Here is a 56702-nt window from a genome sequence, read left to right on the forward strand (position 1 = left end):
TGTCGCCGATGTCGGCCGAGGCCACGGTCGTGCGCAACTACCTCGATTGGATGCTCGGCATCCCGTGGTCGAAGCGGTCGCGGATCAAGAAGGATCTGCTGGGCGCCCAGGTCATGCTCGACCAGGACCATTTCGGTCTGGAAAAGGTCAAGGAGCGCATCGTCGAGTATCTCGCCGTGCAGCAGCGTGCGAACAAGCTCACCGGTCCGATCCTGTGCCTCGTCGGTCCTCCCGGCGTCGGCAAGACCTCGCTCGGTAAGTCCATCGCCAAGGCGACCGGTCGCGAATTCGTCCGGATGTCGCTGGGTGGTGTGCGTGACGAGGCCGAGATCCGCGGTCACCGCCGGACCTATATCGGTTCGATGCCCGGCAAGATCGTGCAGTCGATGCGCAAGGCCAAGACCTCGAACCCGCTCATCCTGCTCGATGAGATCGACAAGATGGGCCAGGATTTCCGCGGCGATCCGTCCGCGGCTCTCCTCGAGGTGCTCGACCCGGAGCAGAACGGCACGTTCAACGATCACTACCTGGAGGTCGATTACGATCTCTCGGACGTGATGTTCGTGACGACGGCGAATACGCTCAACATCCCTGCGCCCCTGATGGACCGCATGGAGGTGATCCGCATCGCCGGCTACACCGAGGAAGAGAAGCTTCAGATCGCCCGCAAGCACCTGATCCCGGGTGCCGTGAAAAAGCATGGCCTCACGGCCAAGGAATGGGAGATCGACGATTCCGGCGTCCTCATGCTCATCCGCCGTTACACGCGGGAAGCGGGCGTGCGTAACCTGGAGCGCGAGATCTCGAACCTGATCCGCAAGGCGGTGAAGGAGATCCTCATCACCAAGGTGAAGGCCGTTGCCGTCACCGAGGAGAACTTGCCGGTCTTCCTCGGCGCGCCGAAGTTCCGCTACGGCGAGATCGACGAGGAGGATCAGGTCGGCGTGGTGACGGGTCTCGCCTGGACCGAGGTTGGCGGCGAGTTGCTGACGATCGAAGGCGTCATGATGCCCGGCAAGGGCAAGATGACGGTCACCGGCAACCTGCGTGACGTGATGAAGGAGTCGATCTCGGCGGCGGCGAGCTATGTCCGCTCCCGGGCCCTCGACTTCGGCATCGAGCCGCCGCTGTTCGAGCGTCGCGACATCCACGTCCACGTTCCGGAAGGGGCGACCCCGAAGGACGGTCCGTCGGCCGGTATCGGCATGGCCACCGCCATCATCTCGACCCTCACCGGCATCCCGGTGAGGAAGGATGTGGCGATGACCGGAGAAGTCACCCTGCGTGGCCGCATCCTGCCCATCGGCGGTCTGAAGGAGAAGCTGCTCGCTGCCTTGCGCGGCGGCATCAAGACGGTCCTCATCCCCGAGGAGAACGCCAAGGACATCGCCGAGGTGCCCGACAGCGTGAAGAACGGGATGGAGATCATCCCGGTCTCCCGGATGGACCAGGTGCTTCAGCACGCTCTCGTGAGGGTGCCGGAGCGCATCGAGTGGGAAGAGCCGCTCCCTGTCGCCCGCCGCCCGGTGGTCGGCGAGGACGAGCCGACCACGGTGATCGCTCACTGAGCGTCATCCGCGGGTGAAAAATGGAAAGGCCCCGGGGTTTCCCCGGGGCCTTTTCGTATGGTCCTCCACCGGCCTCGTGCCGAGGAGGGTTGCCATCCCGACGATGCTTGGATTAACGATGCGGCGCGCACCGGGCGGTTAGCTCAGTTGGTAGAGCGTCTCCTTTACACGGAGAGGGTCGGCGGTTCGAGCCCGTCACCGCCCACCATCCCGCTGCCCCTCCCCCTATCCTTCCCGGCAACAGAGACGAGCGATGACCGCGCGCGGCTTCCCCACCCCCTGGCTCGTCGTCGAGAAAGTCGAGAGTTTCTGCGTCGAGGATGCGGACGGAGCGGCCGTCGCCTGGACCTACTTCTCCGACGAGCCCGAGAAGCGAGAGGCAACCGGCCTGATGACCCGCGAGGAGGCGTTGCGGATCGCCAGGGCCATCGCAATGATCCCCGAGATGCGCACGATCATTCGCAGCATCCAGGACGGGTTGACCGAGTCGGATCAACTTACGGATTGAGCCGCGCGGCGAGGACGTATGCGCCTCAGTTTCCGGCGAGGACCAAGGCCCAGAAGCGCTTGTAGCGCGTACCCGGCGCATCGACCCGGGCGATGCCGATTCGCTTCAGCTGAGGCATCAGCATGTTCTTGTTGTGCTCGGATGAGGCTTTCCAGCGTGCCAGCACCTCGTCGAACGTATTCGAACCGGCGCTGAGGTTCTCGGCGGCGAAGGAGCGGCCGAACCCCGCCCGCGCCATGCGCGAATCGAAGGTACCGCCGATCTCGTGGCTGAGCTTGCCGGCCCGGGCATTGGATTCCGCCTGGTAGGACGCAGCCCGGATCAGGCTCGAATCCAGCACCACCGGGCCGAGCCCGTGCGACGCCCTGTAGCGGGAGATCGCGGCGGCGGCGGCACCCTCGTCGAGAATCACCGGGCTCGTGAGGTTGTCGGCCTCGGGCAGGATCGTCGGCCCGCCGCAGCTGCCCACCGCCAACAGGCTCCCCAAAAGGACGATGGCGCCCAGCCGCGACAGAATGGGTGAAAGGGGGAAAGCCATCATCGCTCGGTGCCGGTTCGCTGCGCTGCCATGTCGTCGGCTTCGCCATCCCGGTGCGATGGGGCGAAATCGCGGCGGCGGCGCGAACGGGATCGCGGCACGGGCCGGTGTGTCCGATCCGCCACGCCATCGTGCTCTTGCGGGTGAGCTTAATGGTAACGTGATGCGGTGCCGATTCGCGTCAGATCCGCGTACCGAGATCGCGGGGCGGCGAACCGCAGCGCCACGCGGTGATGCGGTAATCGGGATGGGTGTCGACCCATCGCGCCAGCTGCGGCTGTGCTACGCGGATGCATCCTCGCGCATCGACGACGTCGAGCGGAAGACGCTTCGATTCGCAGGTATCCGGTGCATTCGCCATGCAGGCGGTGAAGTACAGGAAGAAGAAGCCCGCCATGGTTCGGACAGCCCGTTTCGCGAGTCACGCTCGGGAAAAGGCTAGCGCACGAATGCCCCATGTCGAGGGCATCACGCAAAGCAACCCGTTTGGAGGCTGCGTCATCGGCTGCGTGAATTCTTGAGAATGGCGCGGGCGACGGGACTCGAACCCGCGACCTCCGGCGTGACAGGCCGGCACTCTAACCAACTGAGCTACGCCCGCGTATCTGGGTAGCCGTGCATTCGGATCGTCCCGCATGATGCAGGCCGATGATGGACGTGGCGCGGGCGACGGGACTCGAACCCGCGACCTCCGGCGTGACAGGCCGGCACTCTAACCAACTGAGCTACGCCCGCACGGCGTCCCGCCCCGTTTCCGGCGGTGTCGGGGGTCTAGTTTCCGCACCCCGGCCTGTCAAGCAACCGGACGCAGCATTTCCATGGAAAATCCGACGGCGGTCGCTTTGCCGAGCGCTCGGGGGCGAGAGGCGACGGCCCGACGAGTGGCGGTGCCATTGAAACCACGTCTCTTTTCTGTCATACGCCCCCTCGCGTTGAACCGCCCGGCCGATAGGGCTGCCGTGGCGGTTCGTGCTGCTCCATCAGAAGCATCAACCGAGCGCACGCCTTCGCCCTGTCCCAGGGTCGGAGGGCATGCGCGTTCAGGAGAGCCAAATGCCCAAGCTGAAAACCAAGTCGGGCGCGAAGAAGCGCTTCAAGATCACCGGCACCGGCAAGGTCATGTATGCCCAGGCCGGCAAGCGCCACGGAATGATCAAGCGGACGACGAAGCAGATCCGCAACCTGCGCGGCACCACCACCCTGTTCGAGGGCGATGCTGCCAACGTGAAGAAGTATTTCCTGCCTAACAGCCGGTAATCCTTCGCCGCAGCCGATACTGTTTTCGTAATCCAGGAGAGAACCCATGGCCCGCGTCAAGCGCGGCGTGACCAGTCACGCAAAGCACAAGAAAGTCCTCAAGGCCGCCCGTGGTTATTACGGCCGGCGCAAGAATACGATCCGGATCGCCAAGCAGGCGGTCGAGAAGGGCATGCAGTATGCCTACCGCGATCGTAAGAACAAGAAGCGCACGTTCCGCGCTCTCTGGATCCAGCGCCTCAACGCCGCTGTCCGCGAGCACGGCCTGACCTATTCGCGCTTCATCAACGGTCTCGCGAAGTCCGGCATCGAGGTGGACCGCAAGGCTCTGTCCGAGCTCGCCATTCACGAGCCGGCCAGCTTCGCGGTCGTCGTGGAGAAGGCCAAGGCCGCTCTTCCGGACCTCGCCAAGGCTGCCTGATTCGTGAAGGCTGCCTGAGGCGCGTTCACACGCCCTCTCATTCGTCGATGCGAAAGGCGCGGGCCGAGAGGTGCCGCGCCTTCGTCTTTTGCAAAGGATCGTCGGCAGGCGCGCTTGCATTGGCGGCGCTTACCCGCAAAACCGCTCGCGGGGGCCGCACACGATCCGAAGGCCAGATGCCAACCGGTGGTTTGAACCGATGACCGATCTCGAAACCCTCGAAGGCGATCTGCTCGGACAGGTCGGGAGCGCATCCGACGAGGCCTCCCTCGACGCCGTGCGCGTCGCCGCGCTCGGCAAGAAGGGCTCGATCTCCGACCTGCTGAAGACCCTCGGCAGCATGACGCCGGAGGAGCGCAAGGAGCGCGGTCCGCTCATCAACGGCCTACGTGACAGGGTGCAGGGCGCCATCGCCACGCGGCGCGAGGCGCTCACAGAGGCCGCCCTCGAAGCCCGCCTCGCGGCGGAGCGGATCGACGTGACCTTGCCGGTGCGTGAGGCGCCGGAAGCGCGTGGGCGCATCCATCCGATCAGCCAGGTCATGGACGAGATCACCGCGATCTTCGCCGATATGGGCTTCTCGGTGGCCGAAGGCCCGGACATCGAGACCGACGACTACAACTTCACCGCTCTCAACTTCCCGCCCGGCCATCCGGCGCGCGAGATGCACGACACCTTCTTCCTGGCGCCCGACCGCAACGGCCAGCGCAAGGTGCTGCGCACCCATACGTCGCCGGTCCAGATCCGCACCATGCGGTCCCAGGAGCCGCCGATCCGCGTGATCTGCCCCGGCCGTACCTACCGGCACGATTCCGACCAGACCCATACGCCGATGTTCCATCAGGTGGAGGGGCTGGTGATCGACAAGAGCGCCACCATCGCCAACCTGAAATGGGTGCTGGAGGAGTTCTGCCGCACCTTCTTCGAGGTCGATGCGGTGAAGATGCGGTTCCGGCCGTCCTTCTTCCCCTTCACCGAGCCGTCGGCCGAGGTCGATATCCAGTGTTCGCGCAAAGGCGGCGAGATCCGCTTCGGCGAGGGCACCGACTGGCTCGAAATCCTCGGCTGCGGCATGGTCCATCCGAACGTGCTCAGGAATTGCGGCTACGACCCGGACTTCGTCCAGGGCTTCGCCTTCGGCATGGGCATCGATCGGATCGCCATGCTGAAATACGGCACGCCCGATCTGCGCCCGTTCTTCGAGGCGGATGTGCGCTGGCTGGAGCATTACGGCTTCCGACCGCTCGATATCCCGAGCCTGGTGGCCGGGCTGACGAGTTGATGGGCATGGAGCGATCGATGACCGATCAGGAGATTACCAGACTGGTATCCGAGGTTCTGCGCGAGCAGGTTCCCGAGGCCGGGTTCTTAGGGGCCGAAGCCGTCTCCAGTTCGGATTTCGACGGTGATCCGGTCATCAAGATTGTCGCCCGTTATCAACGTCGGCCAGATACGAAACCCGATCCGCTGCTGAATGCGAGCCATATCCTGCGGTCTGCTCTCATCAGCCGAGGAGAAGATCGCTTCATTCTGCTAAAGAACGATGTCGCCAGCGAAAAGCAGACTGAGAGCGATATAGACTGATCCATGGCGTCGATGGTCGATCTCATGTTGGATCAGGCGGTAGCTCTGGTCGAACAGAACCCCCGTAGTGGCGCAGCGAAGCGGCGGGCCGTCAGTTCGGCTTACTATGCGGCTTTCCATGCTCTCATGTGGCTCTGTGCGTCCGAGATGCTGCCCGGCGGCGATACCAGTTCCGCCGATTTCGAGCGCGTCTATCGCGGTATCGATCATGGCCCGATGAAGAATGCATTCCAGACGAATGGTCCGTTGAAGCAGACGATCGTTCTACGGGACATCGGAACCGACCTGATCCAGCTTCAGGAGGCGCGCATGATTGCGGATTATTCGCCTCCCCGGAGCAACCTGTTCGAACTGGCCGCGGTCAAGGAACATCTTGATCGGGCAAGAAGTGTCGTCTCGCGCTTAGAGGGTTTGACTGGCCCAGACCGTCAAACTCTCGCCGTTCACCTCCTCTTCCAGGCGAGAAGAAAATGAAATTCACCCTCTCCTGGCTCAAGGAGCACCTCGACACCGACTCGTCTCTGGAGAACATATCCGAGACGCTGACGCGGATCGGTCTCGAAGTCGAAGGCATCGAAGACAAGGCGGCGGCGCTAGCGCCTTTTGTCGTCGCCCATGTGCTCACGGCCGAACAGCACCCCAATGCCGACCGTTTGCGCGTCTGCACCGTAGATCCCGGCGATGGGCAGCCCGTCCAGGTCGTCTGCGGAGCGCCGAATGCGCGGGCCGGGATGAAGACGGTGTTCGCGCCTCCCGGCACCTACGTGCCCGGTCTCGACAAGACCTTGGCGGTCGGCAACATCCGGGGCGTCGAGAGCCTCGGCATGCTGTGCTCGGGCGCCGAACTCGGCCTCGGCGAGGAATCCAGCGGCATCCTCGATCTGCCGGCGGACGCCCCGACCGGCCAGGCCTACGCGCTCTATGCCGGGCTCGACGATCCGGTCATCGAGATCAACCTCACCCCGAACCGCCCGGATTGTACCTCGATCCACGGCATCGCCCGCGATCTTTCGGCTGCCGGCATCGGCGTGTTGAAGCGCGAGCCGATGCCGCCTGTGCGTGGCGAGGGCGAGTGCCCCGTGCCGGTCGCCCTCGATTTCGAGCCCGCGGACAAGGGATTGTGCCCGTATTTCGCCCTGCGCCTCGTGCGCGGCGTGAAGAACGGCCCCTCCCCGGACTGGATGCAGGCCCGCCTGCGTGCCATCGGCCTTCGCCCGATCAACGCCCTGGTGGACATCACCAACTACCTCACCTTCGATCGCGGACGCCCGCTCCACGTCTTCGACGCCGCCAAGGTGAAGGGCGCTCTGACGGTCCGTCGCGCCCGCGACGGCGAGAGCCTGAAGGCGCTCGACGGCAAGACCTATGCGCTCGATGACGGCATCGTCGTCATCGCCGACGAGAACGGCCCCGAATCCATCGGCGGCATCATCGGCGGCGAGGCCTCCGGCTGCGACGACGCCACCGTGGACGTCATCATCGAATCCGCCCTGTGGGACCCGGTGAACATCGCCCAGAGCGGCCGGCGCCTCGGCATCATCACCGATGCCCGCTACCGCTTCGAGCGCGGCGTCGACCCCGTTTTCGCCCTGCCGGGGCTCGACCTCGCCACCCGCATGGTCGTCGAGATCTGCGGCGGCACGGCGAGCGAGGCGGTGATCGCCGGTGACTTGCCCGAGACGGAACGTGTCATCGATTTTCCCTGGACCGAGACGCGCCGGCTCGCCGGGATCGAACTGTCCCGCGCCGAGATGAAGGTGACGTTGGAGACCCTCGGGTTCCACGTGGCCGGGTCAGGCGACCGGGTGAAGGTTCTCACCCCGTCCTGGCGCCCGGATGTGGAAGGCAAGGCCGATCTCGTGGAGGAGATCATCCGCATCGCCGGCCTCGACCGGATCGAGCCGAAGGCGCTGACCCGTGGCGATGCCGCCATCGCCAAGGCGACGCTGACGCCCCTGCAGAAGCGCACGCGTCTTGCCAAGCGGGCGCTGGCCACGCGCGGCCTCGTGGAGGCGGTGACGTGGTCGTTCATCCCGCATGACGACGCCGTCCTGTTCGGCGGCGGTAAGGCGGATCTGGCGCTGGCCAACCCCATCGCCGCCGATCTCTCGGACATGCGCCCGAGCCTTGTTCCGGGCCTGCTCCGGGCGGCCCAGCGCAACGCCGACCGCGGCTATGGCGACGTCGCCCTGTTCGAGGTCGGGCAGTGCTTCGAGACCGACCAGCCCGAAGGCCAGTCGATCCGCGCCACGGCCATTCGCCGGGGAACGGCACGCCACGATGGCGCCGGCCGCCATTGGGCGGGGGCCGCCGCCACCGTCGATGCATTCGAGGCCAAGGCCGACGCGCTGGCGCTCCTCACCGCCCTCGGCGTGCCGACCGGCGGTCTCCAGATCGTGGCGGGTGGCCCCGCCTGGCTTCATCCCGGACGCTCCGGCACGATGCAGTTCGGGCCGAAAAACCCAATCGGCTATTTCGGCGAGATCCATCCCCGTGTGATGAAGGCTCTGGACCTGAAGGGCACGCTCGTGGCCTTCGAGATCACGCTGGATACGATCCCCCTGCCGAAATACCGCCCCACCAAGGTGAAGCCCGCCCTCGCCCTCTCAGACTTCCAGGCGATCTCACGCGACTTCGCCTTCGTCGTCGGGCGCGACGTTGCGGCAGGCGACGTTGTGAAGGCGGCGCAAGCTGCCGAGCGCAAGCTCATCGCCGGGATCGACGTCTTCGACATCTACGAGGGGACGGGCATTCCCGACGGCTCGAAATCCGTCGCCATCGCGGTGCGGCTCCAACCGGTGGAGCGGACCCTCACCGATGCGGAGATCGAGGCCGTGACGGCCAAGATCGTCGCCGAGGTCGCCCGCAAGACCGGCGCGACTTTGAGAGGCTGAGGCCGGCTCTCGGAACCCCAGACACGGAAGCCGATCACATGGCGAACCAGGAACTGATCGACGTCTTGTCGGCCGCCAAGCATCTGCCGAAGGAGGCGATGCTTCACGCCCTGGCGAGCCCGGCCGACATCGCCGAACCGGTCCTGGCCGTCCTTGGCATGGCGGCGGAGGGCAAGGAGCTCGACGAGGCGCAGGGCAACCTGCTGTTCTGGGGAGTACACATCCTGGCAGCGGTCGGCGAGACGCGGGCCTTCGCTCCGCTTCTCACCATCCTGCGGCGCGAGGATTCCGACGGGCTCGACGCCCTCCTCGGCGATGCGCTGACCACCACCATGGCGAAGGTGCTCACCAGCCTGTTCGACGGCGATGTTGCGCCGATGCATGCGCTGCTGCTCGATTCGACGGTGGATGGCTTTGCCCGCAACGAGGTGTTTGCCGCCCTCGCCTACCTGACCCAGACCGGACGGATCGACCGGACCCAGACCCACGATCTCCTCGTCCGCTTCGACGACAAGCGCGCCGCCGTGGAGGGCGACGTCGCCTGGGTCGGCTGGGAGGAGACCATCGCGCTCCTCGGCTACGCGGATCTCGCCTTGCGGAGCACGGCCGCCAGGGCCGACGGCCGCCTGAGCGACGAGTTCAGCGATGCGGGGTGGTTTCACACCACCTTGCGCCGGGCGACCGCGAAGCCGAACGACATGCAGCGGTTCGACGGACAGCACTACGGCACGTTCGACGACCCGATCGGGGCCTTGGCCTGGACCGCCGAGGGCGCGGGCCTTCCAATCCGCAATCCGGTGAAGATCGGCCGGAACGATCCCTGCCCGTGCGGAAGCGGGAAGAAGTACAAGAAGTGCTGCCTCAACGCGGCCTGACGAAGGGCGAGGATCGGCCCTGACCGTAAAGGTCCGGCGCTTCCAGACGCACGGACGCGACAGCATTCGCCAACGGCGGTACGATGAGCGAACCCGCGTTCATCTTTGCCGGAGCAGCGCCATGTCCCTCGTGATCCCCGTCATCCTCGGTTCCGTCCGCAGCGAACGCCAGGGCTTGCGCGCGGCGCGCTTCCTCGTGGCGCGCCTGCGGGAACGCGGCATCGAGGCTCCGCTGGTGGACCCGGCGGAGTTGAAGCTGCCGCTCCTCGACAAGATGTACAAGGAATATCCCAAGGGCGAGGCGCCTCCGGTGCTCAAGGACCTCGCCACGCTCTACCGCCGGTCGGATGCGTTCGTGGTCGTCTCGGCCGAGTACAACCATTCGATCCCGCCGGCCCTCTCGAACACGCTGGATCACTTCCTCGAAGAGTATTTCTGGCGGCCTTCGGCCATCGTCTGTTACTCGGCCGGCCAATATGGCGGCGTACGGGCGGCGATGCAGCTCAGGGCGATGATGGCCGAGCTCGGCGCACCGAGCATCGCGTCGCTGCTGCCGATCCCCCGCATCCATAAGGCGCTCGACGAAGAGGGCGTGCCGCAGGAGGAATGGCTGGGCAAGGCCGCCAAGCGGTTCCTCGACGAACTCGTTTGGCATGCCGAGGCCCTGAAGGCGCAGCGCGCCAAGGGCACGCCCTACTGACTGGGGTCTGTTCGATCGCATGTCTCGTCGGATGCTGATGCCAGGGTCGATCATCCCAGCAGACGCTTCATCCTGAGGTGCCCGCGTCAGCGGGCTTTGAGGGAGTCCTCCAGTTGGCGCGCGATGTCTGGAAGCCTCCTTCGAGGCCGCTACGCGGCACCTTAGGATGAGGTAGAGCGTTGGAAAGGTGACTCAAACAGGCTCTGAGGGTGGTGCTCCGTGCCGGGGATCCGCCGATGCGTGGCCCGGCGCGGGTTTTGCGCGTTGACCCTCCATGATGCCAGAGGCCGCAGCAAAGATGACGATTCTTCAGACCTTTCTCGCCGACCTCGTGAAGGCGGCGCTGGTCTTGGACGACGCGGCGAGCCTTCGCTGGCGTGACGAGGCGAGGCGCGTCCATGCCGTGATCGCCTCGGACCCGTCGGCGGTGGCGGGGTTGAAAATCGACGGGATCTGGACCTTGGCCGTCCGCGAGGCGGAGGCACCCGCGTTTCGGGCCTCGGAGACCCGGGTCTCGTTCACGCTGCCGGTCGCCTGCCCGTTCAGCCTCGCCGACATCACCGATCCGGGTTTCGACATCGATGCCGGGGTGGAGCGGATCGTCGGTTCCGCGTCCACCGGTTGATGAACATCGGAAGAACATTGCCCCCGGCCTCGCGCGGTCCCATGTTAACGGATGTGGAAAGGCCCGAGCCTGAGGCCTTTCGACCTCTCGCCGCCAAGACATGAGCGGCGGGTTAGACGAGTTCGAGCCCAGAGACATTTGGCCAGACGCATCAATCCCAACCCCGGGCAGAGCGCCCTTCCCTCCCGCGAGCAGATTCTCGCCTTCATCGCGCAGGCGACCGAGAAGGTCGGCAAGCGCGAGATCGCCGCGGCGTTCAACATCAAGGGTGCCGATCGCATCGGCTTGAAGCGCATCCTCAAGGAGATCGAGGAGGAAGGGGAGATCGAGCGCGGGCGCGCCGGACTGGTGCCGCCCGGCCGGCTGCCGCCGGTGACGCTGGCCGATATCAAGTCGCGGGATCGCGATGGCGATTTCTTCGCCGTTCCGGTGGAATGGGACCATGCGAAGGGCCCCCCGCCGAAGATCCTGGTCTCCTCACCCCGCAGCGGCAAGAAGCCGGGTCGCGCAGCCCCCGGTATCGGGGACCGCGCCCTTCTGCGCGTCGAACTCATTCCCGGCGAGACCGGGCGATATTCCGGCCGTGTCATCAAGGTGATCGGCAAGAACAAGGCGGAGGTGATCGGCGTCTACCGCTCCGGCCCCGATGGCGGTCGCATCGTGCCTGTTGAAAAGCGGGCGCAGGGACGCGAGATCGCGATCCCGGCCGGCGAGGAAGGTGAGGCGCGGGACGGCGACCTCGTCAGCGTCAGCCTCGTCAGCGAGAGCCGGTTCGGACTGCCGCGTGGGCGCGTGACCGAACGCCTCGGGTCGCTCGGCTCGGAGCGTGCCGTGAGCCTGATCGCCCTGCATCTCCACCACATCCCCCACGTCTTCGCCGCCGACACTCTGGCCGAGGCCGACGCGGTGGAGCCGGTGGGGATGAAGGGCCGTGAGGATTGGCGCGCCGAGCCTCTCCTGACCATCGACCCCCCCGACGCAAAGGACCATGACGACGCCGTGATGGCGGTGCCGGACCCGGACGAGGCCAATCAGGGCGGCTTCGTCGTCACCGTCGCCATCGCCGATGTGGCCGCCTATGTCCGTCCCGGCTCCGCCCTCGACCGCGAGGCGCTGTTGCGCGGCAACTCGGTCTATTTCCCGGACCGCGTCGTGCCAATGCTGCCGGAGCGCATCTCCAACGACCTCTGCTCGCTGAGGGAGAAGGAGGATCGGCCGGCCATCGCGGTGCGCATGGTGATCGGCCCCGACGGGGTGAAGAAACGCCACAGCTTCCACCGGGTGATGATGCGCTCGCGCGCCAAGCTGTCCTACGCCCAGGCGCAGGCGGCGATCGACGGATTCACCGATGAGACGACCGCGCCCCTGCTGGAGCCGATCCTGCGCCCGCTCTGGGCCGCCTACGCGGCCCTGACGGCGGCGCGCGAGGCACGCGGCCCGCTCGCCCTCGACCTGCCGGAGCGGAAGGTGCTGCTGACGCCGGACGGGGCCGTGGACCGGGTGGTGGTGCCGGCCCGCCTCGACGCGCACCGGCTCATCGAGGAGTTCATGATCCAGGCCAACGTGGCCGCCGCCGAGACCCTGGAACAGGCCAAGCAGCCGCTGATCTACCGCGTCCATGACGAGCCGGCCCTGGAGAAGATGCGCGCGCTCGGCGAGGTTCTGGCCTCCATCGGCATCAAGATCCCCAAGGAAGGTGCCCTGCGCCCTGCCCTGTTCAACCGCATCCTCGGCGCGGTGGCCGAGACCGAGCATGCGATCTTCATCAACGAGGTCGTGCTGCGCTCGCAGGCCCAGGCCGTCTATGCCGCGCAGAATCTCGGGCATTTCGGCCTGAACCTCAGGCGCTACGCCCATTTCACCTCGCCGATCCGGCGCTATGCCGATCTCATCGTCCACCGGGCGCTGATCACCGCCTGCCGCCTCGGCCCGGACGGCCTGTCCTCCGACGTGACGGTGGGCACCCTCGACCAGATCGGCGAGCAGATCTCGGCCGCCGAGCGTCGCGCCATGGCGGCCGAGCGCGAGACCATCGACCGGCTCATCGCGCATCATCTCGCCGACCGGGTCGGTGCTACCTTCACCGGCCAGATCTCGGGCGTCACCCGCGCCGGGCTCTTCATCAAGCTCGACGAGACCGGCGCCGACGGCTTCGTGCCGATCTCCACCATCGGCAACGATTTCTACCACCACGACGAGGCGCGGCATGCCCTTGTCGGCTCGCGCAGCGGCGAGACCCATCGCCTCGGCGACCGGGTGGAGGTGAGGCTGGTGGAGGCGGCGGCCGTGGCCGGAGCGCTGCGCTTCGAATTGCTCTCCGAAGGCCAGACGAGGCCGGGAGCCGGGGAGACGAGAACTCCGCGCTCGCCGAGCTTCCACAAGGCCGGCCCGCCCGGCAGGCCGGCCGGCATCCGCAACACCGGGTCGCGCCACCGCGGGTCGCGCCGCTAGGGCGGCTCGTGTAGGGTCGGAACTGGTCTTCCCAGCCCCAACCTCGGCGATGAGGTTGCGGCGTTGGACATCCGAAGCGGAAGGTAGATCGCCATGACCGAGAGCGTCGAGACCCTGCCCGGAGAGCGTGTCGGCCTCGTCAAGTCGATGGCGCGCGGCTTCCTGTGCCGCTGCCCGCATTGCGGCGAGGGCAAGCTCTTCGGAAAGTTCTTGAAGGTGCGCCCGGCCTGCGACGCGTGCGGGCTCGAATTCCACCACCACCGCGCCGACGACCTTCCGCCCTACGTGGTGATCTTCATCATCGGCCATATCGTCGGTTATTTCATTCTCGAACTCGAGACGAATTACGACGTACCGTTGTGGTTTCAGCTCTCGTTCTGGCCGATCGTGACCCTCGGATCGGCGCTTGCCCTGCTGCAGCCGGTGAAGGGCGCGGTGGTCGGATTGCAGTACGCCCTTGGCATGGGAGGCTTTGCCACGCTACCGACGGGGACAAGCGTGGCAATTGCGCGATCCGAGGAGGTTCAGCTTGGACCAAGCGACAATCCTACCCCCGGCCTCGGCCGCCTCTGAGCCTCGACGGCGCCCGGCCACCCTACGGCCGCGCAACGCGGCCACCCTCATCATCATCGACCGCACGGCGCGCCAGCCCAAATTCCTGATGGGCAAGCGCCATGACGGCCTCGCCTTCATGCCCGGCAAGTTTGTCTTCCCCGGTGGCAGGATCGAGCCCGGAGACCGGCGCATGAGCGTGGCCGGTGCTCTCTCGACGCGCGCGGAGGATGCCCTGGCCAAGCGCGTACCGCGCGCCTCGCATTCTCTCGGGCGGGCGCTCGCACTGGCGGCGATCCGGGAGACCTCCGAGGAGACCGGACTTTTCCTGGGCACCAAGGAATACGGACCGCCCGACACCGCGCCGGAGGGAAGCTGGTCGGCCTTCAAGGAGTTCGGAATCCTGCCGGACCTCGAATCGCTCCACTTGGTGGCGCGCGCGATTACGCCCCCCGGCCGACCACGCCGGTTCGACACCCGCTTCTTCACCATCGACCGGAAAGCCGTGGCGGCCGAGCAGCCGGGGATCGTCACGCCGACATCCGAATTGGTGGAGCTGGCCTGGGTGAGCTTCGCCGAGGCGCGCAACCTCGACCTGCCGCGGATCACCCGCGTCGTCCTCGACGAATTGGAAATGCAGATCGCCGGCGGGTTCGCGCCTTACCTGCCGATCCCGTTCTTCTACGAGCGCAGCGGCAAGCATGTCAGGGAGGTTCTGTAGGCGCCTGCAGGAACCGTATCCGCTCACATTCCGTTGATCGAACGATGATGTAGCTGGAGTATGACGATGCTGAAAGGCGGATTGTTGTGGTTGATCGGTATCCCATTGCCGATCATTTTGCTGATCTACTTCTTCACGTCCTGGCTGCACTGAGCGGAACTGAAACGGGACGTGCCGCCGAGTCCGATGAGTCGGCTCCTCGGCGGGCATGACATGAAAAAGCCCTCTCCCCCGACCGGGGAGAGGGCTTTTTCGTTAGTAGATACGAGCGGCAGCTACTCGGCGGCGTCGAGGCGCGGGCGGACGATCTCGGCGCGTTCGCGCTTCACCAGTTCGGCCGTGAGGAACGCGACTTCCAGCGCCTGCTCCGCATTGAGGCGGGGATCGCAATAGGTGTGGTAGCGATCCTGCAGGTCGTCGGCCGTCAGCGCGCGGGCGCCGCCGGTGCATTCCGTGACGTTCTTGCCGGTCATCTCGAGATGGATGCCGCCGGCGATGGTCTGCTCCGCCCGGTGGACGCCAAAGAAGCCTTCGATCTCCGTCATCACCCGCTCGAACGGACGCGTCTTGTAACGTCCGGCCGCGATGGTGTTGCCGTGCATCGGATCGCAGACCCACACGACCTTGCGGCCCTCACGCTCCACCGTGCGGATCAGACCGGGCAAGTGCTCGCCGACCTTGTCCGCGCCGAAGCGGCAGATCAGGGTCAGGCGGCCCGCTTCGTTCTCCGGGTTGAGCTGGTCGATCAGCTTGATCAGCCCTTCCGAGGTCATCGACGGCCCGCATTTCAGCCCGATCGGGTTCTTGATCCCGCGCGCATACTCGATATGCGCATGGTCGGCCTGGCGGGTGCGGTCGCCGACCCAGAGCATGTGGCCCGACGTGGCGTACCAGTCGCCGCTGGTGGAATCGACGCGGGTCAGCGCCTCTTCATAGCCGAGGAGCAGCGCTTCGTGGCTCGTGAAGAAATCCGTGGTGCGGACCTCCTGGTGCGTCTCGGGGTTGATGCCGATGGCACGCATGAAGTCGAGGGCATCGCTCATCCGCTCCGCCACATCCTGGTAGCGTGAGGATTGCGGGCTGTCCTTGACGAAGCCGAGCATCCAGCGATGCGCGTTCTCGAGATTGGCGTAGCCGCCGGTCGCGAAGGCGCGCAGCAGGTTGAGCGTCGCCGCCGACTGGCGGTACGCCTCCAACTGCCGGCGCGGATCGGGGATGCGCGCCTCCTCGGTGAAGGTGATGCCGTTGACGATGTCGCCCCGGTAGCTCGGCAGGCTCACGCCATCCATCGTCTCGGTGGGCGAGGAGCGCGGCTTGGCGAACTGCCCGGCGATGCGCCCGACCTTCACGACGGGCGAGCCGCCCGCGAAGGTGAGCACCAGCGCCATCTGCAGGAAGACGCGGAAGAAATCGCGGATGTTGTCGGCTGAATGCTCGTCGAAGCTCTCGGCGCAATCGCCGCCCTGGAGCAGGAAGGCCTCGCCGGTGGAGACGCGGGCGAGCGCGGATTTCAGCTTGCGTGCCTCACCTGCAAAAACGAGGGGCGGAAAGCTGGCGAGCTGGGTCTCGACCGTCTGGAGCGCAGCGGCATCCGGATAGGCCGGTACCTGCTGGATCGGCAGGTTGCGCCAAGATGTCGGCGTCCAACCGCTCTTCGATGTCCAACGCTCGCCCATGATGATCTCCCGTCCACCTCTCGGCCGGCTTCACGAAAGGGGAATCCCTCGCGAAGAGCGGGGCTTATAGAGCGGTTCTCGTAGAGAAGCGAGGGATACGCACCGGCCGGTTCCGCCAGTCGCGAGAGTGTCCCGCCCGATAAGGCCAAGGTCGACCCAGGAGATGGAGATTGGCCGTCGTCGACTCAAGGCTTCGCGTGCTTGGCGGGATGCCCGGAGGGGGGTGCTACTCGCCCTCCCCGTCCTCCACCGCGATGCCATGCTCCGACAGGATCCAGAAGATCGCTTCGAGATCCTCGGCCGTCACGTCACGCGGAGGCAGGGCCTCCTCCAGATCTTCGTAGGTCAGGCGGCGCGCACGCTGCGCTTCGGCCTTGGCGAGAAGACGGTCCACCGTCTCGCGCATATCCTCCGGCAGGGCATCGTGGCTCGGCAGGCGACGCTCGGCGTCCGGAAACAGCGCCTGTTCCAGCATTCGGTCGATGATCGCCTGGCGCCGGTCATGCGCGTCGTCGTTCTGTGCCATGTCCCGTTATGGAGCGCGGAAGCCGCTCGAAACAAGAGAGCGTTATATCACCGACCTCCAGGCGCCGGAGGACGCGGCGACCTCAACCCTGCAGGGGCGAGGCCGAGCGGGCGATGGTCACGGGGATCGCCTTGGCGGCCGGCGTCTTCGATTGCTCGTCATGGTGCCAGAGCGGGATGAGCGGATTGAGCTCCGGGTAGTAGCCCGCGCAATTCCCCGGCGGGATGTTGTAGGCGACGATGCGAAGCCCCTTCACCGAACGGACCCTGTCGTCGGCGACCGTCGTCACATCGACGATCTGGGCATCGGCGAAGCCGAGCCGTGCGATATCGGCGGCATTCATGAACAACACCATCCGGGTGCCCTTCACGCCGCGGAACCGGTCGTCGTAGCCGTAGACGGTGGTGTTGAACTGGTCGTTCGAGCGCAACGTGATGAGGTCGAGGGCCTCGGCACTCCGCAGCGGCATGTCGGGATCGGCCTCGATTCCCTCGGGAACCGTGAAATTGGCCTTGCCGGTCTCCGTCTCCCAGCGGCGTTCGCGGGCGGCCAGGGGCTTGTGGATGCCGCCCGGCTCGAACATCCGGCCTTCGAGATTGTGGAACACCGAGGGGTAGGTCGCCTCCATGGCCCCGCGAATGCGGGAATAGTCACCGACCCATGCGTCCCAGGGGACGTTCGGGTTTGGCTCCAGCGTCGCCTTGGCGATCTCGGCGACGATCCAGGGCTCGGAGCGGACCTGTTCGCTCACCGGATTGGTCTTGCCCCGCGAACCGTGGAAACACGAGGTCGAGCTCTCCATGGAGACGGCCTGCGGACCGCTCGCCTGGGTGTCGATTTCGATCCGGCCGAGGCAGGGCAGGATATAGGCGACCTCACCGTTGATGAGGTGGGAACGGTTGAGCTTGGTCGAGATCTGCACGGTGAGGCGCATGCCCGGCCATGCCTCCTCCATCTGCACCGTCTCGGGCACCGCGCGAACGAAGTTGCCGCCGAGGCTGACGAAGGCCTTCACATCCCCGGAGACGATGCCCTCGCAGGCCTCCACCGTGTTGAGGCCCTTCTCGCGCGGCGGCTCGAAACCGTATTGCTCCTTCAGCATGTCCAACGGGGCGAGTTCCGGCTTCTCGGTGATCCCCACCGTGCGTTGGCCCTGGACGTTGGAATGGCCCCGAACCGGAGAGGGCCCGGCGCCCTTCCGCCCGATATTCCCGCGCAGGAGGAGGAGATTCACGAGCATCTGCACGGATTCCGTGCCCTTGCGATGCTGGGTCAATCCCATGCCGTAGACGCCGATGACGGCACGCGCGCGGGCATAGACGGTGGCCGCCGCCTCGATGGCGGCGCGGGTCAGGCCCGACCGGCCTTCGAGGGCTGCCCAATCCTGTGACTCGCAATAGGCCGCGAAGGCGTCGAACCCATGGGTGTGTTCGTCGATGAAGCTCCGGTCGAGGATGCCGGGGCGCCCGACGCTCAGCGCCTCCCGGTCGGCTGCGATGAGCGCCTTGCACATCCCGGTGATCGCCGCGAGATCGCCGCCGGCCTTGACCTGATGGTACTGGGTCGAGATTTCGGTGGCGTGGCCCGTCGCCATCTCCACCACCGATTGCGGGTTGGTGAACCGCTCCAATCCGCGCTCGCGCAGCGGGTTGAAGGTGATGATCGGAACCCGGCGTTTGCGGGCCTCCTGCAATTGATGCAGCATACGGGGTGCGTTCGAGCCGACATTCTGGCCGAAGAACAGGATCAGGTCGGTCGCCTCGAAATCATCCAGCACCACCGTCCCCACGGGGACGCCGATCGATGCCTTCAGCCCGACGGAGGTCGGCTCGTGGCACATGTTGGACGAGTCGGGCAGGTTGTTGTTGCCGTACATCCGGGCGAAGAGCCCGTAGATGTAGGACGTCTCCAGAGAGGCGCGGCCCGACGTGTAGAACACCACCGATTTCGGATCGAGGGCGCGCAATTCCCGGCCGATCGCCGCCGTCGCCTCCTCCCAGGAGACCGGCACGTAACGATCGCTCGTTGCGTCGTAGCGCATCGGATGCGTGAGCCGGCCCTGCTCCTCCAGGGCGTAATCCGTCCAGCCGCGGAGTTCCGTCACCGTGTGCTTGGCGAAGAAGTCGGGTCCGCAGCGCTTGGCCGTCTGCTCCCAGGCCGTCGCCTTCGCGCCGTTCTCGCAATACTCGAACGTCAGCGGCTTGGCGGGCTTGGCCCAGGCGCAGGACACGCACATGAAGCCGTCCGGCTTGTTCTGCTTCATCAGCAGAGCCGCGCCGGAGACGGGAATCTCTTCCCGCAGAAGAATTTCGGTGAGGGATTGCGCCGAGCCCCAGCCGCCGGCCGGCCCGTCATAGGCCTCGATCTTCGGCTCCGCCATCTTGTCGGTCATTCGCTGGGCCTTTGCCGATGAATCGGTTCAGAGCCCAACGGCAGTGCTGAGTGCCTGTTCCGGGGTGCGGCTCTAACCCACTCCTTCCGGCCGCTTGGTCACGGCTGGGACCCGCATGGTGACGAGTTCCTCGCCCGCCGTGGGATGGACCGCGATGGTCCTGTCGAAATCGGCCTTCGTCGCTCCCATCGTCACCGCGATGGCGACGGCCTGGATGATCTCCCCGGCATCGTGGCCGACGATATGGACGCCGAGCACCCGGTCGCTGGCGCAATCCACGATGATCTTCATCAGGACACGCTCGGCGCTGCCGGACAGCGTCGCCTTCATCGGGCGGAAGCTCGACTTGTAGACATCGATAGTCTCGAACCGCTCGCGCGCCTGCTCCTCGGTGAGGCCGACGGTGCCGATCTCGGGCGTCGAGAACACGGCGGTGGCGATGAGTTCGTGGTTCACCGCCCACGGCCTGCCGCCGAATACGGTGTCGGCGAAGGCATGGCCCTCGCGGATGGCGATGGGCGTCAGGGCGGCGCGGTTGGTGACGTCGCCCACCGCGTAGATCGAGGGCACGCATGTCTGCGAGAAGGCGTCCACCGGGATCGCGCCGCTCTCGTCGGTCTCGATCCCCACGGCCTCCAGGCCGAGGCCGGTGACCGCCGGCCTGCGCCCGGTGGCGACGAGAACCTGATCGACTTCGAGAACGCTGCCGTCGCCGAGAGTCGCGGCGATGCCGCCCTCACCCCGTTCGAGGCGCTCCACCGTCTGGTTGAGCCGGAGATCCAGGCGCTTCTCATAGGCGAGGCCGAGGGCGTCGCGGACCTCGTCGTCGAACCCGCGCAGCAGGCGGTCGCCCCGGTGCAGCAGGGTCGTGCGCGAGCCGAGATGCGCGAAGACGCTGGCGAACTCCACCGCGATATAGCCGCCCCCGATGACGAGGATGCGCTTCGGCAGGGTCTCGAGTTCGAAGACCTCGTTGGAGGTGATGCCGAGATCGCCGCCGGGAATGACTGGCACCTTCACCGGATACGCGCCCACCGCCACGAGGATGTACTTCGCTCGCACACGGCGACCCGAGCCGACGAGGCGGATCGTATGCGCGTCCTCGATGACGGCCCGTTCGGGGATGATCGTGACGTTCATCCGTTCGAGGTTGGTGTCGTAGATCGATTCGAGGCGCGAGACCTCGGCGTCCCGGCGCGCTTTCAGCACGCTCCAATCGAAATGCGGCTCACTCACCGACCAGCCGAAACCGGCCGCGTCCTCGAACTCGTCGGCGAAGCGCCCGGCATAGACCATCAGCTTCTTCGGGACGCAGCCGCGGATCACGCAGGTGCCGCCGATCCGGTACTCTTCGGCGAGACTTACCCTGGCGCCGTAGCCGGCGGCGATGCGGGCCGCGCGCACGCCCCCCGAGCCACCACCGATGACGAACAGATCGACATCGAATTCGTCGGTCATGGCAGGCTCCTCACAGCGACGGATGCAGGTTCGGCGATCCTGGCGGAACGCGGGGCTGGTTCTGTCCGCTCTATCGCAGGAACACGATGCCCGTCATCGCCGCGCGGCGAAATTCAACGCTGCCGCTTCGGTTCGTCACTGAGGGCATGGATCGGGCCGGTCGAGATCGGCGGTCCAGAGACGGGCGACAGCGTCGCGCCGAGCAAGCGAAGGTGCTATCGTAATTTCATGGAACAATAATCTAGCCAGCGAAATGGAACAGGTGCGGGAGAGGGCGAATAGAAAAATCAATTTCCCTTCGAGATAAAGCCACGCTTCACGATGATGCGTTGCGACATCTCGACGGAACGCTTTCGCTTCCTTCCGGATTGAATAGGTCCGATCGAGGGAGAATAACATGCGACATCAGCTGGCTACACTCGCGTTTGTGGCACTTCTAGGCTCGGGCACGGCCTATGCTCAGACCACCGTGACCGGCAAGCCCGCCACGGATGCCGAGACCAGCGCCAAGTCCGGCGGCCAAGAATCCGTGACGCGCCCGAACACCGACAAGCCCGATGCGAAGAACCCCGCCACCACCCAGGCGGCGACCAACGCCAAGCTGGAAGAAGGCGCGAACAGCTTCACCGAGGGCCAGACCCGGAGCCGCCTCGAACAGGCAGGCTACAAGGACGTCAAGGAACTCAAGAAGGACGACAAGGGCATCTGGCGCGGGGCGGCAACGCTCAACGGGAAGCCTGTCACCGTCGGCGTCGACTTCAAGGGCAACGTCGCTGCTCAGTAGCGACATCTCGGACGTCGCAGACTTGTCGATACAGTGAGAGGAACGATCCCATGGCAAACCAGACCATTACCGCACTCTACGATTCCTATGACGATGCCAGCAAGGCCGTCGCCAAGCTCGAAGCTTCGGGCATCAGCCACAGCGACATCAGCATCGTCAGCAGCAACGAGAATGACCGGCATGCCGGACGTGTAGCGACCGGCGATCATACCCGCACCGACACCGCCGAGACGGCGTCGACCGGTGCCGGGACGGGCGCTGGCGTCGGTACGCTCCTCGGCGGCGCGGCCGGCCTCCTGACGGGCCTCGGCCTGCTGGCGATCCCCGGTGTCGGCCCTGTCGTGGCCGCCGGTTGGCTCGTGACGACGCTCGCCGGTGCCGGCATCGGTGCCGCGGCCGGCGGTCTCGTCGGTGGCCTGACCGGCGCGGGCTTGAGCGAAGCCGATGCGCATACCTACAGCGAAGGCGTGCGTCGCGGCGGTACCCTCGTGACCGTCAAGGCCGACGATGCCCGCGCATCGCTGGTGATGGACGTTCTCGAGGAGCACGGCTCTGTGAACGTGACCGAGCGCGCAGAGGGCTGGAAGGCCGAAGGCTGGACCGCACCGAGCGCCACGCCGTCCGAGACCACCACGGTCCCGGGCAACCGTACCGGCGTGCGCTCCTACCCCACCGCCTCGCTCTAACCGAGACGACCCATCCACGAACGGAAAAAGCCGCCCCGAAAGGGCGGCTTTTTCATGCCGTCTCGAAGGGGAGACGAAGCTTACTTGATCTTGGTTTCTTTGAAGTCGACATGCTTGCGCACGACGGGGTCGTACTTCTTCATGGACAGTTTCTCGGTCTGCGTCCGGGAATTCTTCTTCGTGACGTAGAAGTAGCCCGTATCGGCGGTCGAGATGAGCTTGATCTTGACGGTGACGGCCTTGGCCATGGCGCGGTGCTCCTGAAGGTTGCGGCATTCCGCTTGAGCGAAACGCAAAATGGCCGGCACGGACCGGCTGAATTCCGCGCGGTCATTGCCTCATCGGGCTCACTTCGTCAAGGCCGAGGCGGTTTTCCGAAGCCGCCACAGGACGAGGCCGGCATAGGCGACGAGCACGCCGCACATGGCATGGGCGAAGCCCTGAGGGGGCATCAGGTCCATGCCGCCGCCGATGATCGGAGGTCCCACCATCAGGCCGACATTGTAGAAAATCAGGAAGGCGGCATTCGCGCCGGCGAGTTCGGCCCCGCGCACGCTGGCCCCCAGATGGGCCAGCCCCACCGTGTAGAGCGTGCCGGTCAGGCCGCCCCAGATCAGCAGCAGGATGGCGAGCCAGAATGGGGATGCCGACGCCGCCGGGATCAAGGCCGCGCCGATGGCGCCACCCAGGGCCGAGGCGAGGAGGAGGCGGCGACGGTCGAACCGGTCGGCCAGGAGGCCGAAGGGGATCTGGAACAGGACGTGGCCGAGAGCGAGCATGCTGACGAGCCCGGCGGCGCTCTCCGCATCGAGCCCGATCCGCAGGCCGTAGAGCGGTAGGATGGCGAATCCCCCGGTCTCGACGGCACCGTAGACGAGGGCCGCGAAGATGGCGGCGGGGGCCAGCCGGACATAGCCGAGCACACCGCGACTACCGGACCCTTCGATCTCGGGGGAGAGACCGCGCGCCAGGGCGATGGGCACGGTGCCGAGCAGGAACAGGGCGGCGCCCGCACAATACGGCGCGTAGCCCTGTGTGCCGATGAGGACGAGGAGCGTCGGACCCACCGCGAAGCCGAGGGCCAGGACCGTCGCGTAGATGCCCATGACGAGGCCGCGCCGGGCCGGGGGCGCGACCTCGTTGATCCAGAACTCGGACAGGACGAAGAGCACGCCCAGCGTCGCCGAGAAGACGAAGCGGAGCGGGAACCACCAGCGGATATCGTGGAGCAGCTTGAACCCGATGAGGGAGGCCGCACCGATGAAGATCGCGAGAATGAGAAGCGGTACGACGCCGATCCGGGCGGCCAGACGCGGCACGAACGGCACGGTGACGATGCTGGCGAGACCCGCCAGGGCCGTATTGATGCCGATGACCGTGCTCGACACGCCCATGCGCTCCATCTCGAGGGAGAGGAGCGGGATCGACAGGCTGAGGCCGATGCCGACCACCGCGACACAGGTGATCGCGGCGCTCATCGCCGCCACATGAGCGCGATCGAGAGTGTCCGAGGCGGGGCGGTCGAGCATGATCGTGGGGCGTTCCGGGGGAGGCGCGAGCGGGCGCACCGAACGGTGAGGCTCTACGCCATCATCCCCCTTCCACGGAACCTGCCGGACGGCTGGGCTGGGCTGCGCCCCCGGGCCAGCCGGTGCTATCGCGCCGCCGATTTCAGGGGCTTTCCCTCCTGCCTCGGTGCCTGGCGCTCCATCCTCTGCCCATCGCGCAGGTCGACGGGCGGGCTCAGGACGATCTGCTCGCCCCCGTCCAATCCCTGGTCGATCTCGATGGTGGTGCCGAGATCACGCTGGATATGGACGCCGCGCCATTCCACCGTGCCGTCGTCGCGGGAGATCGCGACCTGGGTGCCACGCTGATTGAAGACGAGGCCTTCGGCCGGGATGACCGTGTTCCTCGCCGTCCGCGGCACCTTCAGCGTCACGTAGACGTAGAGGCCGGGCCGCAGGCTGCCGTCGCGGTTGGGAACGTCCACCTGCGTGGTCAGGGTTCGGGACGAGGTCAGCAGGGCCACGGAGCTTCGCTCGACCTTCCCGGAGAAGGTCCGGTCCGGGATCTGCGGCACCTTGATCGTGGCGGCGACGCCCGGACTTACCCCGACGGCGAGATTCTGGGGCACGTTGACGACCACGCGCAGGACGTCGTCCCGGTCCATGGACAGCAGGGCGGTGCCGGTGCCGTCCGCCTGGACGAGATCGCCGACATCGACGCTACGGGCGGTCACGACACCATCGAAGGGGGCGATCACGTCCTTGAAGCCGGTCAGTGCCTTCAGGCGGTCCACGGTGGCGCGCTGCGCCTTGATGTTGGCCTCGGCCACTTTCACCCCCGCTTCCGCCGAGGCGAGGCTCGCGCCCTGGCTCAGGACGCTGGCCTGGGAATTGTCCGCGTTCTGCTTCGAAGCCCAGCCCTGCACGGCGAGGGTCGAGGTGCGGCTGTTGGTGGCGGTGGCGAGATTCACGTTGGCCTTCGCCTGATCGACCATGGCCCTGGCCTGGAGCAGCTGGGCTTCGAGTTGGCCGACCTGCGCCTGGGCCTGCGCCAGCTGCTGGTCGAGATCGGGGGCGGCGATGCGGATGAGGATGTCGCCCTGCTTGACCCGCGTGCCGATATCGACCCTGCGCTCTGCGATGTAGCCCGTGGCACGGGCGAAGAGGGACGCCCTGGCGAAGGCGTCGGTCTGTCCGGGCAGGGTGATGTCGATGGGCTGGTCGGCCCGCTCCACCGCGATGGTCCGCAGTTTCGGCACGAAATCCCTCGCCTTGCGCTGCGTCTCCTCGGCCGCGGCGGCCTTCTGCCAATGGCCGTACCCGCCCCAGCCGAGCAGGCCGACGGCAATGAGCCCGGCGACGAGGAACGGCCCCTTCCCCGGCGGCGGCGGGATCTCTGCCGGGCCTCGCCCCGATCCATGACTCGAACCATGAGCCGTCACCGTGCCGGTCTCGCCATCGATCGCGTCACCAGGGCTGTTCCCGCTCATGCGTAATCCTGAAGCGGCTTGACCTCGCCCCGCCTGAGGAGGGTGTAGAGGAAGGGCACGAAGAGCAAGGTCGATGGCGTGCCGATGGCGATGCCGCCCATCACGGCGCGGGCAAGGGCCGCGTTCTGTTCGCCGCCCTCCCCCGTCCCAAGGGCCATCGGGATCAACCCGAGGAACATCGCGCCTGCCGTCATCAGCACCGGCCGCAGCCGGGTCTCGCCGGCCAGGAGCGCGGCTTCGGTGGCGCTGCAGCCGGTGGCCTCTCGGTGCTCCTTGGCGAAGGTGACGAGGAGGATGGAATTGGCGGATGCGATACCCACCGACATGATCGCCCCGAACAGCGACGGGATCGAGAAGGTCGTGCCGGTGATGAACAGGCTGGCCACGATTCCGCAGAAGGCGAGCGGGAGCGCCGCCAGCACCACGAGCGGGTCGCCCCAGCTCTGGAAGTTCACGGCCATGAGGAGATAGACCGCCACAAGGGCGATGGAGAGGCCGATTCCCATGCGGAAGAAGGCCGATTGCATGTTCTCGATCTGCCCGCGCACGGTGATCTTGTCCGGCGCCGGCAGGGCCTTCTGTTCCTCCTCGACGATCCGGCGAATGTCTTTCGCCACCGAACCGAGATCGGAATCCTGCACCGCCGCGTAGATGTTGAAGGTCGGCTGCGTGTTGACGTGGTTGATCACCGTCTGTGACCCCTCGCGGCGCATGGTCGAGACGCTGGACAGCAGCGTCAGCACGCCGGGCGCATCGGAATTGCCGCTGACGAGGAGCGGGGTGTTCTGGATCGCCGTAAGGCTGTCGTTGCGATATTCCGGGGTCTGCACCCAGAGCTGGTAAGGGATGCCGGTCTTCGGGTCGGTCCAGAAGTTCGGCGTCACCTGGAAGGAGCCCGACAGGGAGACGTTGAGGCCCTGCGCGATCTGCTGCTCGGTGAGGCCGAGCTCGGAGGCGAGGCGCCGGTCCACATCGACGAAGAATTGCGGCGTGCCGACGATCTGGTGGAGATGGACGTCCACCGCCCCACGCGTCTCCTTGAGGCGACGGACGATGTTCTGCGCGGCGGCGAGGTCCTTGGCGGTGTTGCGGCCCGAGACCTGGATGTCGATCTGCGCCAGCGTTCCGAAATTGAGGATCTGCGTGATGATGTCGGACGGCTGGAAATAGACGATCAGGTCGGGAAAGCGCTCGCGCAACACCTCGCGCAGGCGCTTGGTGTAGCCGGCGACCGAGCCGTGGCCTTCCTTCAGGTTGATGAGCATTTGCCCGTCGTTGTTGGCGACGAACGACCCGTCCGAGAAGGCGAAATTGTAGTTGTTCGCAGGCAGGCCGAGATTGTCGAGAACCTGGTCGATCTCACCGTCGGGGATGACCTCCCGGACGACGGCCTGGACTTCGGCGAAGGTCTGCACCGCCGTCTCGATGCGCATGCCCGGCCGGGTGCGCAGATGCAGCGTCATCTGGCTCGATTCGACCTGCGGGAAGTAATCCTGGCCGACGAAGCCGAACAGGCCTGCCGTGCCCGCGAAGATCACCGCCACGGTGGCGAGGGTGACGACGCGGCGGCGCAGGACCACGTGGAGCAGGCCGAGATAGCTGCGGTGGAAGCGGGCGAACCGGGCTTCGAATCCCTGCCGGAACCAGCCCGCGAGGCGGAAGATCGGCCCAAACACCCAGCCCAGCGCACGGGCGACGCGGCCCCGACGCGGAGCCTGCCCGCCCTTGCCGTGATGCTCCTCGTATTCCCGCGCCACGAGCACGTCGATCAGCACCGGCACCAGGGTGCGGGACAGGACGTAGGAGGTCAGCATCGCAAAGACGACGGCGAGTGCCTGGGGCGTGAACAGGTATTTCGGCGTGTCCGTGAGGGCGAAGACCGAGACGAAGGCGGCGCAGATCGAGAGGGTCGAGATCAGCGCGGGTTTGGCGATGCCGGCCGCCCCCTCCACCACCGATTTGCGGAACGGCTCGCCCTCCTCGAACAGCCGGTAGGTGTTCTCGATGGCCACCGTTGCGTCGTCCACGAGGATGCCCACCGCCAAGGCGAGCCCGCCCAGCGTCATGACGTTGATGGTCTCGCCCAACGCCGTGAGGATCGAGAGCGAGGTCAGGATCGAGAGCGGGATCGAGACGAGCACCACGATGGTGGAGCGCCATGAGCCGAGGAACAGCAGGATCGTCAGGCCGGTCAGCGCGGCGGCGATGACCGCCTCGTGGATGACGCCTTCGATAGCGGCGGAGACGAAGACCGATTGGTCGAACAATTCGCGCAGCGCCATTCCCTCCGGGGCGGCGGCGCGGATGTCCGGCAGGGCCTTCTTCACGTTGTTGACGACGTCGAGGGTCGAGGCGGTACCGTTCTTGAAGATGCGCATCAGCACCGAGTTCAGGCCGTCGGCCCGCACGATGTTGACCTGTGGCGGACCGCCGTCACGGACATTGGCGACGTCGCGCACCAGCACAGGCTGTCCGCCGACCACCCGGATCGGCACCTGGTTGAGCGCTTCGATGGCGTCCGGCGTGGCGTTGAGCTGGATCGGGTATTGCTGCTCGCCGATCTTGGCGAGACCGGAGGGCACGGTGAGATTCTGCGCCGTCATGGCGTTGGTGACGTCCAAAGCCGTCAGTCCCAGAGCGCGCAGGGCTTGAAGGTCGAGATCGACCATGATCTGGCGCGGCGTGCCGCCGAAGGGCGAGGGCAGCGTCGAGCCCGGCACCTGGGTCAGGCGCTGGCGGATGCGGTACTGGGCGTAATCGTAGACCTTGGTCAGGCTCTCGCTGGTGGAGGAGAGCGAAAGCTGGATCACCGGGACGGAGGAGGCCGAGAACCGCAGGACGATGGGAGGCTGCACCCCCGGCGGCATGGTCGAACGGATCGAGTTCATCGCCGAGACTGTCTGGGCGATGGCGAGATCGATGCTCACCGATTGGTCGAAATACACTTTCTGGATCGCCGTGCCCTGCAGCGTCGTCGATTCCATCCGAGCGATGTTGTTGACGTTGTTCGAGAGCGAGAACTCCGCATAGGTCGTGATGCGACGCTCCATCTCGGAGGTCGAAAGGCCCGTATAGGTCCACACCACCACGACCACCGGGATGTCCACGGTGGGCAGCACGTCCTTTGGTGCCACGATCACCGAGGCCGCGCCGCCAAGCATCATCAGCACGGCGAGCACGTAGATCGTGATGCGAAACTTCAGAGCATACTGGACGAGGCCCATACGGTATCCGCGCAAACCTGTTCGGGCTGGTGTACCACGTTCGTCGCACGCCACGAGGTCATCTGTAGACGTGACGCCGCGACGCAATCGGCGGACCGGGACAGGATATTTGTTTCCGGATGTAACCGGTGCGCGAATACGCTCCGCCCAGGACCGCGCCTATTTCGCGGGTTTGGCCGGCACGTTGCGGCAGATGCCCTTGAGCGTCGCCCATTCGGTCTCGTCGAGAATGCGCCGGCCGACCGTTTCCGTGCCCGCCATCGCGCGGATGCGGTTGGCGCGCTCCTTCGTGAAGGGATGGCTGCGGAGCAGGCTCGCGAACTCGGCTTTATCGTCGTCCTTGGCGATGCGTTCGAGGATCGTCGCCAACGCCGTGGCATCCCCGCCCGACCGGCGCATGACCTTCACCGAATAGGTATCCGCCGCGTTCTCGGCCTCGCGGGAATAGCCGGCCGAGATGGCGGCTTGGCCTACCGCGACGAGGATCGTGGAGCCGGTCAGGTCGCCCAGCACGAGACTGAGGAGGAACGAGCTTCCGCTCGCCGCCAGCAGAGCCCGCATCGGGTCGCGCGCGGCGACATGCCCGAATTCGTGAGCCAGCACGCCGGCGAATTCGTCGGGCGTGCGGGACTGATCGATGAGGTCCGACAGCACGACGACCCGCCCGCCGGGAAGGGTTAGGGCATTGGCGATGGCGTGTCGCCTGACCGTGATCGCCGGATCGACCGGCAGGCCGCCATCCGCCGTCATCCGCTCGATCAGGCGGTCGAGGACGGCTCGCGCCGGGGCATCGTCGCAGACCGGCGGGTCGCCGAGAATCTTGCCGATCTGCCCGTCCACCGCCCCTCCGAGCCGCGCTTCGATCGCTGCCGGGATGACGGGTGCCAGACGCACGGCAATGGCCGGGACGCCGTAGATCGCCAGACCGATCACCGAGATCCCGGCCGCGATCGACCACAGGACGAGGCGCAGGCGACCGCCCGAGGCGGAGGGGTCGGATCGGTACAGGTCCGGACAGTGATCCTTCAGCGCGGCGGCCAGGGCCTCGTCGGTGAACTCGACCCGCTCGGCACGTCCCGCCGGGCCGACCCGCATGAGCGGGGCCGCCGTGTCGCCGGCGGCGAGCTCGGCGAGTGTCCAGGCGAGGCGTAGGTCCTGCCCGGTGATCTCCAGGCTGTCCTCGAGGACCAGGGTCACCGGATGGGCCCTGGCGCTCAAGCCATCGTAGTACGTGCCGTGGACCGCATGTGCCGGCACTAGAACCCCACTTCGAGCGCGCCGCCGACATCGAGCGCGTCGGCGAGACCCTCGTTGAGTCCGCTGCCCACCCGCCGGCTCGACGCGAGCACGGCATCGAGGCCGCCGGCATTCTCGACCACCGTGGTGGTGGCGACCGCCGCCCAGAGCCGCGCGGTGATGACCCGGACATAGAGCACCGCGAAGAACAGCGCGCCGCCGAGATAGCCGAACACCATGCCGAATAGGAGCGCCCAATGGGCTCCGCTCTCCATGCCCTGGGCCTGCAGGAGCAGACCGCCGCCGCCGATGACGAGGCCGAGGATCAGGACGAAGCCGATCACGGAGAGAAGGTAGACGAAATAGGGCCAGTAGAACTGGCGGGCCTTCAGGGTGGACGAAAGGCGCACGGAGCCGAGGCTGGCCGCGTTCATGAAGAGCCGCGTCTCCCGCGCCCGGTAGAAGGGGATGAGAAGGAGCCCGAGGGGAAACGTGATGCCGAGCGTGCTGAGGAGAAGCGCCCCGAACGTGGCGATGGGCGTGCCGTCGTAATCGCTGTTGAACTCCGTCTCGCCGGGTTTGCCCCCCTCCTTGGGGACGAACAGGTCGTCGGGAATGTTGAAATCGGTAGCCACGAGGAAGGCGATCAGCGCGGCGGCGATGGGAAGGAGCACCACCACGTAGAAGGCCAGCCAGGGAAGCAGCAGCGAGCGCCCGCGCGCGGTCGATTCCATCCGGCTCGACCCGATCAGGGTGTGATTGATCCTGTACCGCTCGAGGCTCGCCCGCATGAAGGGGAAGGCGAGGCCGAGGGTGAGGAGCGTCAGCAGCGACCAGCCGATGGCCATCAGCGCGTAGGTGATCGCCGATCCGTCCTGGCCGAGGCGGATACCACGCCACAGGGTGCGCGAGGCGCGGTAGCGCCGGCCGCGATAGACCGCGAACTGGCCGAGGACGAAGAGGATGAGGAAGGACAGGACGCTGCCGAAGGCCGCGAGCCAGGGCGCCGAGATCGTCGCGACGAAGATCAGGACATAGACGGGGATCAGGATGGCGACGGCGACGAGGAAGCCGAGGAACAGTTCCTTGCCGGTCCCGGAATACTCGGCCGGGCTGCCGTCGACGACGGTCCGGTTCCAGAAGTAGCGCCGCAATTCGGTGACGTACCAGAACCGGTAGATGCCGAAGGTGACGAGGGACAGGAGGAAGCCACGGACGGCGATGCCGGTGAGGCCCTTGAGTGTCCTGTCGAAGGTGATCGCGCCGGAGCGGTCCATCCCGGATCGCGTCTCGGTCATTGGCGGCTGCGACATGAGACCTCCTCTCTCGGGAGGCGACATATAAGCCTATCGTCCCAGATGAGGCCACCCGCCGATACGACTTTAGATCGGTATGCTCTTGCGCCGATAAAGTATGGGCCTGCCGACGTCGTTAAAAAGCTTCGCTCCGGTCTTGGAATTTGCATTCCGAGACCGGAGCCCGAAACGTCTTCGTCGCATGATCGGGATAGAGAGGAAGATCTGTCTCGCCGAAGGGGTCGTCACCGAGGGGGATAGACGGGATCAGCAGCAGCGGAATCCATTCCGGTTACCCACACCGAACCGGGCATTCTCCCTGTTCCGGTAGAATTCCCGCTCGCTCATCGGCTCCTGATCGGTATGGGTCCGGCGAATATGGGCGGCATAGGCCTCGTAGTCGCCCTGCCCCACCATCAGGCGGGCGCCGTCGCAGACGCATTTCGAGAAGGTCTTCAGCCGATCCCGCAGTTCCATCGACGACAGCGCCATATCGGTTACTCCGCCGGGACGGCGGTGGGGCCGCCGCTTTCGAGGGCCGTCCAGCGCTCGGCGCGATAGGCCTTGACGCAAGCCATGATGCCGAAGGCGGCGATGGCGATGACGAGGCCGACGAACATCACGGCGAGTGCCGCGTCGATCCGGTCATTGAAGACGATCTTGTGCATGTCGGCCATGTTCTTGGCCGGACCCAGCACCTTGCCCTCGGCGATCGCCGACGAGAACCGGTCGGCATGGGACAGGAAGCCGATCTTGGGGTCGGCCGAGAAGATCTTCTGCCAGCCCGCATTGAGGGTGCAGATCAGCAGCCACACGGTGGGGATGATCGTGACGAAGGCGTAGCGCTCACGCTTCATCTTGAAGATCACCACGGTGGCCAGCGTCAGCGCCACGGCCGCCAGCATCTGGTTCGAGATGCCGAAGAGCGGCCACAGGGTGTAGATGCCGCCGAGCGGGTCGGTGACGCCCTGGTAGAGGAAGTAGCCCCAGGCCGAGACGCAGAGTGCCGTGGCCAAGATGCTGGGCGCCCAGGCCGTGGTATCCTTGAAGGTCGGCGAGATCAGGCCGAGCAGATCCTGCAGCATGAAGCGTCCCGCCCGCGTGCCGGCATCGACGGCGGTGAGGATGAAGAGGGCCTCGAACAGGATCGCGAAATGGTACCAGAAGGCCATCATCGTCTTGCCGCCGATGGCCGACGAGATGATGTGGGCCATGCCGACGGCGAGGGTCGGAGCGCCGCCGGTACGCGAGATGATCGAATGCTCGCCCACGTCCTTGGCGGTCTGGGTGATCACCTCGGGTGTGATCGGGAAGCCGAGATTGGTCACTGCCGCCGCCGCCGTCTCGGCGGAGGTGCCGAGCAGGGCGCCGGGCGAATTCATGGTGAAGTAGATGCCCGGATCGATCACGCTCGCGGCGACCAGCGCCATGATCGCGACGAAGCTCTCCATCAGCATGCCGCCATAGCCGATGAAGCGGGTGTCCATCTCGTTGTCGAGGAGCTTCGGCGTGGTTCCCGACGAGATCAGCGCATGGAAGCCGGAGACCGCGCCGCACGCGATGGTGATGAAGAGGAACGGGAACAGGGAGCCCGCCCAGACCGGGCCGGTGCCGTCCACGAACTTCGTCATGGCGGGCATCTGCAGGTGCGGGGCGACGACGACGATGCCGAGCGCGAGACCGATGATGGTTCCGATCTTGAGGAAGGTCGAGAGATAGTCGCGCGGGGCGAGCAGGAGCCAGACCGGCAGGATCGAGGCGATGAAGCCGTAGCCGATCAGCATCCAGGTCAGCTGGGTGCCGGTGAAGGTGAAGGCCGGGCCCCAGACCGGATGTTCGTTGATCTGGCCGCCGCCGATGATGGCGGCCATGAGCAGGATGAAGCCGAGGATCGAGACCTCACCGATCTTGCCCGGCCGGACGAAGCGCGCGTAGAGGCCCATCAGGATGGCGATCGGGATCGTGGCCGCGACGGTAAAGGTGCCCCAGGGGCTCTCGGCCAGCGCCTTGACCACGATCATCGCCAGGACGGCGAGCAGGATCACCATGATCATGAAGGTGCCGAACAGCGCGATCACGCCGGGGATCACGCCGAGTTCGGCCCGGATCAGTTCACCGAGGGAGCGCCCGTCGCGGCGCATGGAGATGAACAGGATCATGAAGTCCTGAACCGCGCCCGCGAGCACGACGCCGGCCAGGATCCAGAGCATGCCGGGCAGGTAGCCCATCTGCGCGGCCAGGACCGGGCCGACGAGGGGACCCGCGCCTGCGATCGCCGCGAAATGGTGACCGAACAGGACGGTCTTGTTGGTGGGAACGTAGTCGAGCCCGTCATTATGACGATGGGCGGGTGTCTCGCGCGCCGGGTCGAGGCGCATCACCTTCTCGGAGATGTAGAGCGAGTAGTACCGGTAGGAGATGAGGTAGACGCAGACCGCGGCCACGACGATCCACAAGGCGTTGATCGATTCGCCGCGGCTGGTGGCGACAATCGCCAGGGCTGCCGCGCCCAACGCACCGACAAGGGCCCATGGCCCGTGCTTCTGTATCGCACTCATCGACGTCTCGCTCCCGCGACCCGTCCTTGATGGCGGATCGTCAAGGCTCTTCTGGCTCAAAAATTCTTTCGGGGCCAGAGGAGAAAAATACAAAGACGCGGACGCTGTCAGTCCGTGACGATCACCCGGTTCGGCAACTCGTCGATATCCCCCGGCCGGCGCGGCAGGTGCCGCTCGAGGATGGCGCCGATGGACTCGACGGCCGTGACGAGGCCCTCCGTCGCCTCGCGCCGTCGGAGCGAGGCCAGAAGCGAGTCGATTGCCGACGACCACGCCGCCGGGGAGATGCGCGAGGCGATGCCCGTATCGGCGACGATCTCGGCATGCCCCTCGGCGACGGCAAGATAAATGAGGATGCCCGTTCGCCCGCGCGTCCCGGCCAGTCCGCGCGCGGCGAATTCCCTCGTCGCCGCCTCATGGGCCCGCGCCCGCCGGATCGAGCGGGGAACGAGGCCGAGACGGGTTCGCGGATGGGAGGCTGCGGCAAGCGCCAGGAGAACGACCGCAGCCTGCGTCAGGGCGATCGACGCAGCACTCCACGGCGTGAACAGGATCAGCGGCCAGGGTACCGCGAGCCCGAGGGCCAGCGCCGGTACGAGGGCTGCGGACCGGTACAGCCCGGCGCGGGCGGCGACGAGAACGACGATCTCCGCCGATGTCGTCGATTCGGCCTTGGCGATCGCTCCGGCGATCCGCGTCCTGTCGGTGTCGCTCAGCATCCTACCAATCCCCGGAGGCGCCGCCTCCTCCCGATGAGCCACCTCCGCCCGAGAAGCCGCCGCCATCACCGAAGCCGCCCGAGACGCCACCGCTCCAGCCGCCGGACGATGGCCCGGGAAGGATGATGAATCCGCCACCCGGGCGACCGCGATTCATCCGGTAGACGACGAACAGGATCAGCAGGAACAAGATGATGAAGCCGATGACATGGGACGGCTCGGCCTCGTCGCTGCGTACCTTGCCCCTGCGCTGCCATTCCTCGGCATCGCCGCTGAGGATCGACAGCATGGCATCGATTCCGGCCTTGATGCCGCCGCCGTAATCGCCCGTCTTGAAGCGGGGCGTGATGGACGTGGTGATGATGACCTTCGACAAGGCGTCGGTCAGCGCCCCTTCGAGGCCGTAGCCGACCTCGATCCTCACCTTACGGTCGTTTGGCGCTACCAGCAGAATTGCGCCGTTGTTGGTCTTGGACTGCCCGATGGCCCAGGAGCGGAACAGCCGGTTGCCGTAATCCTCGATCGTCAGCCCTTGCAGGTTCGGCACCGTCGCGACGACGACCTGATCGGAGGTCTTCTCCTCGTAGGCCTTCAGCTGTGCTTCCAGTACCGATTTCTCGTCCGGCTTGAGGATCCCGGCCGCATCCACGACGCGACCGCTGAGGGACGGGAAGGTCGGCTCCGCGGCCAGAGCCTCGCCGCGCGCCAGCAGCACCATCCCCGCCAGGACGACGAGGACGAACGCCAGGACCGGCGCGAGCGCGCGCCCTCGAAGAAACGCCGCCCTCATCACCGCGCTAGAACTTCACGGACGGAGGCTTGTCCGAATTGGGCGTCGCCGTGAACGTCTCCATCGGCTTCGATTCCGGATAGAACCACGCGGCGATCCAGCGGCCGGGGATGGTGCGGACCTCGGTGTTGTAGGCCTGGACGGCGCCGATATAGTCGCGGCGCGCCACCGCGATCCGGTTCTCCGTGCCTTCGAGCTGCGACTGCAGCGCGAGGAAGTTCTGGTTCGACTTCAGATCGGGATAGCGCTCCACGGTGACGAGGAGCCGCCCGAGGGCGCCGGAGAGCTGATTCTGCGCGTCCTGGAATTCCTTGAACTTCTGGGGATCGGACACCGTGGAGGCATCGACCTTCACGCTGGAGGCCTTGGCGCGGGCTTCCGTGACGCCGACGAGGACATCCTTCTCCTGCTGCGCGTAGCCCTTCACCGTCTCCACGAGATTCGGGATCAGGTCGGCACGGCGCTGATACTGATTCTGAACCTCGCTCCACGAGGATTTCGCGCTCTCCTCCAGCGTGGGCACCCGGTTGATCGCGCCGCAGCCCGAGAGGGTCGTGGCCAGGGCGACGGCGACGAGCGCGGACCGCATGCGGCGAAACACCGAGGGTCGAGGCGAAGGCGCGAAGGTCGCGGTGGCGTCGGGACGCAGAACTGACAACATCGGGGGCTCCTCGTGGACGGGCGCGGCATGGCGCGTCCACGCCCCTGCCGCCCGGCGACGCGTGTTGAGATAGGGCGTGATACCGCCGGTGAAAGGCCGGATCGCGATGCGTCCGCGACGAAACTCCACGCACATCCCGTGGTCGAACTCCCACGGGGGCAGGTTGACAAGGCAGCGTGCATGGGTCGCTGTGCCGGCCATGGATGAACTGCCACCTACCCCCCGGGTCGAAAAACCGAGGGTTTCCATCACCTACTGCACGCAGTGCCAGTGGCTCCTGCGTGCCGGCTGGATGGCGCAGGAGCTTCTTTCCACTTTCCGCGACGAGGTCGGCGAAGTCGCCCTCGTGCCGGGGACAGGCGGCGTCTTCATCATCGTCTGCGGGTCGGAGACGATCTGGGACCGAACGCGGGACGGTGGATTTCCCGACGTGAAGACCTTGAAGCAGCGCGTCCGCGATCGGCTGGCGCCGAGCCGGGATCTCGGTCACATCGATAGGCCATGAACGCCGAGACGGGGAAAGCCAAGATCAAGAACCAAGAGCCGAAGAGCGCCGAGTCCAAGGGCGAGATGGAACCTGCTTTCGAACGGACGAGAACCGGTGGGTGGCAGGGCACGGCGCCGGGCCGGCTGTTCGCACGCATCCGGGATCGAGGCTTCTCGACCCAGGTCTACCTGATCGCCCTCGTCGTGGCGCTGATCGGGCCCGGGCTTCTGTTCACCGCGATCCTGCTGTTTCGCTATGCCGGAACAGAGCGGGCACGGTTCGAGCAGGATGCCCGCGAGAACGTTCGCGGCATCGCCCTGTCCATCGACCGCGATACGGCGGGGCTCGTCTCCGTGCTGCAGACCTTGGCGACGTCGCCCCGCCTGAAGGATGCGGAGTTCGAGAATTTCGACGCCCAGGCACGCCTCGTTCGCGAAACCGTCGGGCTCGACATCCTCCTGCGCCAACCGGACGGGCAGCAACTGGTCAATACGTCGGTCCCGCGCGGGGCCCCATTGCCGAAGACCGCCTTGCCCTTCGACCGTGAGCTGACATCCGGAACGCAGCGGGCCATGATCTCCGGCATCCTGTCGGGCAGCATGCCCGATCGGGCGACCTACGCCATCGCCGTCCCGGTGCAGAACGAGGGCGAGGTCGTCTACCTGCTGAGCTTTCTCGCGCCGGTGAACCGGCTGCAGGGCATCCTGAGCCGGGAATACGTCCAGGGCTGGATGACGGGGGTCTCGGACCGGGATGGGATCGCCCTCGCCCGTATTCCCGACCCGGCCTCCATCGTCGGGCGGCCGCGCCTGGCGACCCTTCGCCAGCGCCAGACCGATACGCCGGGAGTCTGGGAGGGCAAGGATTTCAACATGCGCCCCGTCACGGTCGTCGAGGCGCGCTCGCGCCTCACCGGGTGGACGGTGAGCGCCGTGATTCCGAAGGCGCTGGTGGATGCGCGGCTGCGCGGATGGATCTGGGCCTTTACCGGCTTCGGCCTCCTCGTCCTGGCGACGTCGTCGATCCTCGCCATCAATCTCTGGTCGAAGGTTTCGCAGCCATTGCGCCGGCTCGTGGCGTCCGGCCCGGCGCTCGCCCGTGGCGAAGCGATTCCGCGCATCACCTCGCCGATCCACGAGATCCGCCGCCTCGGCGACGTTCTGGCGGACGCATCCCTGCGCCTGCGCACGCGAAGCGAAGAGCGCGATACGGCGCTCGCCGAGACGGAGCGCGGGCTCTCGGCCCTGCGCGAGAGCGAGGCGCGGTTCCGGCACATGGCGGATTCGGCCCCCGCATTGATCTGGATGACCGACGAGCTTGGCGAGATCAGCTTCGCCAACCTGCATTTCGACCATCTGTTCGGAAAACCCGCCAGCGCGCTGGCGGCCGGCGGGTGGCAGACGATCGTCCATCCGGACGACCAGACGGCGTTCACGTCCAAGTTCTCCGAGGCCTTTGCCGAGCGCCTTCCCGTGAGGGCGGAGGTCCGGGTGGTGGATCGCGACGGCGAGGTACGCTGGCTGCGTTGCGAAGGCGTGCCACGCCTCGACGATACCGGGGCCTTCCTCGGCTATACCGGCTGCAACGTCGACATCACCGACGCCAAGCGGGCGGAGGAGCATCTCCTGCTCCTCATCCACGAACTCAACCACCGTGTGAAGAACACGCTCGCGACCGTCCAGTCCATCGCCATGCAATCCCTGCGCGGCCTCGACACGGCGGAGGCGGCGGCGGCAAAAGCCGCGTTCGAGGCGAGGCTGCTCGCCCTCGCCCGGGTGCACGATGTGCTCACCCGCGAAAGCTGGGAGGGTGCGGAACTCGGCAACGTGGTGGCGGATGCCATCGCTCCCCTCGATTCCACCGGGGCGGGACAATCCCGCTTCATCGTGTCCGGGCCGCAACTGCGCCTGCCGCCGCGACTTGCGCTCTCCATCGCCATGGCGCTGCATGAACTCGGCACCAACGCGGTCAAATACGGCTCGCTCTCGCAGGAGGGTGGGACTGTGAAAATCACCTGGTCCGTCGTGAAAGAGGCGGAGACCCGCCTCCTTCTGCGCTGGAGCGAAAACGGCGGACCGCCCGTGACGCAGCCGACACGCACCGGCTTCGGTTCCCGCCTCATCGAGCGTAGTCTGGCGCGCGAGCTTGCCGGCGAGGTTCAGCTCCTGTTCGAGCCCACCGGGGTTGTCTGCTCGATCGAGGCGCCCGTACCGCCGCCGACCTTGCTCGAGCGCAAGGCAGGCCTCGTCCCGCTGCGACCCGCACCGCTTCTCCCTCACTCGGCCTGATCGCTCGCGCCTAAAACAAGTCGTCATGCGCGCTCGCCCGAACATACGCGTGAGGACGGTGCCCCACCATGGCTCGCCCTTCGATCCGATGCAGTCGCTCACGTCGAGCGCGCGAACTTCGCAAAAAAGTTACTCTTCCATGTGCGACACTGGGCGAAATTGAATTCAACTATAAGTATGTTTCTTGATCGGTGCCGCCGCGACATCAATTCTTATGGCGAGACGACATACATCGTTGGAGTATGCGCCAGCCAATTTTCGTCTACGCGTGATACTGGAGAAGAACCGGCGGTTTGATTGGTAATCCTGTTTTTTGAGGAGCAGGTCGGATACTGTTCGAAAGAAGAAAATATTAGAATCCAGCCGCTTGGTTACCATTGACGACTGGCGTTCGGCTCACGGAAGCCGACCATTCTCGCGTTCCGGCCGTCGCGGAGAGCGGGTATGCTAAGGCACTATTAAACAATAGAGTTTATTACATTGCCCTATCGATATCTCAGGGTTGTAGTTTTATGATTGGCTTCTCCCGCAAGCGTCCCGCCTCCGACACGACTGCGGTTCCTGCCGTTGCCCAGCAGATCGGGGCCGATGAGGTTCGTCTGAGCGCGGCCGTCGAAGCACTGATGTCGAGCCAGGGTTTGACCGCCGTCGACCTGCCAGACGGTAGGCTCAAATCCGCCCTCGAACGCCTTCGCAGCCATGGCGATGACGATAAGCAGCGTAGCCTGTCCTCCATCGCGTCCATGGCGAAGGAAGCCTCGGAGGCCGCCATCAATATCGGCTGGATGACCTACGATGTCGGCGAGGTGGCGATCGCCACGCAGACGATCGCGGGTGCAACAGAGGAATTGGCGGCGTCCATCGCCGAGGTCTCTCAGACGTCCGACACGGTCGTCACAGTTGCCCAGGACGCGCTGACCGCCATGAGCGCCTGCATCGGCGACGGACGCCAGGCGAAATCCGCCATGCAGGAGATCGAAGCCCGCACCTCGCTCATTTCAGAGCGCGTCGTGGTGCTTGAGCGAGCCATCGCCCAGATCGAAGTGATGGCGACCGCCATCGCGTCGATTTCCGCCCAGACCAATCTGCTTGCGCTGAACGCCACGATCGAAGCCGCGCGTGCGGGTGAAGCCGGACGCGGGTTCTCGGTGGTCGCCGCCGAGGTCAAGTCGCTCTCTGCCCAGACCGCCAAGTCGACGGGTGAAATCCGCGGCCTGCTCAGTACCCTCACGGCCGAAATGGGAGCTATCTCGGTGGCCGTCGGCGAGAGCCGCAGCGCTGTCACGTCCGGCCGGGCGATCGTCGAGCAATTGGAGACGCGGGTCGAGCAGACCAACGAGCGGATCTCGCAGGCGAGCGACCTGAATCAGGCGATCTCGCACATGCTCTCGCAGCAGCGCTCTGCCACCGCCGAAATCTCCACCAGCGTCCAGAACATTGCCGGCAAGGCCGCGAAGACCCACGAGGAGATCGACAAGATCACCACCCGCCTCGTGAAGGCGGAAAGCTTCGGCCGCACCGCTTTGGCTGCGGAAAGCAGCCGCGTCAGCGCTCATGGCCTGGTCTGCCTGCCGGCGGATGTGGGCATGTGGAAGCGCAAGCTGGCCCGCATCCTCGTCGGGCTCGCTCCGGCCGCGTCCACCGAAGCGACGATGCTGGGTATCGCGAACCACAGCGTCTGCACGGAGTTGCGGAACGGCCCGTTGCGCGATCACCCGGCGCTGGCCCGTCTTGCCGATGCCGAGAAGACCGCTCTCGAAGAAGCGAAGAAGATGATCGATGCCGTCGCCGCGAACAATTGGGACGTGGGGACGCCGGCTTATCAGGCCGCTTCCGCTGCCATGAAGTCGATGCTCGCCGCCGCCAACGAGTTGCTCGACACCAAGGCTGCGTAATCGCCGCTCATCGCGGATGACGCTCAGGCAAACCCATCGACATCCTGCGGCCGGCTCTTGTTGCCGGCCGCAGGTTTCGTCATGGCTGGAGCGCATCGCCACGAGAGAGCCCGAACCTTTCGAATGATCCTCCCGGACGCTTCCCTACCGGCCCGTTTCAATGCCGCCCGCCACTGCCTTGCGGACAATGCGCGCCTGCGGGGAGGCAAGACGGCGCTCGTCATGGCGGGCGCGGAAGGGGAGACGCTGCGCCTCACCTTCGCCGAGGCGGACCGGGCCGTGCGCGGCATTGCCGCCGGCTTTCTCTCCCTCGGCCTCACACGCGGCGACCGGGTGATGATCCGGATGGGCAACGAGGCGGATTACGTCCTCGTGTATTTCGGCGCGCTCGCCGCCGGGCTCGTGGCCCTCCCCTCCTCGCCCCAGCTGACGCCGGCGGAGGCCGCTTTCCTTATGGAGAATTCCGGAGCGGCCGTCGTGGTGACCGGGGCGGGCCACCGTCTCGACGCGGCGGAGGCCGAGGGCCGCATCGTCCTCGGCCCCTCCGAGATCGCCCTGATGAAGCGTGCCGAGCCGGTCGCGGATTATGCCGACACCGCGGCGGACGATCCGGCGACCCTGGTCTACACCTCCGGCACCACCAGCCGGCCGAAAGGGGTGCTCCACGCCCATCGGGCGATCTGGGGGCGCCGTCCGATGCATGCGCATTGGCTGGGGCTGACGGAGGCCGACGTCATGCTGCATGCCGGCACCATGAACTGGACCTACACGCTGGGCGTCGGGATCACCGATCCCTGGTCCTGCGGCGCCACGAGCGTGCTCTACGATGGGCCCCGTGATCCTGCCATCTGGCCCAGTCTCATCGCCCGCCACGGTGCGACGCTGTTTGCCGCCGTGCCGAGCGTCTATCGACAGATCCTGAAATATGCCGATCTCGATTCCTGCGATCTGTCCCGGCTGCGCCACGGCTGCACCGCTGGCGAGGCCCTGCCCGCCGACTTGCTGGAGGCCTGGACGCGGCGGACCGGCAAGCCGCTCTACGAAGCGCTCGGCATGAGCGAAATCTCCACTTACATCTCCAGCGGTCCCACCATTCCGGTGAAGCCCGGTTCCCCCGGCATGCCCCAGCCCGGGCGCCGCGTGGCGATCCTGCCCGTGGACGGGCCGGGCGAGCCTTTGCCGAAAGGCGAGACCGGGCTTCTGGCCATTCACCGCACGGAGCCGGGCTTGATGCTCGGCTACTGGAACCGGCCCGACGAAGAAGCCTCGGTTCTGCGCGGCGAATGGTTCGCGGGCGGCGATCTCGCGAGCCTCGACGAGGACGGCTACCTCTGGTTCCACGGGCGCAACGACGACCTGATGAACGCTCTCGGCCACCGGGTCTCTCCCAACGAGGTCGAGGGCGTGGTCGGCTTGCATCCCTCCGTGGCCGAAGTCGGCGTCGCCGAGCTCGCCGTCCGGGCCGACCTGAAGGTCATCGCCGCTTTCGTTGTCCTGAAGCCTGGGGCGGAGGCGGACGGACCGTCGATCCTAGCCTGGTGCGCCGAGAGACTGGCGGCCTACAAATGCCCGCGCGAGATCCGGTTCGTGGAGGCGCTGCCCCGCACCGCCAACGGGAAGGTCCAACGCAAGCGGCTGGGCGACCAGCCGGTCGCGGCCTGAGCACGACGCCGCCGGCCCGGGGCGACGATCCTCGATCCATGACGACACTGTCGAGAAAACAGTATCGGCCAGCCGGGCCGATGCCGTAGAGCCCTCCCCATGTCCGCGCCGCCGCTCTCGATCTTCCTCATCGCCTTCAACGAAGCCGACCGGATCGGCGCGACCATCCGCGCGGTCCGCGACCTCACCGACGACCTCGTCGTGGTCGATTCTGGCTCCACCGATGGAACGCAGGCGCTGGCGGCATCGCTTGGCGCACGCGTGATCCACAACGACTGGTCGGGCTATGGCCCACAGAAGCGTTTCGCCGAGACCGAGTGCCGTCACGATTGGCTCCTCAACCTCGATGCGGACGAGGTGGTGCCGCCGGACCTGTCCGACGCCATCCGCGCCCTGTTCGCCGCCGGCGAGCCCGCCCATCCGGCCTATCGCATCGCCATCGCGGAGATCTTCCCCGGTGAGACGAAGCCCCATCCCTGGGCCTATGCGCTGCATCCCGTCCGCCTCTATCGCAAGGACAGGGGCCGCTACTCGCCCTCCCCCGTCCATGACCGGGTGGAGCTCGATCCCGGCGCCAGCGTCGGACGCGTGAAGGGGGTCATCCACCACTTCTCCGTCCGCTCGCTCGGCGACCAGCTCGACAAGCTCAACCGCTATTCCGACCAGCAGGCCCGGGATCTCGAAACGCGCGGCGTCACGATCCCGACCTGGCGGATCTTCGTCGAGCTGCCGCTGAACTTTCTGAAGGCCTATCTCGGCCGGCGCCATTTCGTCAGGGGCGTCTATGGCTTCCTCACCGCCGCGAACTACGCGATCTCCCGCCATCTGAGGGTCGCCAAGCATTATGAGCGGCGCAACGCACGAATTTCCACCCCATTGGCGCCTATCGAGCCAGCGAAGCGGGTTGACCCGTCCGACGCGAAATTCTAGAGCCACCCCTACGGAGACGTGGCCGAGCGGCTGAAGGCACTCGTTTGCTAAATGAGCATACCCCGAAAGGGGTATCGAGGGTTCGAATCCCTCCGTCTCCGCCATTTAGCCGCTTCTACGCCATGGTGCGACATTCTGCGCGGTCGATACACAACCACCGCGGGTCTCTGATTGGACGCAGTCCGTGGTGGCAGGCGCCATCCACCCGCGCCGCAGATTCTTCTGTCCATTTGATCCGGGTATATCGGGCCTCTCCGTCCCTTCACCCAGAAATTCCAGCAGTCGGGCTGAAAACCGATCCGCTGAATCGACGTTGGAGATGTGTGCGGCGCCGTCGAGTCCGGCGTAGCGGCCCTGTGGCGCGCGCTCGGCCATGCAATGGCTGGTCTCGGGCGGGGACATCCCATCGAGGTTGCCTGCGATGAAAAGCGTCGGCATGGCGAACGAGGCGGTGCGTTCGGTGACGTCGAACGCGCCGATGCCGCGCGCAACATGGGCGAGCGAGGCGCCATCGGCCGTCGCCGCTATGCCATGCCAGACTTGATAGGTCCGCAAACCCTCCGGTGTCGTCTGGAACGCGGGAGAGACAAGCGACGGCCGGCTTTGTTCCAACCGTTGAACCGGACCACCGGGATGCTCGAAATTCGTCGCCCTGCCTTCCGCCAGCGCGTGGAAGACGGGCGTGCTTGTCTTGTCGAAGCTGTTCGCGACGACCAATCGGCCGATACGTTCTGGGTCTCGGAGCGCAAGCTCCAGCGCGATCATGCCCCCAGTGAGAGGCCAACCAGATCGACAGGCCCTATATCCAGATGAGTGAGCAGTGCTTCGATATCGCCCGCGAGCGCGGCGACGCCTATGGGCGCCGTCAGCTTGCCCGACGCGCCATGCCCGGCATGATCGCCCGATAGCCTGCCTCGACCAGCGGAGCGATCTGTGTCCCCAGGCGCGGCCTGAATTACTGATGCCATGCAGAAGGACGATAGGGCGGCCAGCGCCGAATTCGATGAAATAATTGGTGCGGCTAGCCGTGTCGTAAAAGGCCATTGTAAGACTCCTGTCGTCAGAGGCGGAGGAAGAGACGGTCACCGGGGCGAAAGCGCGCGGCGATGAGCGCGAGCGCGAGGCACAGTCCCGCCATCAGCCACCAGGCGGGGGTGAGGTCCGCCAGATGCTGACGCAGCAGTCCGGCGACCAGCGGCAGCGCGGCGGCGAGGACATAGCCCCCACCCTGCACGAAGCCGGCGAGCGCGCTTGCCTGATCGGCATCGTCGCCATGATCCATCGCGACGATCAGCGAGAGCGGGAAGAGCGCGCCAATGCCGAGCCCCGCCAGCAGCGCCGCCGCCCATGCGAGCTGCAGTGGCGCCACGCAGAGGCAGAGCATTCCCGTCAGCAGCGCGGCAATCGCGGTGAACAACACTGCGCGACGATCTTGCGATCGATCAACCCAAAGCGAGACGGTAATGCCTGCGACCACCTCCGACAGCGTGACGGCTCCAAGCATCGCGCCGGCCGCCTGCTCGGACCAGCCGAGCTGGGTGTAGAAGGGCGGCAGCCAGGCGAGGACGAGCGTATAGGCACCCGTGCCGAAGCCGAAGAACAGCATCAACAGCCAGGCGCGCGGCGCATGGTGCACCGGGCTGCGTTGCACCGATCCTATTCTCTCTTGCGGTCCCCGCGGTACCAGAAGCCAGACGCACAGCCCGAGGAGGGCAGGCAATGCCCAAATGCCCAGCGCGGTCGGCCAGCCCAATGCCCGCGCGATCCAGGCGCCCGCCATGCTCGACATCAACGCTCCACCCATGATCGCGGTGGAGTAAAAGCCCATCAGGCGCCCGCTCCGTGGTCCCGCTCGACGGCGGATGGCACCCGGCATCAGCGCCTGAACGATGGCGATGCCGACGCCGCCAACGATGGCGGTCAACACCAAAGCTGCCTCCTGCGGCCACACCCAGCGGCCCAGGCAGGCGAGGAGAATGAGCAGGACACCAGAGGCGATGCCTGCCCGCTCTCCCATCCATCCGCGCAGCCATGCCGTTCCCAGCAGGCAGATGCCCATCAATAAAACCGGGAACGTGGTCAGCAGACTCGCGCCGATGTCGCCAAGGCCCGTGTCGCGCTGGATCGCGTCGAGCAGTGGGCCGACCGAGGCCAGTGCCGGGCGCAGATTGATGCCGACGAGCAGGATTGCGGCCGGAAACAGCATCCGACCTGATGTTTCCCGCATGATGGTCTCCGAGCAATATGACCTTGTCAGGGTCGCCGCGTCCGATATTATCTCTACATAGAGATATGTATCTCGACGTCAAGATAGAGGCGCGGAATGGACAGGGCTGCAATGGCTGCGGAACAATGGGCCTGCGAACGGCCCGATCTCGATATCGGACCGATGGTGCTGCTGGGACGGCTGGGTGAAGCAGCGCTGCTGATCTCGCGGGATCGTCTCAATCCGCTATTTGCGGAATTTGGCCTGCAACCCGGCGAGTTCGACGTGCTTGCGACGCTCCGGCGCAGCGGCACACCGTATGCGCTCACGCCCACCGCGCTCTATGAGGCGGCGATGATTTCATCTGGAAGCATGACCAATCGCCTCGATCGGCTTGAGAATGGCGGACTGGTCGAGCGGAGGCCCAACCCGGCGGATAAACGGGGAACGTTGGTGGCGCTGACGGCCGATGGTCTGGCGTTGATCGATCGCGCAATAGAGGCTCACATCGCAAATCAGCAGAGCATCGTCAGTGGTCTGGATGAGCAGGAGCGAGGTCAGCTTGCCGCGCTCCTCGGCAAATTGATCCGATCTCAACAGCACGCGGACGGCGTTAGAGGGCTATAGCGTAGACGTAGTGCTCATCATCATCGGGCGTGGCCCGCCATCTTGGCCAAGCTGACGACGTACACGACCGTTCGGTTTCCGAATGCCGTCGATTTCCCCTCCGTCGCTCTTCCCCGTCTCAGCTAAGCCGGCATCGTGACCGGCGTTGCCGAATCGAGCGTTCGGTCGCGAGCGAAGGCCGCATGGCGCGACCTCATTGCCTCGCTGGATCTCAGACATTTCGAACATGTCGGCGTGCTTCCTGAGCGACTTGCGACGGATGACGGGCCTTCTATCGCTTCCGTTCGGCTGCACCGCTGAGGCTATGGCGCTGACACATGTCCTTGCCGGTTCGTGGTGTAGAAGGATCGCACCGCAACCGACAAAGGCGCATCACATGAGAATGATCCAGGCCCTTAGTTTGGGAGGCGTCATCGCTGTGAGTGTGCTTACCCAGCAGGCCTCGGCAGGCGACGCGCAGCTGCCAGGTTATTCCGATGGAGCTCAGGTCGTTCGGGTGGAAGGAAACCGGAGCCAGGTCGATCAGATCAGTGGTGTGATCTATTCCCAGATCCGTTCGATGCGTGCGATCCGGCAATTGCGCATGTCGCTGCTCGTGCCGCGCACCAAAGACAAAAAGCCTGCGATCGTGTATTTCCCGGGCGGTGGTTTCACCTCGGCTGATCATGAGAAATACTTCGAGCTGCGCTCGGCTCTGGCCGCGGCCGGCTTCGTCGTTGCCGCCGCCGAGTATCGTGTCGTCCCGGACAGGTTCCCGGCGCTGTTGGAGGACGGCAAGGCCGCCGTACGCTATCTGCGGGCTCACGCGGCCGAGTATGGCATAGACCCGACCCGGATCGGCGTCCTCGGCGATTCCGCTGGCGGCTATCTCTCCCAGATGGTCGGCGTCACCGGTGGAGAGAAAGCCTTCGACAAGGGCGATCATCTCGATCAGCCCTCGGATGTGCAAGCGGCCGTCACTCTCTACGGAATTTCGAACCTCCTCAATATCGGTGAGGGATTTTCGCCGGCGGTCCAACTCATGCACCAATCGCCTGCTGTGACGGAGGCGCTTCTCGTCAACGGGCCGGCTTTTCGTGACTTTCCCGGTGCTTCGATTTCAGCCGATCCCGACAAGGCGCTGGCTGCAAGTCCCATGGGCCACCTTGGCGGCGACGAGCCGCCCTTCCTGATCATGCACGGAACCGCCGACAGGCTCGTCTCGCCGGTGCAGAGCAAGCAACTGTTCGAAGGCCTGCGGGCAAAGGGCGGCAAGGCGGACTATGTGCTGGTCGAAGGAGCGGGCCATGGCGACCTCACTTGGTTTCAGCAGCCGGTGATCGATCGGGTCGTCGCATGGTTCAAGGCGACGCTGGGGGGACCCATCCCCGGAGGCGGTGGCAAAGCCGACCCGAAGTCTGACCTCTGACCGCCTTCCCATCCTCGGACTATGGTTTTTCGCGGAGGCGGTCTCGGTCTATGGACGCCTCGCCCTCCCCCGTCGTGGGGAGGGCGAGGCCTGCGGGGTCTTTCGATGGGATGATCCATCTTGGATGGGTCTGCGCAAACCGGCCATCATCGGTGGAAAATCTGACGGACGAGTTCACGGCCTCGCCGGCAGTCCCGCCCGCATGGGAACCCGACGCCGACCCCGTGCTTGCCCCTTCGAGCCGGCATTCCGCCCGGCCTCGGAGATGGCGATGTCGAGCGACACCGAGAAACACAAGGCTCTCCTGGCCGCGCTCAAAGCCGCCCAGGACAAGGGCGACGGTTCCTTCGAGCAGGCTGTCACGCAAGCCTTCGAGCACGTTTTCGAGCATCTCGAGCGCCTCAACGCCGTCAGCGACGCGGATGAACAGCGCGCTCTTCAGCCCGGGGGGTCTCCCACCCTGCGGTAGCCCGACGGCAGACCGGCTGGGATCCGCGCATATGGCGCGAAGCGTCGCTCTCAGCCGGCGGCTACGACGAGCGTGCGGACTTGATCCAGCAAGCTCGGGCCGAGGGCGAGCGGGCCATCGAACGGACGTTCGTGCATGGCGATCACCCCCAGGGTGATCACCAGCGCCGAGCCGAAGATGCTCAGGGAAGCGGCCTGAGACGACGGTCGCTCCACATGAATGGCGGCGATGATGAGAAGGGCGAGAGCCGAGAGAGCAAATAGGGTCACCCATTTGCTGTCGTCGCCCTCCATCTCGCTCAGGGCGAGCCTTTCGCTGCGCGCGGTCTGCAGGTTGAGCACCGCTGCGAGGAGGGCCGAATGGTTGGCTTTCCCGACGACTACGTCGAAATTCGGCGCCACCACCGCCTGAAGCAGTTTTCCGAAGGCATGGTCGGCCCGTGACGACGCCTTTCCGCCTTTCGCCATGGCGGGCCATTCCTCGTCGACGATCGACTCGATGTAATCCGCGAGCAGGATGCGGAAGTCCGGCAGGTCCTTGGATACGGATCGGCTCAGATTGTAGACGGCACGCGCCTGGGCGCTCTCCGTCTGTACGACGCGGGACGCCTGGCGCTGACGCTCCCAGGCATCGTTGGCGACAAAGCCAATCAGGAGCGACAGCAGGACCGAGACCACGCCGACGAAGGCAGGAGCGATGCCGGTCGAGACACCGACGATGAAGGGACGCGTCCGCTTGGTGTTCGTCAGGGTGATCAGCATCAGGCACCAGGCCAGGACGAGACAGGCGAGACTTCCGAAAATCAACCAGATCGGCTGATCGAGCCAGAACGTGAGCATCGGCATGGGTCCGGGTCGGTTGGCGCGGACTTCGATAAAGCAGCCGCCGGCGAAGGGATATGCGGCGTTCGCGCCTGTCCGTGATGGGCTCTGGCACGACCGGCTCGGATGGCGCGGGGCCATCCTTCATCCGCCGGATTTCGGAACATCAACCTCACAGGACGCTCACGTTCTCATCGTGGCAGTGGCCATAAGGCGAGGCGGCATCGTTGCGTCAGCCTGTCGACACATCGTCGATGCGAAAGCCGGACGACAGGAGACGAAGCCAAGGGCCTTGCACCGATCTCATCGATAGCCATCTGTAGACCATCCAATGGGATGGTTATGGGATGGTCGGCATGGTGGATCGAGTTCGTGAGGTGCGCCCGAAAGTGCCGGACAGCGAGAAGCTGACCCTCAATCTCGGCTTCGTCGATCTCGGGCAGATCGACCTACTGGTTCGGGATGGATTCTATGCCAACCGTGCCGATTTCATCCGGACGGCGGTGCGCAATCAGCTCGACCGTCAGGGCGATGCGGTGAAGCAATCGGTCGCCCGTAAGCAGCTCAGCCTCGGCCTGTCGCACTATACCGCCCGCGACCTCGAAGCCGCGCGGGATGCGGGCGCCCCGTTGCATATTCAGGTGCTCGGCCTCGCGAGCATCGCGTTCGATGTGACTCCCGAACTGGCCCGACAGGCCATCGCCTCCGTGCAGGTTCTCGGCGCCTTCCAGGCCAGTCCCGACGTCAAGGCGGCCTTGGCCGACCGTATCGCCTGACCCCTCGCAGAGACCCGCGTGGATCGTCGTTCCACAGCCCCAACGCCGCCAGGATCATGATGATGAAAGCTTATCCCAAGATCGACATGGCCGAGGTGACACGTCTCACCCGTGCCGGACAACTGAGCGAGGCGATGGCCCTGCTGCAGGGACAATCCGTACCGCCGGCGAGCGACGAGGTGGCCGGCGAGACCATCGACATGGTGGCGCCCGCTTTCCACGGCGGCGCCTGGACGGCCCCCGCCGCCGGCCCAACTGCCACCGACCATGCGGCGCACTCGGCGGGCCAAGCCTCCGCACGCCCCGGCCTCGCCGAGACGATCCGAGCCCTACGCGAGCGCTTTCCGAAGATGGGCGATATGCCCGATTTCGGGAAAGGCATGCCCGATATTGGAGGTGGAACGAGGTCCTCCCGCGGGGCGACGGTCGAGGTTCCGGCAGGAGCGCGGTTCGAGGAGCGGAGTTTCGCCAACGCGGCGGGCAGCCGGACCTACAAGGTCTATGTCCCGAGCGGCTACGAGGGCCAAGCGCTTCCGGTCGTGATCATGCTGCACGGATGCACCCAGAACCCGGATGATTTCGCCCTGGGAACCGGCATGAACGCTTTGGCCGAGGAGCAGACCTTCATCGTGGCGTATCCCGGCCAGCCGCAATCGGCCAACATGCAGAAGTGCTGGAACTGGTTCAATGGCAGCGACCAGCAACGCGGAAGCGGCGAACCGTCCCTGATCTCCGGGATCGCGCTGGAGGTGGTGAGGGAGTTCTCGGCCGATCCGAACCGGGTCTATGCGGCTGGCCTGTCGGCCGGCGGGGCGGCGGCCGCGATCATGGCCGCGACCTATCCGGATGTGTTTGCAGCCGTCGGCGTCCATTCCGGGCTGCCGTGCGGAGCAGCCACCGACATGCCCGGCGCATTCGCGGCCATGAATGGCGGCGGCACCGTCAAGGCGCGGAAGGACGGCCCGGGCATACCCACCATCGTCTTCCACGGGGATGCGGACAAGACGGTGAAGCCAATCAACGGCGAGCAGGTCTTTGCTCTCGCAATGCCAAACGCGGCGCTTTCCCAGGCCGTGAACCAGGGTGAATCCGCGAAGGGGATGGCCTTCACCCGTACCGTCCGGGCGGATGATGCCGGACGGCCCATGCTCGAACATTGGGCGCTGCATGGTGCCGGCCATGCCTGGTCGGGTGGAAGCAGGGACGGAAGCTACACCGATCCACGCGGGCCCGATGCCAGCCGGGAGATGGTGCGGTTCTTCATGACGCACACCAAGATCCCGTCTTGATCCGCACCCCGTCTCACATCATCGACCGTCAGGCGGAGTACTGAGGGTCGGGTTTCCCGCCCTAGCCCGCCTTCAGCCAGGTGCGCAGGCCGAATGCGACGATGCCGAGGGCGACGATGCTCGCCGCCCAGATCGCCGCGAACCAGAGGAGCCGCCGCCACAGCGGGGGCGGACCTCCGGGGGGCGAGCCATCGGGCATCAATGGTACCCCGATGCGTCGACCTTTCCGCGAAAGACCCAGTACGAGTAGGCCGTATAGGCCAGGATGATGGGGATCAGTATCGACGCGCCTGCGAGGAGGAAGACCTGACTGGCATGCGGGGATGCCGCCTCCCAGATCGTGATGCGCCCCGGCACGATGTCCGGGAAGATGCTGATCCCGAGACCGGCGAAAGACAGCAGGAACAGGCCAAGGGACAGGAGGAACGGTGCCGTCTCGGCACCTTTTCTGAGGAGATGGAAGAACAGGAACGAGGCCAGGACCACGAGGATCGGCACCTGCGCCGTGAGCAGGACGTTCGGCATCGAGAACCAGCGCTCCCAATATTGGCCTTTGAGGAACGGCGTGGCGGCGCTCACAGCCGCGACGGAGGCGATGGTCGCCGCGCCGAGCCAGAGCGAGAGCGTGCGGGCGCGTTCCTGCAGCGACCCTTCCGTGCGCATGACGAGCCATGTCGCCCCCAGGAGCGCATAGCCGCAGACGAGACCGAGGCCGACGAGGATGCTGAAGGGCGACAGCCAATCCCACCATCCGCCGGCATAGGCCCGGCCCTCGACCTTGATACCCTGTAACAGAGCCCCGAGCGCGATACCCTGGGCGAAGGTCGCCACCACCGATCCTCCGGTGAAGGCCACGTCCCACAGGGCCCGATGCCGGGGGTCGCGCCACCGGAACTCGAAGGCGACGCCGCGAAAGATCAGACCGAGCAGCATGGCGATGATCGGCGCATAGAGGGCCGGCATGATGACCGCGTAGGCCAGCGGAAAGGCAGCGAACAGGCCTCCCCCGCCGAGGACCAGCCAGGTCTCGTTGCCGTCCCAGACCGGGGCGACGGAGTTCATGGCGGTGTCGCGCTCCTGCCCCGGCTTGAAGGCCGGGAACAGGATGCCGAGGCCCAGGTCGAACCCGTCCATGACGATGTACGCGAAGACCGCGAAGGCGATGATGAAGGCCCAGACGACGGTCAGGTCGATGCTCGCGAGCATGGTAATGTCCTCACTCGGCCGGCTGGAGGGAGCGGTCGGGATTGACCGAAGTCGCTGGGGTGATGCCGGCGGTGCGGATCGGTGTTCCGGGCTCGATCCCGTGCTCGCCGAGATGCGGGGATTTCGCCATCAGGTGCAGGATGTAGAGGATCCCCATCCCGAAGACCGCGAAATAGATCAGTACGAACGCGACGAGCGAGGAGCCGACCGCCGGCACCGACAGGGGCGAGGCGGATTCGGCCGTTCGAAGCAGGCCGTAGACCGTGAAGGGCTGCCGCCCCACCTCGGTGGTGATCCAACCGGCTAAGACGGCGACGAAACCTGCCGGCCCCATGCCGACGGCGAAGCGGTGCAGAGGCTTCCAATCGTAGAGGGCCTTCCTGTACCGCGCGAACAGGCTGCAGACGCCGAGAAGCAGCATCAGCATTCCGAGGCCGATCATGACCCGGAAGGACCAGAACACCACCGGAACCGGCGGCCAGTTCTTGCGGTCCACGGTGTCGAGGCCCTTCAACGGCTCGTTCAATCCGTGTTTGAGGATCAGCGAAGACAGTTTGGGGATCGAGACCTCGTAGTCGACCCGGCCCGCTTCCTGGTTCGGCAGGCCGAACAGGATCAAGGGAGCGCCGTCCGGATGGCTCTCGAAATGCCCTTCCATCGCCATGACCTTGGCGGGCTGATGCTCCAGGGTGTTCAGCCCGTGAGCGTCGCCCGCCAGGATCTGGAGCGGCGCGACGATGGCGGCCATCCACATCGCCATCGAGAACATCGTGCGCGCGCCGAGATTGTATCGGTCGCGCAGCAGGTGCCAGGCTCCCACCGCGCCGACGACGAGGGAGGTCGTCAGGTAGGCGGCCAGCACCATGTGCACGAGGCGGTACGGGAAGGAGGGGTTGAAGACGATCGCCCACCAATCCTCCGGTACGAACTGCCCGGCGGCGTTGATGCCGTAGCCTTGCGGTGTGTGCATCCAGGAATTCACCGACAGGATCCAGAAGGCCGAGAAGAAGGTCCCGATCGCCACCATGAGGGTCGCGAAGAAATGCAGCTTCGGCCCGACCTTGGACATGCCGAACAGCATCACGCCGAGGAACCCGGCTTCGAGGAAGAAGGCGGAGAGCACCTCGTAGGCCATCAGCGGTCCGAGCACCGGTCCCGTCTTGTCCGAGAAGACCGACCAGTTCGTGCCGAACTGGTAGGACATGACCAGACCGGACACGACGCCCATGGCGAAGGCGATGGCGAAAATTTTGATCCAGTACTTGAACAGATCGAGGAAGACCTGCCGCCCGGTCGCCAGCCAGAGCCCCTCCAGAACCGCGAGGTAACTCGCGAGACCGATGGAAAAGGCCGGGAACACGATGTGGAACGCCACCGTGAAGCCGAATTGGATCCTCGCCAGGAGGAGAGCGTCAAAGTCCGACAGCATGTCGATCAACCTGAATGGTTGCTGGGAACGGGCAGGAAACGACTCGGCAGCTCAGTCTGCGGGACCAACCCTGCCCCATTGCGTCATCACGCTCAACGGCCGGTCCCCGGCTCCGCCTTTGGCGCGACCCGGACGGCGAAGCGTCCTTCCTCGGCTTTGTTGATGTATTGGCTCGCGATGAAGAGACCCTTGAGAGGGCGGATGATCGGAACGCAGGCCAGGAGAAGCAGCGGCAGCGTGACCACCGCATGGATCCAGAGCGGGGGATCGTAGGAGAGTTCCAGCCAGATGCCGAAAGCCGTGACGGGGAATGCCATCGACATCATGATGAAGAAGGCCGGCCCGTCCGCCGGGTCGGCAAAACCGTAATCGAGTCCGCAGGCTTCGCAGTTCGGCTTCAGGGTGATGAAGCCATCGAAGAGCCGTCCCTCGCCGCAACGGGGGCAACGGCAGCGAAGGCCCACGGAGAGGAGCGATTGATCTGTCGTCCTGTGCATTCTCGATGTCCTTGTTTCGCGGTGCCATCCTGACGAGCGGCGGAGATGCGGATCAGCGAAGCCGATTGTATGGTCTAGATATCCATACAAACATCCTATAAACCGGACATATCGTCACGGAAGTCGTATGAGTCGCCTAACTATGTATGCTGCATGTATGCATACAAAACTGTGTCGCGAGAGGCAATGATGGAGTCGTGGAATCCAACGATCCGGGACGAGGAGGGGCCGAAATATTTGGCCATCGTCAGAATCCTGGCAGAGGATATCCGCTCGGGACGGCTTCCTCCGGGGACGCGGTTGCCGCCTCAGCGCAGCTTGGCCAAGCATCTCAACGTCGATCTCACCACTGTCACGCGGGCCTTCAACGAAGCGCGGCGGACGGGTCTGATCGATGCGTCCGCCGGGCGGGGAAGCTTCATTCGCGCCGCCTCGCCATCGCTGGCGAAGGTCGCGACCGCCGACCCGTCCGGCAGCGTCGATTTCAGCATGAACATGCCGCCCCAGCCGGCGGCGGCCCGGCTCGCGGAGCGTATGGAGAGCGGTCTGTCGCGGCTTTCCGCGTCGGCGGGGTTCCTCGACCGGATGCAGTACCAGGACAGCGCCGGAAACCTCGCGGATCGCGCCGCCGGGGCGGATTGGCTCGGTCGCCGTCTGGGGCCGGTGCCGGTCCAGCGTGTCATCGTCGCCGGCGGGGCGCAGGCGTCGCTCGCCGCGATCCTCACCGTGGTGCTGAAACCCGGCGATGCCCTCTGCGTCCCGATCCTGACCTATCCGGGGCTCCGCATGGCGGCCGAGCGGCGTAGGGCTCGTCTGCTTCCCGTGTCAGCCGATGGCGAGGGTATCCTCCCGGACGCGTTCCTCGAATGCTGTCGTCTCCACCGTCCGCGCGCCCTCTATCTGGTGCCGACCCTCGACAACCCGACCACCGCAACGATCCCGACGCACCGACGCCAAAGGATCGCCGAGATCGCCCGAACCCACGATGTCGCGATCATCGAGGATGACGCCTATGGCGCCCTGCCACCCGATGCCCCGGCTCCCTTCGCGTCATTCGCGGGGGACATCACCTGGCATATCGCGACCCTGTCCAAATGCGTCAGCCCGGGGCTGCGCATCGCTTATGTCGCCGTACCCGGCACGAACGAAGCGGTCCGCCTCGCCGCCGAGCTACGCGCCATCAGCATGATGGCCTCGCCGCTCGCCGCTGCCCTCGCTTCCCATTGGATCGCCAATGGGGAACTCGATTCCATCGTCACTGCCATCCGGCACGAGAATGGACATCGTCAGGCCGTGGCGCGGGAGGCCCTGCGGGGCCTCGTTGTCCATGCCCATCCCTGCGGGCATCACCTCTGGCTGCCATTGCCGCCACCCTGGCAACGCGGAGAATTCGGCGCTCATGCGCGCCAGAGCGGGTTGTCCGTGATTCTGAGTGATGCCTTCGCGGTCGGCCCGGCACCCGATGCGATCCGCGTTTCCCTCGGGGCCGCCCCCGATGGCGAGGCTTTGCGCTACGGTCTCAGCCTTCTGGCGAACCTGTTGGCGCATCCGCCCGGTGCCATTACGAGCATTGTCTGAGACGAGTGAAGCAAGCATCGGTCGGGGCGTTCGGGCGTTCCCGCCCGCGCTACTCCTTGATGCCCAGGGCCGAGAACGGGCATATCACCGATCGCCGATCCGGTGAGACAGCGTGGTTTTGTCGCTCAGTTTAGAACTCCTTTAGCCAACGTTCAGCTTTCCTTTGCCAAAACATCCCGCAGGCATTGCCAAATGCGCCCGGCGCATGGGGCATAGCATGGGCAAAGGGGGAATGGATGGGCGCTCGCGATCTGGGAATGACGGCTTCGAGGCCAGCGCACGGTTCTGAGGCTCAGCCCTCGGAGCGTCCTGCCGGGGCAAAGATACCGGACGCGGCGCGGGTTCATATCGGTGCCGAACTGAGGGCGTTCTACGCCTGCATTCTCGCCGAGGAGCAGCCGCCGGCCCTGTTGGATCTGGTTGCGCGCCTCACCCAGGCTTCTACGGGGCGTGACGCCGCGGCTTACGCTGCCTTCAGCGCCGATCTACTCACCGCGTTGCCGGGTCTGAGGGCCTTCGCCCTGTCGCTGGCCATCAACGCGGCGACGGCGGACGACCTCGTGCAGGAGACGCTCCTGAGAGCATGGCAGAACCGGCACCGGTTCGAGCCCGGCAGCAACCTCATGGCCTGGCTCTGCACCATCCTGCGCAATCATTTCTATACGGAGTGCCGCAAGCGGAAGCGGGAGGTCGAGGACGCGGATGGGGTCATGGCCGCACAGGTCGCCGCGCCGGCAGCCCAGGAGGCGAGCAGCGACCTCAAGCGGGTCTGGCAGCATCTCGGCAAATTGCCGCCGTCGCAGCGGGAGGCCCTGATCCTCGTCGCGGCCCAGGGCATGACATACGAGGCCGCCGCTGAGCTCATCGGCTGTCAGGTCGGTACCATGAAGAGCCGGGTGAGCCGCGCACGGTCGTCACTGGTGGGATCTCTCGGAATGGACGTGCACCAGAAGACGCCCATGGGCCAGATCGCCAGCGACAGTCTCGAACCCGCGGCGGTACAGATCGGTCTCGGCGCCTGAATGCAGCGGGACGGGATGCGTAGTTAACCGCGACCGGTCTGAGGACCGGTTGTGGGACAGAGCCGCGCACGAGAGGTAGGTTGTCTTGACGGCAGAGCTGACATGAACAGCGACTGACCTCGAACATCGTCGCCGAGAGTGACGGATACTTTCTGGCGGGATCGACGTTCCGTTCCATTCGCCGTTTCACGATAACGGTCGAAGGATAGCCGATGACAACAGCACCGTATCGCGTCGATATCTTCGCACCCGATGGACGCCGCAGCCTCGTCGCGTTCACGGAGCGGGAGGTCGCCCTGAAGGCCGAGTCCCTGCTCGCCTTCTACAAGGGGAACGTGCTCAGCGTCGGCTTCACCGTGACCTGCCACGATCCGGAAGCCGCGCGCCGGATCGCCTTTTACCTCACCGATGTCTC

General features: G+C 65.8%; 53 protein-coding genes and 4 tRNA genes (2 of these 57 only partly in view). 31 read left to right on the top strand and 26 right to left on the bottom strand.

From position 1 onward, the window contains the following. The 3 genes from lon to IPV08_RS02570 all read left to right on the top strand — a co-directional run. Positions 1–1568, top strand: partial view of an endopeptidase La gene (gene lon, locus IPV08_RS02560; RefSeq protein ID WP_056430302.1) — the 3' portion only. Its footprint begins 862 nt before the window's first position; the window shows 1568 of its 2430 coding nt (coding positions 863–2430); its start codon lies off the left edge, out of view; the stop codon is at positions 1566–1568. A 132-nt stretch (positions 1569–1700) separates the two neighbouring features. Then, a tRNA-Val gene (locus tag IPV08_RS02565) sits at positions 1701–1776 on the top strand. Between the two features lie 45 nt (positions 1777–1821). Beyond that, positions 1822–2076 (top strand): hypothetical protein, encoded by a 255-nt coding sequence (locus tag IPV08_RS02570; protein ID WP_207410612.1) that lies wholly within the window; start codon positions 1822–1824, stop codon positions 2074–2076. 25 nt (positions 2077–2101) lie between these two features. Here IPV08_RS02570 and IPV08_RS02575 read toward each other — a convergent pair whose 3' ends face one another. From IPV08_RS02575 to IPV08_RS02590, 4 genes are all read right to left on the bottom strand, one after another. Continuing rightward, positions 2102–2614, bottom strand: coding sequence for a CAP domain-containing protein (locus tag IPV08_RS02575; protein ID WP_207410769.1), 513 nt, complete (start codon positions 2612–2614; stop codon positions 2102–2104). A 181-nt stretch (positions 2615–2795) separates the two neighbouring features. Then, on the bottom strand, positions 2796–3011 hold the full coding sequence (locus IPV08_RS02580; protein ID WP_056430291.1) for a hypothetical protein: 216 nt from the start codon (positions 3009–3011) through the stop codon (positions 2796–2798). 127 nt (positions 3012–3138) lie between these two features. Next, positions 3139–3215, bottom strand: a tRNA-Asp gene (locus IPV08_RS02585). Between the two features lie 57 nt (positions 3216–3272). Next, positions 3273–3349, bottom strand: a tRNA-Asp gene (locus tag IPV08_RS02590). 318 nt (positions 3350–3667) lie between these two features. On the opposite strand from IPV08_RS02590, the gene rpmI reads away from it, so the two are divergent. From rpmI to IPV08_RS02650, 12 genes are all read left to right on the top strand, one after another. Then, positions 3668–3871 (top strand): 50S ribosomal protein L35, encoded by a 204-nt coding sequence (gene rpmI, locus IPV08_RS02595; protein WP_018044555.1) that lies wholly within the window; start codon positions 3668–3670, stop codon positions 3869–3871. A gap of 46 nt (positions 3872–3917) precedes the next feature. Then, complete coding sequence (gene rplT, locus IPV08_RS02600; RefSeq protein ID WP_018044556.1) at positions 3918–4292, top strand: 50S ribosomal protein L20; 375 nt, start codon at positions 3918–3920, stop codon at positions 4290–4292. Between the two features lie 199 nt (positions 4293–4491). Further along, entirely contained in the window at positions 4492–5574 is a 1083-nt protein-coding gene (gene pheS, locus IPV08_RS02605; protein WP_056430288.1) for a phenylalanine--tRNA ligase subunit alpha, read from the top strand. 17 nt (positions 5575–5591) lie between these two features. Beyond that, positions 5592–5876, top strand: coding sequence for a hypothetical protein (locus IPV08_RS02610; protein WP_147829579.1), 285 nt, complete (start codon positions 5592–5594; stop codon positions 5874–5876). Between the two features lie 3 nt (positions 5877–5879). Further along, positions 5880–6350 carry a hypothetical protein gene (locus IPV08_RS02615; RefSeq protein ID WP_207410613.1) on the top strand — a complete coding sequence of 157 codons (471 nt, stop codon included), beginning with the start codon at positions 5880–5882 and terminating at the stop codon, positions 6348–6350. Next, a complete protein-coding gene (gene pheT / locus IPV08_RS02620) occupies positions 6347–8770 on the top strand; it encodes a phenylalanine--tRNA ligase subunit beta (RefSeq protein ID WP_207410614.1) in 2424 nt (807 codons plus the stop codon). The genes IPV08_RS02615 and pheT overlap by 4 nt, the downstream gene beginning before the upstream one ends. 38 nt (positions 8771–8808) lie before the next feature. Continuing rightward, complete coding sequence (locus IPV08_RS02625) at positions 8809–9645, top strand: DUF1186 domain-containing protein (protein ID WP_207410615.1); 837 nt, start codon at positions 8809–8811, stop codon at positions 9643–9645. Between the two features lie 121 nt (positions 9646–9766). Continuing rightward, on the top strand, positions 9767–10345 hold the full coding sequence (locus tag IPV08_RS02630) for an NADPH-dependent FMN reductase (protein ID WP_207410616.1): 579 nt from the start codon (positions 9767–9769) through the stop codon (positions 10343–10345). A 298-nt stretch (positions 10346–10643) separates the two neighbouring features. Further along, positions 10644–10970, top strand: a complete 327-nt coding sequence (locus IPV08_RS02635) for a hypothetical protein (RefSeq protein ID WP_207410617.1) — start codon at positions 10644–10646, stop codon at positions 10968–10970. A 138-nt stretch (positions 10971–11108) separates the two neighbouring features. Continuing rightward, positions 11109–13421 carry a ribonuclease R gene (gene rnr / locus IPV08_RS02640; RefSeq protein WP_207410624.1) on the top strand — a complete coding sequence of 771 codons (2313 nt, stop codon included), beginning with the start codon at positions 11109–11111 and terminating at the stop codon, positions 13419–13421. A 93-nt stretch (positions 13422–13514) separates the two neighbouring features. After that, positions 13515–13994, top strand: a complete 480-nt coding sequence (locus IPV08_RS02645) for a DUF983 domain-containing protein (protein WP_207410626.1) — start codon at positions 13515–13517, stop codon at positions 13992–13994. Then, positions 13951–14694, top strand: coding sequence for an NUDIX hydrolase (locus tag IPV08_RS02650; RefSeq protein ID WP_207410628.1), 744 nt, complete (start codon positions 13951–13953; stop codon positions 14692–14694). Before IPV08_RS02645 ends, IPV08_RS02650 begins: the two co-directional genes overlap by 44 nt. 275 nt (positions 14695–14969) lie before the next feature. On the opposite strand, the gene IPV08_RS02655 is transcribed toward IPV08_RS02650, so the two are convergent. The 4 genes from IPV08_RS02655 to gor all read right to left on the bottom strand — a co-directional run bounded on the left by IPV08_RS02655 (position 14970) and on the right by gor (position 20746). Continuing rightward, positions 14970–16370: a 3-deoxy-7-phosphoheptulonate synthase class II gene (locus IPV08_RS02655; protein ID WP_207410630.1), complete on the bottom strand. Its 1401-nt coding sequence runs from the start codon at positions 16368–16370 to the stop codon at positions 14970–14972. Between the two features lie 226 nt (positions 16371–16596). Continuing rightward, complete coding sequence (locus IPV08_RS02660; protein WP_207410632.1) at positions 16597–16896, bottom strand: RNA polymerase sigma factor region1.1 domain-containing protein; 300 nt, start codon at positions 16894–16896, stop codon at positions 16597–16599. An 82-nt stretch (positions 16897–16978) separates the two neighbouring features. Next, complete coding sequence (locus tag IPV08_RS02665) at positions 16979–19276, bottom strand: FdhF/YdeP family oxidoreductase (protein WP_207410770.1); 2298 nt, start codon at positions 19274–19276, stop codon at positions 16979–16981. A gap of 84 nt (positions 19277–19360) precedes the next feature. Continuing rightward, a complete protein-coding gene (gor, locus tag IPV08_RS02670; RefSeq protein ID WP_207410634.1) occupies positions 19361–20746 on the bottom strand; it encodes a glutathione-disulfide reductase in 1386 nt (461 codons plus the stop codon). A gap of 397 nt (positions 20747–21143) precedes the next feature. Between gor and IPV08_RS02675 the strand changes: the two genes are divergently transcribed. Further along, positions 21144–21530 (top strand): hypothetical protein, encoded by a 387-nt coding sequence (locus IPV08_RS02675; RefSeq protein WP_056430254.1) that lies wholly within the window; start codon positions 21144–21146, stop codon positions 21528–21530. 50 nt (positions 21531–21580) lie between these two features. After that, positions 21581–22216 carry a general stress protein gene (locus tag IPV08_RS02680; protein WP_207410635.1) on the top strand — a complete coding sequence of 212 codons (636 nt, stop codon included), beginning with the start codon at positions 21581–21583 and terminating at the stop codon, positions 22214–22216. 80 nt (positions 22217–22296) lie between these two features. Here the strand turns inward: IPV08_RS02680 and rpmG are convergent, their stop codons facing one another. The 11 genes from rpmG to IPV08_RS02735 form a co-directional block, all read right to left on the bottom strand. Then, on the bottom strand, positions 22297–22464 hold the full coding sequence (gene rpmG, locus IPV08_RS02685) for a 50S ribosomal protein L33 (RefSeq protein ID WP_056255359.1): 168 nt from the start codon (positions 22462–22464) through the stop codon (positions 22297–22299). Between the two features lie 99 nt (positions 22465–22563). Continuing rightward, a complete protein-coding gene (locus tag IPV08_RS02690) occupies positions 22564–23745 on the bottom strand; it encodes an MFS transporter (protein WP_207410636.1) in 1182 nt (393 codons plus the stop codon). 125 nt (positions 23746–23870) lie between these two features. Continuing rightward, entirely contained in the window at positions 23871–25214 is a 1344-nt protein-coding gene (locus IPV08_RS02695) for an efflux RND transporter periplasmic adaptor subunit (RefSeq protein WP_207410637.1), read from the bottom strand. Continuing rightward, positions 25211–28438 (bottom strand): efflux RND transporter permease subunit, encoded by a 3228-nt coding sequence (locus IPV08_RS02700; protein WP_207410638.1) that lies wholly within the window; start codon positions 28436–28438, stop codon positions 25211–25213. Before IPV08_RS02700 ends, IPV08_RS02695 begins: the two co-directional genes overlap by 4 nt. Before the next feature lie 159 nt (positions 28439–28597). After that, the gene (locus tag IPV08_RS02705; RefSeq protein WP_207410639.1) at positions 28598–29695 is read right to left on the bottom strand and encodes a M48 family metalloprotease; all 1098 of its coding nucleotides are present in this window, start codon (positions 29693–29695) and stop codon (positions 28598–28600) included. Further along, positions 29695–30987 (bottom strand): YjgN family protein, encoded by a 1293-nt coding sequence (locus IPV08_RS02710; RefSeq protein WP_246747745.1) that lies wholly within the window; start codon positions 30985–30987, stop codon positions 29695–29697. Before IPV08_RS02710 ends, IPV08_RS02705 begins: the two co-directional genes overlap by 1 nt. 249 nt (positions 30988–31236) lie before the next feature. Beyond that, positions 31237–31461: a YbdD/YjiX family protein gene (locus tag IPV08_RS02715; protein WP_056430233.1), complete on the bottom strand. Its 225-nt coding sequence runs from the start codon at positions 31459–31461 to the stop codon at positions 31237–31239. A 5-nt stretch (positions 31462–31466) separates the two neighbouring features. Continuing rightward, on the bottom strand, positions 31467–33527 hold the full coding sequence (locus IPV08_RS02720; protein ID WP_207410640.1) for a carbon starvation CstA family protein: 2061 nt from the start codon (positions 33525–33527) through the stop codon (positions 31467–31469). A 107-nt stretch (positions 33528–33634) separates the two neighbouring features. Continuing rightward, the gene (locus IPV08_RS02725) at positions 33635–34246 is read right to left on the bottom strand and encodes a hypothetical protein (protein ID WP_207410641.1); all 612 of its coding nucleotides are present in this window, start codon (positions 34244–34246) and stop codon (positions 33635–33637) included. 1 nt (position 34247) lies between these two features. Then, positions 34248–35036 (bottom strand): TPM domain-containing protein, encoded by a 789-nt coding sequence (locus IPV08_RS02730; protein WP_207410643.1) that lies wholly within the window; start codon positions 35034–35036, stop codon positions 34248–34250. A 7-nt stretch (positions 35037–35043) separates the two neighbouring features. Then, complete coding sequence (locus IPV08_RS02735; RefSeq protein WP_056430563.1) at positions 35044–35625, bottom strand: LemA family protein; 582 nt, start codon at positions 35623–35625, stop codon at positions 35044–35046. Between the two features lie 271 nt (positions 35626–35896). Between IPV08_RS02735 and IPV08_RS02740 the strand changes: the two genes are divergently transcribed. The 6 genes from IPV08_RS02740 (at position 35897) to IPV08_RS02765 (ending at position 43063) form a co-directional block, all read left to right on the top strand. Continuing rightward, positions 35897–36202: a SelT/SelW/SelH family protein gene (locus IPV08_RS02740; RefSeq protein WP_056430561.1), complete on the top strand. Its 306-nt coding sequence runs from the start codon at positions 35897–35899 to the stop codon at positions 36200–36202. 125 nt (positions 36203–36327) lie between these two features. Next, the gene (locus IPV08_RS02745; RefSeq protein WP_207410772.1) at positions 36328–38472 is read left to right on the top strand and encodes an HWE histidine kinase domain-containing protein; all 2145 of its coding nucleotides are present in this window, start codon (positions 36328–36330) and stop codon (positions 38470–38472) included. Between the two features lie 512 nt (positions 38473–38984). Next, positions 38985–40367 (top strand): methyl-accepting chemotaxis protein, encoded by a 1383-nt coding sequence (locus IPV08_RS02750; protein ID WP_207410645.1) that lies wholly within the window; start codon positions 38985–38987, stop codon positions 40365–40367. Between the two features lie 123 nt (positions 40368–40490). Next, complete coding sequence (locus IPV08_RS02755; RefSeq protein ID WP_207410648.1) at positions 40491–42029, top strand: AMP-binding protein; 1539 nt, start codon at positions 40491–40493, stop codon at positions 42027–42029. Positions 42030–42128: 99 nt separating this feature from the next. Then, positions 42129–42959: a glycosyltransferase family 2 protein gene (locus IPV08_RS02760; protein WP_207410650.1), complete on the top strand. Its 831-nt coding sequence runs from the start codon at positions 42129–42131 to the stop codon at positions 42957–42959. 12 nt (positions 42960–42971) lie between these two features. Then, positions 42972–43063, top strand: a tRNA-Ser gene (locus IPV08_RS02765). Between the two features lies 1 nt (position 43064). Here IPV08_RS02765 and IPV08_RS02770 read toward each other — a convergent pair. Continuing rightward, on the bottom strand, positions 43065–43724 hold the full coding sequence (locus IPV08_RS02770) for a hypothetical protein (protein WP_207410652.1): 660 nt from the start codon (positions 43722–43724) through the stop codon (positions 43065–43067). Between the two features lie 295 nt (positions 43725–44019). Then, complete coding sequence (locus IPV08_RS02775; protein WP_246747746.1) at positions 44020–45165, bottom strand: MFS transporter; 1146 nt, start codon at positions 45163–45165, stop codon at positions 44020–44022. Between the two features lie 117 nt (positions 45166–45282). On the opposite strand from IPV08_RS02775, the gene IPV08_RS02780 reads away from it, so the two are divergent. The 3 genes from IPV08_RS02780 to IPV08_RS02790 all read left to right on the top strand — a co-directional run bounded on the left by IPV08_RS02780 (position 45283) and on the right by IPV08_RS02790 (position 47669). Then, positions 45283–45792: a MarR family transcriptional regulator gene (locus tag IPV08_RS02780; protein WP_207410654.1), complete on the top strand. Its 510-nt coding sequence runs from the start codon at positions 45283–45285 to the stop codon at positions 45790–45792. 382 nt (positions 45793–46174) lie between these two features. Then, on the top strand, positions 46175–47200 hold the full coding sequence (locus IPV08_RS02785) for an alpha/beta hydrolase (RefSeq protein ID WP_246747747.1): 1026 nt from the start codon (positions 46175–46177) through the stop codon (positions 47198–47200). A 271-nt stretch (positions 47201–47471) separates the two neighbouring features. After that, positions 47472–47669 (top strand): hypothetical protein, encoded by a 198-nt coding sequence (locus IPV08_RS02790; protein ID WP_207410656.1) that lies wholly within the window; start codon positions 47472–47474, stop codon positions 47667–47669. Between the two features lie 50 nt (positions 47670–47719). Here the strand turns inward: IPV08_RS02790 and IPV08_RS02795 are convergent, their stop codons facing one another. Continuing rightward, the gene (locus IPV08_RS02795; RefSeq protein WP_246747748.1) at positions 47720–48514 is read right to left on the bottom strand and encodes a DUF4239 domain-containing protein; all 795 of its coding nucleotides are present in this window, start codon (positions 48512–48514) and stop codon (positions 47720–47722) included. 332 nt (positions 48515–48846) lie between these two features. On the opposite strand from IPV08_RS02795, the gene IPV08_RS02800 reads away from it, so the two are divergent. Continuing rightward, complete coding sequence (locus tag IPV08_RS02800; RefSeq protein ID WP_056430548.1) at positions 48847–49266, top strand: hypothetical protein; 420 nt, start codon at positions 48847–48849, stop codon at positions 49264–49266. 62 nt (positions 49267–49328) lie between these two features. After that, on the top strand, positions 49329–50555 hold the full coding sequence (locus tag IPV08_RS02805) for a PHB depolymerase family esterase (protein ID WP_207410657.1): 1227 nt from the start codon (positions 49329–49331) through the stop codon (positions 50553–50555). A 61-nt stretch (positions 50556–50616) separates the two neighbouring features. On the opposite strand, the gene IPV08_RS02810 is transcribed toward IPV08_RS02805, so the two are convergent. The 4 genes from IPV08_RS02810 to IPV08_RS02825 form a co-directional block, all read right to left on the bottom strand. Continuing rightward, the gene (locus IPV08_RS02810; RefSeq protein ID WP_207410658.1) at positions 50617–50754 is read right to left on the bottom strand and encodes a DUF2474 family protein; all 138 of its coding nucleotides are present in this window, start codon (positions 50752–50754) and stop codon (positions 50617–50619) included. Beyond that, positions 50754–51761 (bottom strand): cytochrome d ubiquinol oxidase subunit II, encoded by a 1008-nt coding sequence (gene cydB, locus IPV08_RS02815; protein WP_207410659.1) that lies wholly within the window; start codon positions 51759–51761, stop codon positions 50754–50756. Before cydB ends, IPV08_RS02810 begins: the two co-directional genes overlap by 1 nt. Before the next feature lie 10 nt (positions 51762–51771). Then, positions 51772–53190: a cytochrome ubiquinol oxidase subunit I gene (locus tag IPV08_RS02820; RefSeq protein ID WP_207410661.1), complete on the bottom strand. Its 1419-nt coding sequence runs from the start codon at positions 53188–53190 to the stop codon at positions 51772–51774. Positions 53191–53282: 92 nt separating this feature from the next. Continuing rightward, the gene (locus tag IPV08_RS02825) at positions 53283–53687 is read right to left on the bottom strand and encodes a DUF983 domain-containing protein (protein WP_056430199.1); all 405 of its coding nucleotides are present in this window, start codon (positions 53685–53687) and stop codon (positions 53283–53285) included. Positions 53688–53873: 186 nt separating this feature from the next. Here IPV08_RS02825 and IPV08_RS02830 point away from each other — a divergent pair, with 186 nt between their 5' ends. The 3 genes from IPV08_RS02830 to IPV08_RS02840 form a co-directional block, all read left to right on the top strand. Next, positions 53874–55265 carry a PLP-dependent aminotransferase family protein gene (locus IPV08_RS02830; RefSeq protein WP_207410663.1) on the top strand — a complete coding sequence of 464 codons (1392 nt, stop codon included), beginning with the start codon at positions 53874–53876 and terminating at the stop codon, positions 55263–55265. Between the two features lie 257 nt (positions 55266–55522). Further along, positions 55523–56287, top strand: coding sequence for a sigma-70 family RNA polymerase sigma factor (locus IPV08_RS02835; protein ID WP_246747749.1), 765 nt, complete (start codon positions 55523–55525; stop codon positions 56285–56287). 212 nt (positions 56288–56499) lie between these two features. Then, positions 56500–56702: the 5' portion of a hypothetical protein gene (locus IPV08_RS02840; RefSeq protein ID WP_056430194.1), read on the top strand. 22 nt of this gene lie beyond the right edge of the window; only the first 203 of its 225 coding nucleotides appear in the window; the start codon lies at positions 56500–56502; the stop codon falls past the right edge of the window.

Source organism: Methylobacterium sp. SD274, from assembly GCF_017355285.1.
Classification (GTDB): Bacteria; Pseudomonadota; Alphaproteobacteria; order Rhizobiales; family Beijerinckiaceae; genus Methylobacterium.

Coding starts and splice junctions, on each gene's coding strand:
- IPV08_RS02710 (WP_246747745.1), bottom strand. CDS start 30,987: ATGTCGCAGCCGCCAATGACCGAGACGCGATCCGGGATGGACCGCTCC.
- IPV08_RS02750 (WP_207410645.1), top strand. CDS start 38,985: ATGATTGGCTTCTCCCGCAAGCGTCCCGCCTCCGACACGACTGCGGTT.
- IPV08_RS02760 (WP_207410650.1), top strand. CDS start 42,129: ATGTCCGCGCCGCCGCTCTCGATCTTCCTCATCGCCTTCAACGAAGCC.
- IPV08_RS02770 (WP_207410652.1), bottom strand. CDS start 43,724: ATGATCGCGCTGGAGCTTGCGCTCCGAGACCCAGAACGTATCGGCCGA.
- IPV08_RS02825 (WP_056430199.1), bottom strand. CDS start 53,687: ATGCACAGGACGACAGATCAATCGCTCCTCTCCGTGGGCCTTCGCTGC.
- IPV08_RS02575 (WP_207410769.1), bottom strand. CDS start 2,614: ATGGCTTTCCCCCTTTCACCCATTCTGTCGCGGCTGGGCGCCATCGTC.
- IPV08_RS02645 (WP_207410626.1), top strand. CDS start 13,515: ATGACCGAGAGCGTCGAGACCCTGCCCGGAGAGCGTGTCGGCCTCGTC.
- IPV08_RS02795 (WP_246747748.1), bottom strand. CDS start 48,514: ATGCCGATGCTCACGTTCTGGCTCGATCAGCCGATCTGGTTGATTTTC.
- IPV08_RS02680 (WP_207410635.1), top strand. CDS start 21,581: ATGGCAAACCAGACCATTACCGCACTCTACGATTCCTATGACGATGCC.
- IPV08_RS02805 (WP_207410657.1), top strand. CDS start 49,329: ATGAAAGCTTATCCCAAGATCGACATGGCCGAGGTGACACGTCTCACC.
- IPV08_RS02785 (WP_246747747.1), top strand. CDS start 46,175: ATGATCCAGGCCCTTAGTTTGGGAGGCGTCATCGCTGTGAGTGTGCTT.
- IPV08_RS02630 (WP_207410616.1), top strand. CDS start 9,767: ATGTCCCTCGTGATCCCCGTCATCCTCGGTTCCGTCCGCAGCGAACGC.
- IPV08_RS02570 (WP_207410612.1), top strand. CDS start 1,822: ATGACCGCGCGCGGCTTCCCCACCCCCTGGCTCGTCGTCGAGAAAGTC.
- IPV08_RS02800 (WP_056430548.1), top strand. CDS start 48,847: ATGGTGGATCGAGTTCGTGAGGTGCGCCCGAAAGTGCCGGACAGCGAG.
- IPV08_RS02810 (WP_207410658.1), bottom strand. CDS start 50,754: ATGCCCGATGGCTCGCCCCCCGGAGGTCCGCCCCCGCTGTGGCGGCGG.
- IPV08_RS02735 (WP_056430563.1), bottom strand. CDS start 35,625: ATGCGGTCCGCGCTCGTCGCCGTCGCCCTGGCCACGACCCTCTCGGGC.
- IPV08_RS02690 (WP_207410636.1), bottom strand. CDS start 23,745: ATGCTCGACCGCCCCGCCTCGGACACTCTCGATCGCGCTCATGTGGCG.
- IPV08_RS02580 (WP_056430291.1), bottom strand. CDS start 3,011: ATGGCGGGCTTCTTCTTCCTGTACTTCACCGCCTGCATGGCGAATGCA.
- IPV08_RS02610 (WP_147829579.1), top strand. CDS start 5,592: ATGACCGATCAGGAGATTACCAGACTGGTATCCGAGGTTCTGCGCGAG.
- IPV08_RS02660 (WP_207410632.1), bottom strand. CDS start 16,896: ATGGCACAGAACGACGACGCGCATGACCGGCGCCAGGCGATCATCGAC.
- cydB (WP_207410659.1), bottom strand. CDS start 51,761: ATGCTCGCGAGCATCGACCTGACCGTCGTCTGGGCCTTCATCATCGCC.
- IPV08_RS02625 (WP_207410615.1), top strand. CDS start 8,809: ATGGCGAACCAGGAACTGATCGACGTCTTGTCGGCCGCCAAGCATCTG.
- IPV08_RS02835 (WP_246747749.1), top strand. CDS start 55,523: ATGACGGCTTCGAGGCCAGCGCACGGTTCTGAGGCTCAGCCCTCGGAG.
- IPV08_RS02665 (WP_207410770.1), bottom strand. CDS start 19,276: ATGGCGGAGCCGAAGATCGAGGCCTATGACGGGCCGGCCGGCGGCTGG.
- IPV08_RS02700 (WP_207410638.1), bottom strand. CDS start 28,438: ATGGGCCTCGTCCAGTATGCTCTGAAGTTTCGCATCACGATCTACGTG.
- pheT (WP_207410614.1), top strand. CDS start 6,347: ATGAAATTCACCCTCTCCTGGCTCAAGGAGCACCTCGACACCGACTCG.
- rplT (WP_018044556.1), top strand. CDS start 3,918: ATGGCCCGCGTCAAGCGCGGCGTGACCAGTCACGCAAAGCACAAGAAA.
- IPV08_RS02720 (WP_207410640.1), bottom strand. CDS start 33,527: ATGAGTGCGATACAGAAGCACGGGCCATGGGCCCTTGTCGGTGCGTTG.
- pheS (WP_056430288.1), top strand. CDS start 4,492: ATGACCGATCTCGAAACCCTCGAAGGCGATCTGCTCGGACAGGTCGGG.
- IPV08_RS02635 (WP_207410617.1), top strand. CDS start 10,644: ATGACGATTCTTCAGACCTTTCTCGCCGACCTCGTGAAGGCGGCGCTG.
- IPV08_RS02830 (WP_207410663.1), top strand. CDS start 53,874: ATGATGGAGTCGTGGAATCCAACGATCCGGGACGAGGAGGGGCCGAAA.
- IPV08_RS02730 (WP_207410643.1), bottom strand. CDS start 35,036: ATGAGGGCGGCGTTTCTTCGAGGGCGCGCGCTCGCGCCGGTCCTGGCG.
- IPV08_RS02740 (WP_056430561.1), top strand. CDS start 35,897: ATGGATGAACTGCCACCTACCCCCCGGGTCGAAAAACCGAGGGTTTCC.
- IPV08_RS02755 (WP_207410648.1), top strand. CDS start 40,491: ATGATCCTCCCGGACGCTTCCCTACCGGCCCGTTTCAATGCCGCCCGC.
- rpmG (WP_056255359.1), bottom strand. CDS start 22,464: ATGGCCAAGGCCGTCACCGTCAAGATCAAGCTCATCTCGACCGCCGAT.
- gor (WP_207410634.1), bottom strand. CDS start 20,746: ATGACCGACGAATTCGATGTCGATCTGTTCGTCATCGGTGGTGGCTCG.
- rpmI (WP_018044555.1), top strand. CDS start 3,668: ATGCCCAAGCTGAAAACCAAGTCGGGCGCGAAGAAGCGCTTCAAGATC.
- IPV08_RS02780 (WP_207410654.1), top strand. CDS start 45,283: ATGGACAGGGCTGCAATGGCTGCGGAACAATGGGCCTGCGAACGGCCC.
- IPV08_RS02775 (WP_246747746.1), bottom strand. CDS start 45,165: ATGCTGTTTCCGGCCGCAATCCTGCTCGTCGGCATCAATCTGCGCCCG.
- IPV08_RS02695 (WP_207410637.1), bottom strand. CDS start 25,214: ATGAGCGGGAACAGCCCTGGTGACGCGATCGATGGCGAGACCGGCACG.
- IPV08_RS02790 (WP_207410656.1), top strand. CDS start 47,472: ATGTCGAGCGACACCGAGAAACACAAGGCTCTCCTGGCCGCGCTCAAA.
- IPV08_RS02715 (WP_056430233.1), bottom strand. CDS start 31,461: ATGGCGCTGTCGTCGATGGAACTGCGGGATCGGCTGAAGACCTTCTCG.
- IPV08_RS02820 (WP_207410661.1), bottom strand. CDS start 53,190: ATGCTGTCGGACTTTGACGCTCTCCTCCTGGCGAGGATCCAATTCGGC.
- IPV08_RS02615 (WP_207410613.1), top strand. CDS start 5,880: ATGGCGTCGATGGTCGATCTCATGTTGGATCAGGCGGTAGCTCTGGTC.
- IPV08_RS02675 (WP_056430254.1), top strand. CDS start 21,144: ATGCGACATCAGCTGGCTACACTCGCGTTTGTGGCACTTCTAGGCTCG.
- IPV08_RS02725 (WP_207410641.1), bottom strand. CDS start 34,246: ATGCTGAGCGACACCGACAGGACGCGGATCGCCGGAGCGATCGCCAAG.
- IPV08_RS02655 (WP_207410630.1), bottom strand. CDS start 16,370: ATGGGCGAGCGTTGGACATCGAAGAGCGGTTGGACGCCGACATCTTGG.